The sequence below is a fragment of the Bacillus sp. AY3-1 genome, assembly GCF_008368785.1.
Taxonomy (GTDB): domain Bacteria; phylum Bacillota; class Bacilli; order Bacillales; family Bacillaceae_G; genus Bacillus_A; species Bacillus_A wiedmannii.
Map to the genome: position 1 here is coordinate 173,014 of NZ_QORZ01000021.1, position 44,887 is coordinate 217,900.

Sequence of the window (44,887 nt, forward strand, 5' to 3'; positions counted from 1 at the left end):
CAATTAACCAACCCATCAGAAGATAAATTCCTGTCGATAACCACCTTGGGCAATTAAACCAAAACATTTTAAAAACAATACCACAAATCGCAGTTGCATAAACTAAACAAAATAGTAGTAAACCATTTGCCGAACTTAATGTAATTAAGCAAAAGGGTGCATATGTACCTGCAATTAATATAAAAATCATAGAATGATCTAACTTCCTAAAGAAATAAATAACACGTTCACTGGCTACAACACTATGATACACAGCTGATGCCATATAAAGGACCATCATCCCAATACCGAATAAAATAACAGCTGTAATTGCAGCAAAAGATGGCATCTTAACAGAAACTTTCACAAGCATAGCTAATAATGCAATAAATGCTAATACAGCTCCTCCTAAGTGAGTAAATGCATTAACCGGTTCTCTTACATAAGCATTCATATAAACACCCCTCATATAATTACATGTAGTTTTTATAACTACATGTAATTATATACATATTATTTATACTAGTCAACATTTACAATTCACTTGTTTCGTAATACCATATTTAAAGATATACTAAACATTCAGTTCCACTAAGTTATAAAAGTGAGGGGTTTTACGTGGAAAATATAAATAAATTACTTGAATCATTACATTTAGAAAAAAATATTAAACTTGAGGATATCCCAAATGTCGACTTATATGTAGACCAAGTTGTTCAACTATTTGAGAATACTTATGCGGATTCAACAAGAACTGATGATGAAAAAGTATTAACAAAAACAATGATTAACAATTACGCAAAAGGGAAACTATTCATCCCTATTAAAAATAAAAAGTATTCAAAAGAGCATATGATTCTAATTAGCTTGATTTACCAATTAAAAGGAGCCCTTTCCATTAATGACATAAAAAGCTCCTTAGAAAATATAAATGTACCTTTACTAAACGATGATACATTCGAATTAAATACTCTCTATAAAGATTATCTTGCTCTTACTGAAACCAATGTGGAAACCTTTAAACAGGACGTAAATAACCGTATTAGGGAAGTAAATGAGATTTCCTCCTTAGAAGATCAAAAGCTAGAAAAGTTTTTATTACTAACATCCTTCGTGACGATGAGTAATATGTACAGACGATTGGCAGAGAAGTTAGTGGACGATTTAAAAGAATCGTAAATAAAAAAACTATCCACCTGTTACAGTGGATAGTTTTTTTATTTACTTAATTGCTTCATGGACTTTTAATTGTTTCCCTTTAATCGTTGTAGTTTTCATAGTCTTTAAAACAATTGGTCCTTTTCCATTTAATATTTCAACGTAAGAAACATTGTCCTGTATCGTAATAATTCCTATATCTTCTGCTGTAACACCTTTAATTTTAGCAATTGTGCCGACAAAATCTACCGCTCTAATTTTCTTTTTCTTCCCACCATTAAAGTACAGCTTCATAATCCCTTTGTTTAAGTCTGCACTTTTATCTTTCTTTATAATTGGTTTAGCATGTATTTTTTCCTCAAATACTGCCTTCCCTTTCATAACCTCTTCTTTTGAAGGTGCATATGCCTTTGGAATTTCAAAGCCGATGTACGCCTCAATTTCTTCTAAAAATCTATCTTCATACGGAGTTATGAATGTAATAGCTTTTCCTTTATTGCCAGCTCGTCCCGTTCTTCCCGTACGATGTACATAACTTTCTTTTTCTAACGGAATATCATAGTTAATAACATGTGTAATATTATCAATATCAATTCCTCTAGCAGCTACGTCTGTCGCTACTAAATAACGGAACTTTCCTTTTCTAAAATCGTCCATAACTTCAAAACGATCTTCTTGCACCATACCACCATGTATTTTGTCACAAGGATAGTTAACACGGTTTAACTGTCTAAATACGTGATCTACATTTTCTTGTGTACGGCAAAAAATAATACAACTATCTGGATTCTCAATTGTTGTTACATCTTTAAGAAGTGAAAGCTTCTCCTCTTCTCTCGTCTCAAAAAGTGTATGTTCAATTTTGTCTGTGGTAATCCCGGCAGCCTTAATTTCAATATGCGTTGGCGAATCCATATACGTACGGGATAACTTTTCAACATCTTCTGGAAGTGTTGCCGAAAATAGCATTGTCATTCGCTTTGTAGGTAATTCATCAATAATTGCCTCTACTTGATCAATAAAGCCCATATTTAGCATTTCATCTGCTTCATCAATGACTAAATACTTCAGACATTCTAAAGAAAGGGTACCTTTTTCAATATGATCTAACACACGGCCAGGAGTCCCCACTACGATATGTGTCTTTTGTTTTAACTCTAATTTTTGACGTGCAAATGGAGACTTACCATAAACGGCCGCAGCCTTAATTCTTTTGAAGCGGCCTATATTCGTAATATCTTCTTTCACTTGAACAGCAAGTTCTCTCGTCGGCGTCAAAACTAATGCTTGTGGCTTATTCTCTTCCCATTCCACCATTTCACAAAGTGGAATACCGAATGAAGCTGTTTTTCCACTTCCAGTTTGCGATTTTACAACAAGATCCTTCTTTTTCAATGCAACTGGAATAACCTCTCCTTGCACTTCTGTTGGATTTTCGTAGCCTAAACCAGTAAGTGCTCTTACAATTTCTTTACTTAATGCATAATTGGTAAAGCTTTTTTTATTCATATATTAACCTCATTTTATTCTGTATTATTTTCTTCTTTATCGTTTCCTATCACTGAATTATCATGTAGATACTATCACCTTATTCATTATACTTGAAAGCTCACATAAAAAGGCAAATCGTGCAAGATTCATCTTTTTATATAGGAATAAACAAAAGGTTTCTTTATTCCGAAAAAAATTTTAGAAATATTATTTCAGAATAAAAATAACCTCCGTCATTCCATCTAATGTTCAACTAAATGATAATGCCTTTTCTTTTTAATGTTTGCCTTCAATAAAATAGTTGTTATCACTGACAACACTCCTATCTAGATTCTAATAAACGAACAATAAGGATAGAATAATGTTTTAAATTCGCTTTTAACACTATTCCATCATATATATACTCTGTTTTTTAAAAAAATGTTAAGAAATACTTTGACTTCTTCATAAAAATGATGTAAATTATCCTATGGACGAACATTTTTAATTAATAGAAATAAAATATTCGTATTTTAGGGGTGTAAATGATGGAAAACGTATTCGACTATGAAGATATTCAATTAATTCCTGCAAAATGTATTGTAAACAGCCGCTCTGAATGTGATACAACTGTCACTTTAGGTAAACATAAATTTAAATTACCTGTCGTACCTGCAAATATGCAAACGATTATTGATGAAAGAATTGCAACTTATTTAGCTGAAAACAATTACTTCTATATCATGCATCGTTTCCAGCCAGAGAAACGTATCTCATTTATTAGAGATATGCAATCACGTGGATTAATCGCTTCTATTAGCGTTGGTGTAAAAGAGGACGAATATGAATTCGTACAACAATTAGCTGCTGAGCAACTTACACCTGAATACATCACGATTGATATTGCACACGGACATTCTAATGCTGTAATCAACATGATTCAACATATTAAAAAGCATTTACCAGAAAGCTTCGTTATCGCTGGAAACGTTGGAACTCCAGAAGCGGTAAGAGAATTAGAAAACGCTGGTGCTGACGCAACAAAAGTCGGTATTGGACCTGGTAAAGTTTGTATTACTAAAATTAAAACAGGCTTTGGAACTGGCGGTTGGCAACTAGCTGCACTTCGCTGGTGTGCAAAAGCTGCAAGTAAGCCAATTATCGCTGACGGTGGTATTCGTACACACGGCGACGTAGCTAAATCTATTCGATTTGGGGCGACTATGGTTATGATCGGTTCTCTATTCGCTGGTCATGAAGAGTCTCCAGGGGAAACAATTGAAAAAGACGGCAAACTTTATAAAGAGTACTTCGGTTCAGCTTCTGAATTCCAAAAAGGCGAGAAGAAAAACGTTGAAGGTAAGAAAATGTTCGTTGAGCATAAAGGTTCTTTAGAAGACACTTTAATCGAAATGGAACAAGATCTTCAATCTTCTATCTCTTACGCTGGTGGAACAAAATTAGACTCAATTCGTACTGTAGATTATGTAGTCGTGAAAAACTCTATTTTCAACGGTGATAAAGTATATTAATTTTTAAATTTAACTCGAAGGACAAGCATTTTATGCTTGTCCTTCTTTTTCATATATAAAAATGTAAAATATTTTCATTTTACTGAATTTTCTAGTATCATATTTTTAGATACTTATAATAAGGGGGATATAACAAATGAAAAATGTAATTGAGAAACGCCATATTCGCACAGAAGTCCCTACTGAACTAACATGGGACCTCTCTGATTTATACGAATCTGATAAAGAGTGGGAAACTGCATTACGTGTATTAACAAACGATATAAAAAAACTTGATGCGTTTAAAGGACAATTACACACTAGCCCCACTACCTTATTACATTGCCTACTTTTAGAAGAAGAGCTTTTAATGAAGTTAACAAAATTATACTCCTATGCAAATTTAAAAGAATCAACTGATCGTACAAATCCAGTTATTCAAGCGAACTCTTCCAAAATTGCTGCTTTATGGACGAAAGTACATACTGCACTATCCTTTATCCATAATGAAATCCTCTCATTCGATGAAGGAACAATTGAAAAGTATTTACACGAAGAAACAAAACTCGAACCTTTCCGTAAATCATTACTAGACATCCTACAAAAAAGGCAGCACACGCTCTCTCCTGAAACAGAAGAAGCCCTTGCTGCACTTGGCGAAGTACATAATTCTCCATACAAAATTTACGGTATGACTAAATTAGCCGATATGGATTTTACCTCCATACAAGACGAACAAGGAAACGAACTCCCTGTATCATTTGCATTATTTGAAAGCAAATATGAGTTCTCTCCAAGCGCAGACATACGTAGAAAAGCATACTCATCATTTATCTCCACCTTGAAACGATATAAGAATACAGTGGCAACAACATATGCTACTGAAGTAAAAAAACAAGTAACACTCTCTCGTTTACGCAAATTTGAATCTGTTACTCATATGCTTTTAGAACCTCAAAAAGTTCCACTTGAAATGTATAACAATCAACTTAATATTATTTATAAAGAATTAGCGCCTCATATGCGCCGTTTTGCAGATTTAAAAAAGAAAGTATTAGGACTCGATCAAATGCTGTTCTGCGACTTACATGCACCTTTAGATCCCGAATTTAATCCAACTATCACATACAAGGAGGCTGGTAAATTAATTCAAGATTCTTTAAAGGTGTTAGGCGATGAATATAGTTCCATTATCCAAAAAGGATTCAAAGAAAGATGGGTTGATCTTGCAGATAACGTAGGCAAATCAACCGGAGCATTTTGTTCAAGCCCATATGGCTCTCATCCATACATTTTAATTACATGGCAAAATACGATGCGTGGATGCTTCACATTAGCCCATGAATTTGGGCATGCTGGTCATTTTTATTTAGCAAATAAAAACCAGCGTATTATGAATGTACGTCCATCTATGTACTTTGTTGAAGCACCATCTACAATGAATGAATTACTATTAGCCCAGCATTTATTAGCAACTACTGACGACAAGCGAATGCGCAGATGGGTGATTCTGCAACTACTTGGCACATATTATCATAACTTTGTTACTCACTTACTTGAGGGAGAATATCAAAGAAGAGTATATACCCTAGCAGACGAAGGAGAAGCACTTACAGCTACAACTTTAACTGAAATAAAAACAAATGTACTTTCGACATTCTGGGGAAATTCTGTAGAAATTGACGAAGGTGCTGGCTTAACTTGGATGCGTCAACCTCATTATTATATGGGTTTATATTCTTACACCTATTCCGCAGGCCTCACTGCATCTACTGCGGTAGCTCAAATGATTAAAGAGGAAGGACAACCTGCCGTTGATCGCTGGTTAGATGTACTTCGCGCTGGTGGTACGATGAAACCACTTGAATTAATGAAGCATGCCGGAGTCGATATGTCAAAACCAGATGCAATCCGCAGGGCTATTTCTTACGTCGGTTCCTTAATTGATGAATTAGAACGCTCTTATCAAGAATAAAAACAAGCCCTCGCTTTATGAGGGCTTGTTTCATATTTATTTTCCAAATCTTTTACGGTATCCACATTTCCTGCATAGCTCTTCGACTGCAACTCTTTTCGAAAATCCATCGACAATGTTTGTTGCTCTTTCACCTTCTATAATGTTAGAAAATGAGTCATTATTAATATTCCCAAGGTTAATAATCCCCTCACCATCTAAACAACAAGGAATAACCGTTCCGTTCGCTAAAATACCAGCTTGATTTCGAAGACCATGACAGAATCCTTTTCCATCATCCTCTTCTTCATGTAATGCCGGCCACTGGAATTCATAGTCTTGATTAATAAAGACACGTTCCGCAATTTTTATACCTTTTCCTGGTGTAAGCTTCTCTTCGATTTGATAAGATAGACCAAACTCATTTTCAATGATGGATAGTAAATCTCTATTTTTCTGGATTTCAGCGTTTGTTTTATTATCCTGAGTTAAATTCCATAACCGTAGTGAAACAATTAAATCCGATTGACTTGTCGCCTCTCTAATGAAGGAAAGTATACTCCTTACATAACCTTCTTTATCTTGCGAACCTGGATGCCCATCAAAACTGTGCAGTGAAAAATTCATTTGTCTTAACGCAGGCTTATTTAACAGTCTATGCCTTCTCTTATTAATTAACGTTCCGTTCGTTGTAATATTAACTTTAAACCCTTTTTCATGGCTCAAATCTAATAGTTGATCTATTTTCGGATGGAGCAATGGCTCACCCTTCACATGCAAATAAATGTAGTCTGTGTGAGGTTTAATTTGGTCTAATCTTTTAGCAAAATCCTCCACAGAAATGAATTGCTTCTGCCTTTCCGTCGGCGGACAAAAGCTGCACGCAAGATTACATACACTCGTAATCTCCAAGTAAAACTTTTTAAACTTCTTCACCTTTAATTCCTCACTTCTATGACTACTTATACTTTTTCCTCTTCATATTACAACACACTTTTTTATAAATAGAAACATACTTATTTTAGGAAATCTTCGTACTACCTATTAATGTTTAAAAGACCATCGGTGTTTTTTTCCAATGGTCTTTTTATATACAAAAAGTAATTTTATTTATGATACGGTTCTCCACGATTAATACGAAACGCTCTATACACTTGCTCAAGCAATACTAATCGCATTAATTGGTGTGGTAATGTCATCTTTGAAAAAGAAAGAGATTCGTTTGAACGCTTCATTACTTCTGAACTTAGTCCAAGTGATCCACCAATTACAAAGGCAACTTTACTCTTTCCATATGTAGCAAGACGATCTAAGCTTACTGCAAATTCTTCTGATGATTTTTGCTTTCCTTCTATCGCTAACGCAATGACATGCGTATCGTCAGAAATTTTATCCAGTATACGTATACCTTCTTTTTCTTTTACAATTAACATTTCTGCTTCACTTAAATTTTCTGGCGCCTTTTCATCTGGCAATTCAATTACTTCTACTTTTGCGTATGCAGATAATCGTTTTAAGTATTCTGCTATACCTTGTTTTAAATATTTTTCTTTTAATTTCCCAATTGAAATAATCGAGATATTCACACTCATTCCCCACCTTACAAACATGTTATCCACATAACTTATCCACATATCCACAATTGTTACCCACATATTGTGTGAGAATCTGTGTTCGATACAACATATGTCGCCTCGTTTTGACAAAATTCACATGTTTTTTTCTCTTTTCCTGAGTTATCCACATTGTTGATAACTGGTGCAACTTCACACTCATCCACAATAATATCTAAAGCTAATTCAACATGTTCTAAACAACAAGGTAAATTCATATTCTTCACCTCACTTTTCTACAATAGAAAACAGGAGGTAGGCCCTCCTGTTTTTAATACTTTTGAATGCCTAGTTTAACCGTTGTTGTTGCTCGTTTTGTACCACGATAAAACGTAAGAGTCATTTTATCATTAATTTTTTTATCATATAAGGCCGTACGGAATCCGATAATATCGCGAACCGGTTTTCCATCTACTGCTACAATCACATCGTGTTCTCGTAAACCAGCATCTACACCTGGCGAAGGACTCTTCACATCTAAAATGCAAACTCCCTCTGTTACATTGCCTGGTAAATGCAATGTTTTTGACCAATGGTAATTTGGAATCTCATTTAACGATCTAAGTTCAATTCCAACATACGGTCTCCTTACTTTTCCGTACTTCTCTAATTCATTCATAATTGGAACAGCTCTAGTAACTGGAATAGCTAGTCCAATTCCTTCTACTTCTTTTGCTGCAATTTTCATTGAGTTAATGCCTATTAATTGACCTGCCGCGTTTACAAGCGCACCACCACTATTACCTGGATTAATCGCTGCGTCTGTTTGCAAAACTTCTACTTGCCAATCATAATGTCCATCTTGATCTAAATCTACAGGGACAATACGTTCATTAGCCGAAATAATGCCTTGTGTGACAGTTCCAGAAAATTGCAGCCCCAGTGGGTTTCCAATCGCAATGACCGGCTCCCCTCTACGAACAGTATTAGAATCGCCAATTTCAATTATTTTTTTCACATGCTTTGCATCTATTTCTAGTACAGCTAAATCTGTGACTACATCGGTTCCTAATACTTTCCCGGGAACCTTCTTACCGTCACTTAAACTTACTTCAATACGATTTGCTCCAGCGACAACATGATTATTCGTTACAATATAAGCTTGGCCATCTGTCTTTTTATAAATTACACCCGATCCTGTACCAGCTTCTGAATCTGCCTCTGAAAAATTATCTCTTTGAATATTAATAACGCCAACAACAGCTTCAGACGCACGATCAACAGCATCAACGAAGCTAATCTGTTTAATTCCTTGAGCTTCAGCCATATTACTTCCACTTGCTTCAGCTTGCGGAAGCGCCCCCGCATCATTCGCAAATAAAGGAGCTCCAAATGCAAATAACGAAGCTCCTACAATTGTTCCTGCTATACTAGAAACAACAATACCTTTATGCTTCTTTTTTCTTGCACGTTTCATACGATAATTTTCTTCATCAATAAAGGACATATTTGTTCACCCATCTTCCTGAAAACAACTATATTCACCTTTATTGTTTACTAAAATGAAGAATTATACGTATTGAATTTTTGTAGGCATTTTCGGATCTGTATCATGAATTTCGAAGGCTTCTCCCACTCCAAATCCTTTTTCCTCTAATACTTGTGATACTGACATACGTGCTAGTTCTTTCATGTTATTATCTAAACTTAAATGGGCTAAATAAATATGTTTTGTCTCATCTGTAATTACATCCGCCATCGCTAATGCAGCGTCCTCATTACAAACGTGACCCACATCACTTAAAATACGTCGCTTAATACTCCATGGATAACGTCCCATACGAAGCATTTCCACGTCATGATTACTTTCAAACACGAAAGCATTAGCACCCTTAATAACACCTTTCATACGATCACTCACGTATCCCGTATCTGTAATAAGGGCTAACTTTCTATTATTGTTATGAAAAGCATAGAACATCGGCTCTGCCGCATCATGAGAAACCCCAAATGACTCGACCTCAATATCACCGAATGTTTTCACATCCCCAACTGAGAAAATAAACTTTTGCTCAGTTGGGATATTTCCTATTAAATGTTCCATTGCATTCCATGTTTTCTCATTTGCATAAACAGGTAAATCATATTTACGTGCCAATACACCTAACCCTTTAATATGGTCACTATGTTCATGTGTTACAAGAATACCTGATACATCATTTATATTTAGTTCTGCCTGTTTAAATAAAGCCTCTGTTGCTTTACCACTTAAACCTGCATCGACGAGTAATTTTTTTTCATCTGTTCCTACATATAGCATATTCCCTGTACTTCCACTTGCAAGTACGCTAAAATGCAACCCCATTCTTTCTCACTCCAGTATGTTCATCAACCACTTGATTTTCCCTTTCCCCTAATTCCATAACTTGTCCTTCAATTGCATTTACAAAGAAGTCCTGCTTCTGCTCCGTTTTTAAATTCCATGTTGGAGCAAGTACTTGGTTATTAGAAGTAGATGCGGTAAGGGTGGCATAACCAATTTGTGCTTCTTTTACATGTGTATTCCCATGAACTTTATTTTTTAAATACAGATTTTCTAAAGCTGTTTGAGCAGTAATAATTTCTTGCTGTTTCGTTTTTTCACTTTCGCCCATTTCTTTTAAATCAGTTAGCATCGTCTGCGTGTACGACACAAGTTCATTTTTTTCATTTAATTCCACAACAATCATTGCCTGATCGTTATAGAAAATAGGCTTATCTTTATATTTTTGGAAGAAGTAAATTTTAGATTCTTTCATCGCCCCAAGCTCATACTTTTGTCCATCCAATACATAGTTCTTCAAAAAATCACTATACTTATCTTTGGATAATGATTTTGTATTTAAAAAGGGCTCTTTTAGCTTACTTTCTATCTTGTACATATTTTGTATATGCACCGTTTGACTCTTTAAAGACTGTACATCTTCTTCTTTAAATGCCTTGTTTTCCGCCCTAATAAATGACTCTTTTTTCGGTTCTTTAGGGAAATTACCCATAGTAATTTTGTTTGCTTTTAATTCTTGATCTATCTTTGTTTCTGCAATAAGCTCCAATTGATTACTATCTTGCTTTTGAATGAATTGAAAAATGAGAAAGAGGTCCAAAACAAAAAAGGTCACAATAAATATGGTTTTAATCCGATCCCAATCCATTTAGTCCTCCCTCACTCCACTCATATATTTTTTGTTTACCCGCTTCATCTTCAACAAACTTTACATACCAAATTGGCTGTAGTCGAGCTACTTGCCCATCTAGTGATAATTTGTATCCAATACCAATGTCTTTAATGAATCGTTTATCTACCGCGGCATTATTTTCTAAGGATGCTATTACAACGTGACCTGATGGAAGAGTAACCTTCTGTTCTATACCTTTCGTATTTAAAGACAACAACGGTCTTTCATATTCCATTACTTCTTCTGATCCCCATATTTGTCTCAATTCAGCTAATCCATCTGTATTGAATACGGAATATCCATCTTCATGTAAACGGAATACCGTCTGTCCTTTATTCATATAGTCCAAACGATATGAATCCAAACTCCCACTGTGACCATTTACAAAATCAAAGCTTTTTTGTAAAAGCACTAAATTATCTGTCGTTTTCTCACTTGAAACAGAAGAATTTTTATACTTTAGCATATGACGATCATTTTCAATCTCCATGGACCTAATACCATCTGTAAATGTTTCTTTCGACTTCTCGGTAATAGGGCTTAAATAACGTGGGTCACTAAAAAGAGCATTCTTAAATGTGTCGACCGCTAAATTAGATGAAATATATGTTATATTACTCAATTCTGTCGTTCCATCTGGTAAAAATAGCTTTTTCATATCATTAATTTGATAGTCAAAATAAGGTTTTGCCGATACTATAAATTGATTTTGTGCATTTACAATATCTTTTAAATACACACCACTTAATTTTGCTTCATATATTCTAGAGTTATCGCCATCAGAAACAAAATTAATTTTAATTTCTTGATCCCTACTTCTAGAAGGGTCAAGAATAATTCGATTAAAATGTTTAGGCTTATCTATACTTTTTTCTTTCATATTAAACATAGATTTAACTGCATCAAATGGGATGTTGGTAGGAAAAACAAGTTCCATTTTCCCTTCACCATGCACATAAGAAAGGAAATCAGCCTTAGCAATCGATATCTCTTTGAAATCATGTAATTCCCCTGCTTCCAAAGGTTTATAGATTGATTCTATATCGCCCTCTCTTTTGCTCCCGTAATGATTTTTATCTTTATGCACGATGATAGAAGTAGGACGGACAACATCAGCAATTTTAGTTTGAGTAGTTCCTTCATTCCCCTGCACAAATTTTGCATTTTGCATAGACGTGGAATCTGGCACATACGTCCATAAGTTAAAAGTAAGAAATAGGCTAATTACAACTAAATTAATTAAAACTATCGTTTTAACATTTTCCATACTCATTCCCAATCGTCCTCTTCATCCGCTGCCATTGGCAATGTGAAGTAAATAGTTGTCCCTTTTCCTTCCTCACTCTTCGCCCAAATCGAGCCACCATGCGCCTCAATCATTTCTTTCGCAATTGCTAATCCAAGTCCTGTACCACCCATTTGTCTTGAACGTGCTTTATCTACGCGATAAAAACGTTCAAAGATTTTATCGACGTTTTCTTTTGGAATACCCATTCCTTGGTCACTTACACTAATCTCTAATAATTCCCCGCGATCACGTAAGCGATATGTTACTGTTCCACCTTCTGGTGAATACTTTAATGCATTTGAAATAATGTTATACAAAACTTGCGTAATTTTATCCGTATCCATATCAATAAATCGGGATTTCTTAGAGAAAGATCGTTTGAAGCTTACGTTTTGCTCTTTAGACATTTCAAAACGATCAATAATGTTATTAAAGAAGTCAGTAAAGTCGACCCATTCTTTCATTAAACGATGTTCTGTACTATCAAGTTTAGAAAGTTGCAATAACGCATTTACAAGTCTAATCATTCTTTCTGTTTCTTCTTGTGTAACTGTTAAAAATTGCGGTGCAATATTCGGATCTTGCCACGCGCCGTCCGTAAGCGCCTCTAAGTAACTGCGCATCGTTGTTAATGGCGTTCTTAATTCATGGGAAACGTTTGCCACAAACTCACGGCGTTCCCTTTCTATACGCTCCTGCTCAGTTACATCATATAATACGGCAATTAAACCATTTGCTTTCCCTGTCTCTTTTTGAATAACAGAGAAACTAGCACGTAAAATATATGGCTCATTTCTCGTACTAAAATCTAATAAAACGGAATCAGGCTCTTCGTATAAATGATCGAGCGTAAATTCTTCTTGTATCCCTAATACTTCTAAAACAGATTGATCGAGCGCCGTTTCACGCGAAACATTTAGCATCTTTTCCGCAGGATCATTTAATAAAATAATGTCCCCTTTTCGGTCAGTAGCAATTACTCCATCTGTCATATGTGATAAAACAGATGATAATTTACGTCTTTCACTTTCCGTTGAAGAACGAGCTTGTTGTAATTTTTTTGATAAATTATTGAAAGATAATGCTAATTGTCCTATTTCATCATGGCTATGCACTTTTACTTTTCTTGAATAGTTTCCTTTTGCCATTTCAATCGCTTGTCTTCGCATATCTGAGATTGGTCTCGTAATCGTTTGAGCTAACAAAATTCCAAGTACAGCTGTTACGAGTAATGCAATAACGGTTCCAGTCGCAAAAATTTGATTAATATCCTTCATCTGTTTATAAACATCTTCCATAGATGCAACAATGTAAATAACACCAAGTGCATCCTTGCCGTTATCATCTAGAATAGGAGTAAGCATAACTTGTACACGATGGCCTGTACGACCATCCTTCTCAATTTTCACTTCTGGCTTTTTTTGTACCAATACCCGTTGAACAGCTATATCAGTTGATGTTCTATTTACCTTGTTTTGCTTTGACTCATCTGAAATAGCGAGTAACTTTCTATGCGCATCAAATACACTTACCTCTTGGATATCTTTCTTTCGATCAGAGGCAAATTTTCGAATTGAAGTTTTAATCGTTTCATCTGTTGATTCTGTTTCTGCTTTTGTATAACTTTTTTTAAACTCTTGTTTCAAGTTATATGATAATAAGTTCGTTTGCTGCGTTAAAGAATCTCTAAAGCCTTGTACAAGACTCTTTTCTAACTCTCTTACAAAATATACCCCAATAACCTGCATAGCTATTAATATTAATAGCATATATATGAGTACAAATTTTAAATGAATAGATTGAAAAAAACCAACTTTCTTCATATACTATTCCTGCTCTGGGTCACGCAAGTAATACCCTACTCCACGTCTAGTTACAATTAAAGTAGGATGACTTGGATTATCTTCAATTTTTTCACGTAAACGACGCACTGTTACATCCACTGTACGTACATCTCCAAAATAGTCATAACCCCAAACTGTTTGCAATAAATGTTCACGAGTCATAACTTGTCCTAAATGTTTGGCTAAATAATGTAGTAGCTCAAATTCACGATGTGTAAGTTCAATATTTTCCTCACGTTTCGTTACACTATACGCATTTGAATTGATAACGATTGGTCCAATAACCATTTCCGTATTTTCTTCTTTTTCTGCAGCACCACCTTGTTGATGGCGACGTAAATTCGCCTTCACACGAGCAAGTAATTCCCTCGTACTAAATGGCTTCGTTACATAATCATCTGCTCCAAGCTCAAGCCCTAATACTTTATCAATTTCAGAGTCCTTTGCTGTAAGCATAATAATCGGCATTTCTGAGCTTTTACGTATTTCACGGCAAACCTCTAAGCCATCCTTACCTGGTAGCATAATGTCCAATAAAACCATATCTGGCTGCTCTTCATTCGCTTTTTCAATCGCTTCATCACCATCATGCGCCATTACAATTTCAAAACCTTCTTTTTCTAGGTTGAACTTCAAAATATCCGCAATCGGCTTTTCATCATCAACTACTAAAATTTTCTTTCCCATCATCGTCTATTTCCTCCTTATAAAGTGAAACTTTAATCGGGCATTTACGTGCAGTTGATCTCGCCCCTAACTTCTTTACCTTCGTTGAATTTTTGGGTGGGGTCTTACTGCCCGGTAAATAGCGGGTAAAAATATGGTCAATATCCCTAAACACATTGATGTCTACATAGTATGTCCCTATATGACCGCATCTTTTGCTTAAGTACTTTCTCCTCTATTCTCACAGACTCATGTATGATCCACTTTTACACGGAATCCTATACGATCTATAGAAAAACCTCTAGCTTCAACTGCTAGAGGCTTCTCATTCTATTTTAAAATAACTACTCACTTTTGTAAAATTACACAAATAAAAAGGATATTAAGTGGGCCCACTTAATATCCTGAGAGTGGCTCGGGACGGAATCGAACCGCCGACACGAGGATTTTCAGTCCTCTGCTCTACCGACTGAGCTACCGAGCCAAAACTATATATAAAACCACTAATGGTGGTATAAACAAAAGTGGCGGTCCCGACCGGGGTCGAACCGGCGATCTCCTGCGTGACAGGCAGGCATGTTAACCACTACACCACGGGACCAAAAATGAACATAAAAAAAAACATGACCCGTACGGGATTCGAACCCGTGTTACCGCCGTGAAAGGGCGGTGTCTTAACCACTTGACCAACGGGCCACGAAAAATAAAATGGTGAGCCATGAAGGATTCGAACCTTCGACCCTCTGATTAAAAGTCAGATGCTCTACCAACTGAGCTAATGGCTCATACTCACCAACGTCATATTTTCGTGACGACAAGATGTATCATAACATGTTTTCTTTATTTTGTGCAATACCTTTTTTTATTTTTTTTATAAAAGATAAGAAAAAACTCATGCGGACATGAGTTTTTTCTCAAAAATATCAATTAAGCTTCGTATACGTTACGAACAATATTTGTTTGGTTACGATCTGGTCCAACTGAGAACATAGATAATTGAATTCCTGTTAACTCAGAAACACGTTCTACGTATTTTCGTGCATTTTCAGGAAGCTCGTCTAATGATTTTACACCAGTAATATCTTCTGTCCAACCTGGAAGCTCTTCGTATACAGGCTCACATTTCGCTAAAATGTTTAAGTTTGCTGGAACTTCATCGATCACTTCGCCATTGTATTTGTAAGCAACGCAAATTTTAAGAGTCGGAATACCTGTTAGAACGTCGATAGAATTTAATGATAAATCTGTTAAACCACTAACACGACGTGCATGTCTTACAACAACGCTATCGAACCAACCTACGCGGCGCGGACGACCAGTTGTCGTTCCATACTCACGACCAACTTCACGAATTTGATGACCAATTTCATCATGAAGCTCAGTAGGGAAAGGACCATCACCTACGCGGCTTGTATATGCTTTACACACACCTACAACGCGAGTAACTTTCGCAGGACCAACTCCAGTTCCAACTGTTACACCACCAGCAATCGGGTTAGAAGATGTAACGAACGGGTACGTACCGTGGTCGATATCAAGCATAACACCTTGTGCACCTTCAAATAATACACGGTGATTGTTATCTAGTGCATCATTTAATACAACAGACGTATCACATACATATTGCGCGATTTGTTGTCCGTACTCGAAGTACTCTTCGAAGATTTCTTCTACACTGAAACCTTCTGTATCGTACATTTTTTCAAATAAACGATTTTTTTCTACTAAATTGCGCTCAAGCTTTTCTTTAAATGCTTCACGGTCTAAAAGATCAGCCATACGAATACCAATACGAGCAGCTTTATCCATATATGCAGGACCGATACCTTTTTTCGTTGTACCGATTTTGTTATCACCTTTACTTGCTTCTTCTAATTCATCTTGTTTTAAGTGATAAGGTAAAATAACGTGCGCACGGTTACTTACACGTAAATTATCAGTACTTACACCACGATCGTGTAAGTATTTTAACTCTTCAAGTAATGCTTTCGGATCTACTACTAAGCCATTTCCGATTACACAAATTTTCTCTTTATAGAAAATACCAGATGGAATTAAGTGTAATTTATATTTAACTCCGCCGAAAACAATTGTATGTCCCGCGTTATTTCCACCTTGATATCTTGCAACTACTTCCGCATGCTCAGAAAGAAAATCAGTGATTTTACCTTTTCCTTCGTCGCCCCATTGTGTTCCTACAACTACTACTGAAGACATTATTAAAGCACCTCCGCGATTTTCAAACGATCTATTCAAACAATATAATTGTACCAAAACCGAAAAAGAAGTCAACCAAAAAGCGAACATTTTTTTATTAAAAAACATTTTCGTTCGTAAGAATTATATTTTCACACTATGAAAGCCTTATCTTTCCTATAAAAAAAAAAGAAACACATCTTATTATAAGAAATGCATTTCTTTTTTATACTATCTTTATGCAGGCGGCGCATGTCCATCCTCAAAGCGACGTTCTAAGTTAACGAACTTATTGAACTCTTTAACGAATGCGAGCTCTACTGAGCCTACGGGACCGTTACGCTGCTTTGCAATAATAATTTCAATCGTATTTTTATTTTCCGTTTCTCGGTCATAGTAATCTTCACGATATAAGAAGGCTACAATATCAGCATCCTGCTCGATACTTCCCGATTCACGAATATCAGACATCATTGGACGTTTATCTTGACGAGATTCTACACCACGAGATAACTGCGACAAGGCAATAACAGGCACTTGCAATTCACGCGCAATCCCTTTTAATGTACGAGAAATCTCAGATACTTCCTGCTGACGGTTTTCTCCTGATTTCCCGCTTCCTTGAATAAGCTGTAAATAGTCAATTAAAACCATCCCTAGACCTTGTTCTTGCTTTAATCTACGGCATTTCGCTCGAATCTCATTTACTTTAATCCCTGGCGTATCATCAATATAGATACCAGCATTAGAAAGGCTCCCCATCGCCATTGTTAATTTTGCCCAATCATCAGAAGTTAATGAACCGGTACGCAGTCTTTGCGCATCAATATTTCCTTCTGCACAAAGCATACGCATAACAAGCTGATCAGAGCCCATCTCTAGACTAAAAATCGCTACATTTTCATCAGTTTTCGTCGCTACGTTTTGTGCGATATTTAATGAAAATGCGGTTTTCCCTACTGATGGACGTGCCGCTACGATGATTAAATCATTTCGCTGGAAACCTGCGGTCATCTTATCTAATTCTGTAAATCCAGTTGGTATCCCAGTAACTTCACCTTTTTGATTATGCAAAAGTTCAATTTTATCGTAAGCATCTACAAGAACATCTTTAATGTTTTGGAATGCTTTTGCATTCGTTTGGTGAGATACTTCTAATATTTTTTTCTCAGCCTCATTTAAAAGACCATCCACGTCATCTTCTCTCTCATACCCATCAGACACGATATGAGTCGCTGTTCGAATCAAACGACGTAATAGCGCCTTTTCAGCGATGATTCGTGCATAATATTCTACGTTAGCAGCAGTTGGAACAACTTCTGCTAATTCTGCTAAGTAAGAAACCCCACCAACTTCTTCTAATAATCCTTGATCAGCCATTGCTGACGTCATTATTACTAAGTCAATCGGCTCTCCTTTATCAGATAACCCAAGCATGACTTCAAAAATCTTTTGATGTTTCGTTCGATAAAATGAGTCAGGTACCAATAATTCCGATGCTGACGTTAACGCATCTTGATCAATTAATATGGCCCCTAAAACCGCCTGCTCAGCCTCTATATTATGCGGAGGGGTACGATCAGCCATTACATCACTCATACGCAATCCTCCTTGCTTAACTTATTTTTATTGTTCACTAACATGAACTTTTACTGTTGCTGTTACTTGCGGATGCAACTTCACAGTAACGTTTGTATAGCCTAATGCACGAATTGCATCATCCATTTCAAATTTACGTTTATCAAGTTTAATTTTATGTGATTTTTGCATCGCATCTACGATTTGTTTACTTGTGATTGAACCGAATAGACGGCCACCTTCTCCAGATTTCGCCTTTACTTCTACAGTTAGTTTCTCTAACGTTTCTTTCAACTCTTTTGCATTTTCAACCTCTGCTGCTGCATCTTTTTCTTCTTTTCGCTTTTGAGCTTCTAAAGTTTTCATACTACTATTTGTCGCTTCAGCAGCTAATCCTTGTTTTAGTAAGAAGTTATTTGCATAGCCATCTGGTACGTTTTTTATTTCTCCTTTTTTCCCTTTACCTTTTACGTCTTTTAGAAAAATTACTTTCATGATTGTGTGCCTCCCTGTAAATAGTCATCAATAACAAATCGAAGCTTCTCCTCAGCTTCATCTACTGTAACATTTTTCATTTGTGTGGCTGCATTCGTTAAATGCCCACCACCGCCTAAATTTTCCATAATTAGCTGCACGTTCACTTCACCTAAAGACCTGCCGCTAATTCCAATGAAATTCTCGCCACGTTTTGCAATAACAAATGACGCAATAATTCCTGTCATTGTTAATAATGTGTCCGCTGATTGCGCAATAAGCACTTGATCGTAGTAATCATCACTATCAACTTTTGCAATCGCAATTCCATTTGTATAAATGTACGCATTTTTAATAGCTTTTGCAACCCGTAAATACTGATCCATATCTTCTTTTAAAAGCTCTTGTACAAGTACAGTATCTGCACCATGTGAGCGTAAATAAGAAGCGGCATCAAACGTACGAGCACCCGTCCGGAATGTAAAGCTTTTCGTATCAACAATAATACCCGCTAACAATGCCGTTGCTTCTAACATTGTCATTTTTAAATTTTTCGGTTGGTACTCAAGTAATTCTGTAACAAGTTCTGCCGTGGAAGAAGCGTATGGCTCCATGTAAACAAGCAATGGATCTTCAATAAAATCTTCTCCCCGACGATGATGGTCAATAACAACTACATTTTCAATTTTATGTAACAGCTTTTCTTCCATCACCATTGAAGGTTTATGCGTATCAACAACAACAAGTAATGAATCATCATTTGCAAATTCCATCGCTTGTCCTGGGGTAATAAAGTGAGACCATAACTCTTCGTTTTGTTTCACTTTATCCATTAAACGCTTAATTCCCTTATCAGAATCATTTTCATCTAACACAATATATCCTTTGCGCTCATTTAATTGCGCTACCTTTAAAATACCAATCGCAGCACCAATTGCGTCCATATCAGGAGCCCTATGCCCCATTATAATGACATTACTACTTTCTAATACTAAATCCTTTAATGCATGCGAAATAACTCTGGCACGTACACGAGTACGTTTTTCAACTGGATTCGTCTTACCACCATAAAACTTAACTTTACCTGTCGCTTGTTTAATAGCTACTTGATCTCCACCACGGCCAAGCGCAAGGTCTAAACCGGACTGAGCCATTGCCCCAAGCTCTGATAAAGGTAAATCACCTGATCCAACACCTACACTTAAGGTGAGTGGTATATTCCTTTTGGATGTTTCTTCACGCACCTGATCTAAAATGCTAAATTTCCCTTTCTCCATCTGCGCTAAAATACTCTCATTTAGTACAACGAAGAATCTTTCTGAAGATGCACGTTTTAAATATGCCCCATACTTAACGGCCCATTCATTTAGTCGTGATGTTACAAGACTTGTGATATTCGTACGTAATTGATCATCTAACCCCTGTGTAACTTCATCATAATTATCTAAATAAATGACAGCCAAAACAGTTCGTTGATCCTCGTACATCTTTTCAATTTCTGTTTGTTCCGTTACATCAAAGAAATAAATTAACTTTTCTTCTTTCCTTACAAAAACGCGAAACTTTCGGTTATTTAAAGAGACTATATCGTCGGAAGTTTCTCCCTTAATAAAAAGAAGCAACGTTTCTGATACATCATAAAGGTGCCATCCAGCTAACGCATGCTGTCCTAGACATGAAGATAAATAAGGATTCGCCCAATCAATCCCATAATCCTTATTGTATAACAAAATACCAATCGGCATTTGGTTAAATGCTTCATTACTCACTTTCTTTACTCTTGTAATCATATCTGTCGTATACTTCTCAAAATTCCTTTGAAAGGTCAGTTCAAAGCGTATAACAACAAAAAGTACAATGCAAAAAATAAAAAAGGTGGATATCCCCATAATTAAATGAAAATAACAGAGGATGGCAATGAGCACAAACACGAAAAATGCCAATACATAAACAGGATATAAAAACCACTGTTTCTTATAAAATTCAGGCATGTATACAACTCCTATAAAGTAAAACTAACTCACCTTTCAGTTAGTTAAACAGATTAAAATAGTATAAGGAATATTACTTTATCCTCCTATTTTAGAACGCAATGAAATCCCTAAATCAATTATACCTAAGATTGTCACAAGAGGAAACAACATCGGTATAAACATGCAGACAATAAAACTAATAATAGGAACCCCTTTCGTAAAACCTTTGCTATGCGCTAGAAAAGCGATAAATGTCAGACCTTGTAGTACTAGTAGTAAGGCAAATATGACATATAGGTTAGAAAATACCATATGTAAATATGATGTCGGTTCTACTTTTATAAAAGTTGATAGCAAAATAAATATAACGTAATACCAAACAATACTCTTTGGTAATTGTATATCTTTAAATTTAGGCCAAGGTATAACGTCATGCTTTAGTTTTCTCAAAACACTACCTGATATCATAACTGTAATCCAAGAAAAACATACCGAGACCATTACAAGCAAACTTGGGAATAACGTTTGTAACACATCATTAAATTGTGCAAATAATTCTTTTTGCTCCTTACTAATAGGCATACCAGCAGCAGTGACTATCTTTTCACTTTGCGCCATACTTTCATTAAGCATATTTTGCATTTGCTTCATTAAATCTATGTTAAAAAACTTTATACTTGCAACATAAATGAGCATAATACCAATTAAGTACGCAAGCGTCCCCGCCATCAAAATTTCTACCGGTTTTTTTTGTTTTTTATACATATATCCTAAAACGATACCTATCAATCCAAACATAGTTGTCTTTACTAGGTTCATCGGTTGACTGACAATAACAGTAATAAAAAGTGCCGCCGTAAAAATTACAAAGGCGTTAGATAATCTATATCTTATCGTTAGCAATATAAACGGCAATGGCAACGCAAACGTTACAACTGTACCTAAAATTGGAACATACATAGATATAAGCAATAACATTGCATATATCGCTAGCAACGCTGCACCCTCAGTAATAAATTTCGTATTCTTCATCATCTAACCTCTCTTTCAAAAAAAGAAAAGCATAGCAAAATGCACAGTAGAGTCCGACTCTACTGTGCATTTCATACGCTATTATTCACCAACATATGGTAAAAGTGCCATTTGACGAGCACGTTTAATTGCAACTGTAAGTTTGCGTTGGTATTTTGCGCTTGTTCCTGTTACACGACGAGGTAAAATTTTACCACGCTCAGAAACGAAACGTTTTAATAAATCAACATCTTTATAGTCAATGCGAGTGATGCCGTTAGATGTGAAGAAACACACCTTACGACGTTTCGCACGTCCACCTTTGCGTCCTGCCATGTCTATTCCCTCCATTCTTTGTTAAAACTAACTAATTTACTGTATTAGAACGGTAAATCGTCGTCGGAAATGTCGATCGGTTGACCTACATTTGAAAATGGATCGTCATTCTTCGTAAATCCAGAGTTCCCTTGGTTACCTTGGTTACCTGAATTACTAGATTGACCAAATGGGTTAGAGCTTTGGTTACCGAAACCAGCTCCTGATGGTTGCTGATTAAATGAACCACGTTGCTCCCCACCGCCATTACGCGGCTCTAAAAATTGTACGCTTTCCGCAAGAACTTCTGTTACATATACACGTTTACCATCTTGTCCATCGTAATTACGAGTTTGAAGACGTCCATCTACGCCTGCTAAGCTACCTTTTTTCAAATAATTTGCTACGTTTTCTGCTTGTTTACGCCATATTACACAATTAATAAAGTCAGCTTCACGCTCACCTTGTTGATTCGCAAATGCGCGATTCACAGCTAACGTAAAAGTAGCTACTGCAACACCATTGGGCGTGTAACGTAAGTCAGGGTCCTTAGTTAAACGACCAACGAGGATAACACGATTCATCAATCGAACCACTCTCCCTTATATATCAATTATTTTTCTTCTTCTTTAACAACGATATGACGAAGGATGTCTTCGTTGATCTTAGCTAAACGGTCGAATTCGTTAATCGCTTCTGCGTTAGAGTTCACGTTTAAGATCATGTAGAAACCTTCACGTAAGTCGTTGATTTCGTAAGCTAAACGACGCTTACCCCACTCTTTCGTGTTAATGATTTCTGCACCATTGTTTGTTAAAACACCTGCGAAACGTTCAACTAAAGCTTTTTGAGCTTCTTCTTCAACGCCAGGACGAATGATGTACATAATTTCGTACTTTCTCATTACACTTTCACCTCCTTTTGGTCTAAACGGCCCATAATGGGCAAGGAGCAATTAATTTATAGTAATTACTCACGAGTTTAGATTATATCATAGTAAGTTAGATGAATCAACTCACCCATGCATAAAAAACTTGGCAAACACATAATATATTTGCCAAGCTCATATCTTTATTTTTCCTAGGAAATATTAAATTAAACGTTGAAGCGGAAGTGCATAACGTCTCCATCTTTTACGATATACTCTTTTCCTTCTAAACGAACTTTACCAGCTTCTTTTGCAGCTGTCATAGAACCGTTTGTCATTAAGTCTTCGTAAGAAACTGTTTCCGCACGAATAAATCCACGCTCAAAGTCTGTATGAATTACGCCAGCACATTGTGGTGCTTTCATACCTTGTTTAAACGTCCATGCACGTACTTCTTGCACACCAGCTGTGAAGTAAGTAGCAAGTCCTAATAAATCATATGCAGCACGAATTAATTGATCTAAACCAGATTCTTCAATGCCTAGTTCTTCAAGGAATACTTTTTTCTCTTCCTCGTCTAGCTCAGCGATTTCTTCTTCGATTTTTGCACATACAACGATTACTTGAGCATTTTCATTTGCAGCAAATTCTTTTACCATTTGTACATATTTATTTTCAGAAGGATCCATAATATCATCTTCACTTACGTTTGCTACGTATAACATTTCTTTCGTTGTAAGTAAATGAAGGCCTTTAACAATCTTCATTTGTTCTTCTGTAAATTCAACAGTACGAGCTGGTTTTCCCTCTTCAAAAGCTTCTTTTAAACGAACTAAAATTTCATGCTCATATACTGCTTCTTTATCTTTTTGTCTTGCTAACTTCGCAACACGCTCGATACGTTTATCAACAGATTCTAAATCCGCTAAGATTAGCTCTAAGTTGATTGTTTCAATATCATCGATTGGATCTACTTTCCCTGAAACGTGTGTAATATTTTCGTCTTCAAAACAACGAACAACTTGGCAAATTGCATCTACTTGGCGAATGTGAGATAAGAATTTATTTCCTAAACCTTCACCTTTACTAGCACCTTTTACGATACCTGCAATATCAGTAAACTCAAATACAGTCGGAACAGTTTTTTTCGGTTCTACTAATTCCGTTAATTTATTTAAACGCTCATCTGGTACTTCTACAATCCCTACGTTTGGATCAATTGTACAGAATGGATAGTTTGCAGATTCTGCTCCTGCTTGTGTAATTGCATTAAATAAAGTTGACTTCCCTACGTTAGGTAATCCAACAATCCCAGCCGTTAATCCCATATTTTTCACTCCTATGTCTCAATCTTTCATCATTATAGATAGTAACGAAAAAAATGACAAGTTTCCTCCAAACGAAAAAAAGTAACAGCTACCCATTGCAACTGTTACTTTCTCTCTATTCTTCGTGCTTCACAAGTATTTTTTTCACCTTACGATCAAATTCTCTTCGAGGAATCATTACTGAATGGTCACATCCCTCGCACTTAATGCGGATATCCATTCCCATACGAATAATTTTCCAGCGATTCTCACCACATGGGTGGGCTTTCTTCATTTCCACAACATCGTACAAGTTATACTGCTTTTGCTCCATTCTCCAAACCCCTCTCCATACTAAATTGCTTTTCCACTCACCAATTCTTCACGATTATATAAAACCATACGTGGATATGGAATTTCAATCCCATGTAAATCTAGACGATTTTTAATTTCTTTACGAAGTGCTCTCGCAACAACCGCATGTTGCATCGGCTCTACTTCCGCAATAACACGTAATATAACTTCTGACGCAGCCAATGTTTGCACACCTAATAACTGAGGCTTTGCTACCATTTGCGTATACTGTGCAGGTAATTCTTCTAATAACTCTTCAATGACTTGCTCCGCTTTCGCTATGTCAGCCTCATACGAAATGGATACATCAACAAATGCTACACTATTACTAACTGAATAGTTCGTAACTTGAATAATACTTCCATTTGGTAAAGTATGAATTTCGCCTGTCCAACTCTTTACTTTTGTTGTACGAAGTCCAATTTCTAGAACGACACCTTCAAACTGACCAATTTTTACATAGTCACCTACTGAAAATTGATCTTCTAGCAAAATAAATAACCCCGTAATAACATCTTTTACTAAACTTTGAGCACCAAATCCGACTGCTAAACCAATTACCCCGGCACCCGCTAATAAACCAGATGCATTAATATTAAACACACCCAAAATCGCAATTAACATAATGAACATAACAACGTATGCCACAATATTTTCAAGTAACTTCGCTACTGTAACTGTACGACGTTCTGAAATTTGAATTGGCGAACGGCTTCCCATACGAAACGCATTTCGTACAATTGCACGCGCAACTCGCACAATAATTGCACCAAGTATTAAAATAACGACTATTTTTAGTGATTTCACACCTATATTCGTCCAATCAATGGACTCAAACCATTTCAACGCTAAATCCATGTACCTCTACCTCTCCAGCTAAAATTTCTTTTTAATCATCCTTCTTATTGTATCAGAAGTCACCCTGATTTCTGAAAAATTTTTATGACTTTAATTGCATTTGTTAACTTCCATGCAGGTATAAAATGGAACGAATATATATATACTAGTACTATTATTTCCGTTTTCACTCAAGTTTTACAGGAAGTACGCACTTATAGTTTTCCATTTTACTCGCCATATAACATATTTTGAAAATTTATTAAAAGGATGGATGCTTCATGAATATTGGAAGTTTTCGCTTACCCTTTTTCGAAAAAGAAACTCAAAATGTTATGCACCAAGACGTAGAAGCCTCCGAGACAATTAGTAACTTCTTACTTTCCCATATCCCTATTAAAACGAATATACCGATTATTCTCGTTTGTATCGGAACAGATCGTTCTACAGGCGATGCACTCGGTCCGTTAGTCGGTACGAAACTAGAACAAGCAGGAATTAAAAACTTCCAAGTGTTCGGCACACTAGATGAGCCAGTGCATGCGCTAAATTTAGAAGAAAAAATTCAGAATATACAGAAAGATAATCCTACTTCATTTATAATTGCGGTTGATGCCTGTTTAGGAAAGTCTCAAAACATCGGTTCCATCACTACCGGAATGGGGCCTAGTAAACCTGGAGCTGCGATGAACAAAAAATTACCTGCAGTTGGTGATTTACATATTCATGGCATCGTAAATCTAAATGGTTTTATGGAGTTTTTCGTCCTGCAAAATACAAGATTAAGTTTAGTCATGAAAATGGCTGATGTAATTGCACAAAGTATAAAAGAAACAGACCAAAAATTATCTGTATTAAAAAAAGCAAACCATCTATAAATAATAAGATGGTTTGCTTTTTAGTTTTTCTGCGCTAATAATTCTAAAATACGATTTAAATCTTCTTTATTAAAAAATTCAATTTCGATTTTACCTTTTTCTTTTTTCGTTTCTTTAATTTTCACATCTGTGCCAAACTTTTCTCTTAAGAACGTTTCGCGTTCTACGAAAAATATGTTTCTCTCTTTTTTCACTTGTTTTGTTTCACGTGAAACGCGTTGATTAATCTCCTGAACAATTTTCTCTAATTGACGAACGTTTAATCCTTCTTTTTCGATTCGTTTTAATAAAGATTTCAATTGTTCTTCATCTTTTATAGTAAGCAAAGTTCTCCCATGGGCCATTGAAAGTTGACCATTTGCAATCATATCTTGCACAAAAGAAGGGAGGCTTAATAACCGCGTATAATTTGCAATGTAAGGTCTGCTCTTACCAAGACGTTTTGCTAATTGTTCTTGCGTTACATTTAGCTCATTCATTAACATTTGATATGCCATTGCTTCTTCCATTGGGTTTAAATCTTCTCGTTGTAAGTTTTCAAGCAATGCAAACTCCATCATTTGCTGCTCATTTAATTGTCTTACAACAGCAGGTACCTTTTCGAGCCCTGCCTCTTTGGCAGCACGATATCTTCTTTCACCTGCAACAATTTCATATCCTTTAATACTCTTCCTAGCAATTAACGGTTGCAATATGCCGTGCTCTTTAATAGAGGCCGATAATTCTTGAATTGCCTCTTTATTAAAGTGTTTACGTGGTTGATATGGATTCGGTCTTAATTCAGTTATCACAATCTCCTGAATTGCCTCTTCTTCTTTCACATCTAAATCAGGAAAAAACACATTAATTCCTCTTCCTAATCCTTTAGCCACCTGCAATCACTTCCTCTGCTAAATCTATATATACTTCTGCCCCTCTTGATTTAGCGTCATACTGCATAATTGGTTTCCCATGACTTGGTGCTTCACTTAAACGAACATTACGAGGAATAATCGAACGGTATACTTTATCCCTAAAGTATTTTTTCACTTCATCTATAACCTGAATCCCTAAATTCGTACGGGCATCCAACATCGTTAACAATACACCCTGAATTGCTAGATTTTTATTTAAGTGCTTTTGCACAAGTCGAACTGTATTTAATAGCTGACTTAATCCTTCTAGTGCGTAATATTCGCATTGAACAGGAATAATAACAGAATCTGCTGCGGTTAATGCATTAATCGTTAATAACCCTAAGGACGGGGGACAGTCGATAATAATATAGTCATATTCATCACGAACTGGCTGTAATGCCCTTTGTAAACGTACTTCCCGGGAAATAGTCGGTACCAATTCAATTTCAGCACCTGCCAATTGAATTGTAGCGGGTAGAACATCTAAGTTTTCAGTTGCGGTTTTACGTATAACCCCTTGAACATCTGCATCTTCCACAAGAACATTGTAAATACATTGATCTAATTCGGATTTTTCAATTCCCACACCAGTCGTTGCATTTCCTTGAGCGTCAATATCTACAAGAAGGACTTTTTTACCTACTTGTGCCAATCCAGCCCCTAAATTAACAGATGTTGTTGTTTTTCCAACGCCACCTTTTTGATTGGCAATAGCAATGATTTTTCCCATGATGTCACCTACTTTCAACCTTTCTATCTTATTCTAGTAACAATTACGTTTATTGTAACATGAAATAAAAGTTTTTCTTTTACGTCCTTATTAAACTTCAAAATTTATTTCTAAACTCCTTCTTCATCTAACAAGAAAATATAGTAAAAGAGACCTATCCAGTAGGATAAGGTCTCTAACACGCCATTATTATTTTTTCTTGGGAATTTTAATTGTAATTTGATAGTACTCATCAAATTCTTCTTCCGCAGAATTAACATTTAAACCACTGTCAGCAACCATTTGTAATGACTGCCTAATTGTATTCATGGCAATTCTCGTATCTCGACTTACTGCTTTTTGCTTTGCCTTACGCTTCGGTTTGGCTTCCTCTAGTAATTTCGCAATTCGTTCCTCTGTTTGCTTTACATTCAGTTGTTTCTCCACAATTTCCTGTAAAACCTTCAGTTGTAATTCCTCATTCTTTAAAGGAATGAGAGCGCGGGCATGACGTTCTGTAATACTTTTTTCTAATAACGCACGTTTTATTTCTTCAGGCAACTTTAACAATCGCAACTTATTTGCGATTGTGGATTGTCCTTTTCCAAGTCGTTGTGCCAATGCTTCTTGTGTTAAATTATGTAACTCAATTAGCTTTTGATATGCCACAGCTTCCTCGATTGCTGTTAGTTCCTCACGTTGCAAGTTTTCAATTAAAGCTACAGAAGCTGTCTCTGTATCATTTAAGTTCTTTATAATTGCAGGAACCTTTTCCCACCCTAACTTTGTTGCCGCACGGAAACGCCTTTCTCCAGCGATAATCTCATACTTGTCATCCTCATATTGCCTCACAACAATCGGCTGAATCAGCCCATGTGTACGAATCGTTAGTGCTAGCTCTTCAATTCGTGCATCATCAAAAACTGTTCGTGGTTGATAACGGTTAGGGGTAATATTTACTATCGGAATTTCTTGTATTTCTTCATATACCTTTTTATCTATTTCTTCATGGCTTTCGTCTTGTAATTCGAATTCGCTCTCTTTATCTCCAAAGCCAAATAAACGAGAAAACGTATTTTTCATACATATTCCACCACCTTTTAGGCCTATTGACTATTCTCCATAAAATGTTTCCTATGAAACATTTACGTTTTCATTTATATAATTTAATCTTACGTCTAATAAGATTTATTTTTCAATAGGTAATTTATTGGGTGTTCCCGGTTTGCGTGGATATTTCTTTGGTGTCTTGCGCTTTTTCTCGATTAATAAAATATTACGTTCACTTTCTTCAAACGGTAATTGGAACGTAGACATTTCTTTTAAATTCCCGCCTAGCACCTCTAAAGCATACTTGCCATTTTCAATTTCTTCGTTTGCTGCGGCACCTTTCATTGCAATGAATGTTCCCCCAACTTTTACAAGTGGTAAACATAGCTCACTCAATACCGAAAGACGCGCAACTGCACGTGCCATTACAATATCGTACGATTCACGTACACCTTCTTTTTTCCCAAATGTTTCCGCACGATCGTGACAAAACGCAACGTCACCTAATTCCAACTTTTGTGCTAAATGATTTAAGAAGTTAATACGTTTTTGCAATGAGTCTACAATTGTTACTTTTAAGTGCGGGAAACAGATTTTCAAAGGAATACTTGGGAATCCAGCTCCTGCGCCAACATCACAAATTGAGAATGGTTCTGAAAAATCATAATAAAAAGCAGCTGTAATGGAATCAAAAAAGTGTTTTAAATATACTTCCTCTTTCTCCGTAATAGCCGTTAAGTTCATTTTTTCATTCCACTCTACTAATGTTTCAAAGTAGATTTCGAACTGCTCTAACTGTCTAGAAGAGAGGGTGATACCCTTCTCTTCTAGCATAGATTGAAATTGTTCTATGTTCATCTAACAATATCTCCTTACTATTTATTGGTTCGATACTCGCGCAATTTTTCCTTGTTCAATATACACAAGTAAAATAGAAACATCCGCTGGATTCACGCCAGAAATACGTGAAGCCTGCCCCATTGAAAGTGGACGAACATCTTTCAATTTCTGTCTCGCTTCTGAGGCAAGGCTAGAAATCGCATCATAATCAATATCCACAGGGATTTTTTTGTTTTCCATTTTCTTCATACGCTCTACTTGCTGTAAGGATTTTTCGATATATCCTTCGTACTTAATCTGAATTTCAACTTGTTCTGTAATTTCATCACTTAATTCTACTTCACTTGGTACTAAAAGATGAATATGTTCATATGTCATCTCTGGACGACGTAATAAGTCACTTGCACGTATTCCATCTTTCAATTCACTTCCGCCAATACTACGAATTAATTCTTGAACTTCAGGACGTGGTTTAATAATAATGCTGCTTAAACGTTCCTTTTCCTGTTCAATTTTTAATTTTTTATTTGTAAATCGCTCATAGCGCTCTTCTTTAATTAATCCAATTTCACGACCAACTTCAGTTAAACGAAGATCAGCATTATCGTGGCGTAATAATAGGCGATATTCTGCACGAGATGTTAATAAGCGATATGGTTCATTTGTACCTTTCGTTACAAGATCATCAATTAAGACACCAATATAAGCATCCGCGCGACCTAAAATAACTTCTTTTTTACCTAAAGAACGACATGCTGCATTAATCCCAGCCATAAGCCCTTGTCCTGCCGCCTCTTCGTAACCAGAAGTTCCGTTAATTTGTCCTGCTGTATATAAATTCTTAATTTTTTTCGTTTCAAGTGTTGGCCATAGTTGTGTTGGCACAATTGCATCATATTCAATTGCATAACCTGTACGCATCATTTCAACGTTTTCTAGGCCAGGTATTGTTCTAAGCATATCACGTTGTACATCTTCTGGTAAGCTTGTGGATAAACCTTGTACATACACTTCTTGTGTATTACGTCCTTCTGGCTCTAAGAAAATTTGATGACGTGGTTTATCATTAAATCTTACTACTTTGTCTTCAATTGAAGGACAATATCTAGGTCCTGTTCCCTTAATCATACCAGAATACATAGCTGAGCGATGTAGGTTTTCATCTATTAAACGATGTGTTTCCGTACTTGTATACGTCAACCAACATGGAATTTGATCCATAATAAATTTTGTCGTTTCAAAAGAGAAAGCTCGTGGTTTATCATCACCTGGCTGAATTTCTGTTTTACTGTAATCAATCGTATTACTATTTACACGCGGAGGTGTACCTGTTTTAAATCTAACAAGATCAAATCCAAGCTCCTCTAAATGTTCGGATAAAGTAATAGATGGTTGTTGATTATTCGGACCGCTCGAATATTTTAAATCCCCCATAATAATCTCACCGCGTAAAAATGTTCCAGTCGTAATTACAACTGTTTTGGCTGTATATTCAGCACCAGCTTGCGTAACTACGCCTTTACATTCACCATCTTCAACGATTAAACGCTCAACCATTCCTTGGAACAACGTTAAATTTGGTGTTTCTTCAATTGTTTTCTTTAATTCATGCTGGTAAGAGAACTTATCTGCTTGTGCGCGAAGCGCACGTACAGCTGGTCCTTTACCTGTATTTAACATACGCATTTGAATATATGTTTTATCAATGTTGCGTCCCATTTCTCCGCCTAATGCATCAATTTCCCGAACAACAATCCCTTTTGCTGGTCCACCAACAGAAGGGTTACATGGCATAAACGCCACCATATCTAAATTAATTGTTAACATTAATGTTTTGGAGCCCATTCGTGCTGCCGCAAGACCAGCTTCACATCCTGCATGACCTGCACCGATTACTATGACATCGTATGAACCGGCATTGTATCCCATTGTTTATTCCTCCTAAAAATCTCTATCTTTCTAAAACATCGCTATATTATTTTCCTAAACAAAATTGAGAGAACAACTGGTCAATTAGGCTTTCATGGACGGTATCACCAGTAATTTCACCAAGTATTTCCCACGTTCTTGTTAAATCAATTTGTACCATATCAATTGGAACACCATTTTCTATTGCCTCAATTGCATCTCCAATTGTTTTTCCTGCTTGTGTTAATAATCCAATATGTCTCGCGTTAGAAACATATGTCACATCTGCAGAATCAATTGTTCCTTCAAAGAATAAATCAGCTATTGCCTTTTCAAGCTCATCTATTCCTTGTTCCTCAATTAACGATGTTGTAATAATACGATTTCCCGCTGCCAATTCTGTAACACGTTCCATATCGATTACTTGCGATAAATCTGTCTTATTTACAATAACAATGAAATCTTTTCCTTGTACGGCACGGAATAGATCTTCATCCTCATGCGTTAAAGCCTCGCTATAATTAACGACAACTAACACTAAATCAGCTTGGCTCATCATTTCTTTTGAACGCTCTACACCAATTCGTTCAACAACATCTTCTGTTTCACGAATCCCGGCTGTATCTATAAGTTTAAGTGGTACACCACGCACATTAACGTACTCTTCAATAACATCACGAGTTGTTCCTGCAATATCAGTTACAATTGCCTTTTTCTCCTGAACAAGACTATTTAATAGCGATGACTTCCCAACGTTAGGTCTACCGATGATTGCAGTAGCAATACCTTCACGTAAAATCTTTCCTTGCTTCGATGTTTCTAATATTTTTGCAATTTCCGTACGAACATGTGTAGCTTTCTCAATTAAAATATTATGTGTCATTTCTTCCACATCATCATATTCCGGGTAATCTATGTTTACCTCAACATGAGCCAACGTTTCTAATATGTCCTGACGCAGACGGCCGATTAATTTAGATAATCGTCCTTCCATTTGATTAATCGCTACGTTCATTGCGCGATCTGTTTTTGCACGGATTAAGTCCATAACAGCTTCTGCTTGTGATAAATCAATACGGCCATTTAAAAAAGCACGTTTTGTAAATTCACCAGGCTCTGCTAATCTTACTCCTTGCGCTAAAATAAGCTGCAATACTTTATTTACCGAAACAAGTCCGCCGTGACAGTTAATTTCCACTATATTTTCACGTGTAAAAGTCCTTGGTGCACGCAGAATAGATACCATCACTTCTTCAATAACCTGATTTGTATCTAAATCGACAATATGACCATAATGAATTGTGTGAGAAGGAACTTCTGTTAAATCCTTCCCTTTAAAAATACGATTAACTTTTTCAACCGCATCATCCCCACTTACTCGAACAATGGCAATTGCACCCTCTCCAAGCGCTGTGGAAATCGCGGCAATTGTATCAAATTCCATGTCCTTTCACCTCACTTGCTTATTTATCTCTATTTCAACATGATTATTTTCTTCACTAAATTATTAGAATACCATAACGAACCTATCTACAAAAGAATAATAACTCATTTTATTATGTCCTCATGTAAAAAACACTAAACTTATTCACAGTGGATAAGTTTAGTGTTTTTTAGTTATCCACACCTATTTTCCCCTCAAAAAAACCGGCACTCAATTGAGTAACCGGTCACTTGGAAGATATTACAACATGTCGATGTGGTTCTTTTCCTTCAGAAGTTGTAATGATATTTTGATGATTAGATAATGCTTGGTGGATAATCTTTCGTTCAAAAGATGGCATAGGCTCCAACACAACTCTTTTTTTCGTACTTACTACTTGTTTTGCTAATCGATAAGAAAGTGCTTCTAATGTACCTTTTCTTTTACTACGATAATTTTCAGCATCTAGTGTGATGCCAATATACTGCTTCGTACTACGATTCGCCACAAGTTTTGTTAAATACTGCAAAGAATTCAAGGTGTTTCCTCTTTTCCCAATCAAAACACCTATGTTTTTGCCAGAAATTGTAAATTCAACTTCGCGTCCTTTTACAATTTTACTAATCTCAGCTTCCACACCCATATCATGAATAATATTTTTTAAATATTCTTCACATTCTTGAATCGGATCTTTCTTCAATACGACTTCTACTACTGCAGGTCGATTCCCAAATAAACCTAGGAACCCTCTTTTACCCTCATCGATAATATTTATATCTACTCGGTCTTTTGAAACATTTAGTTGCCTTAAAGCATCTTGTACTGCCAGCTCGACTGTTTGTCCTTTAGCAGTAATTACACTCACTTGCTTGATCCTTCTGCCTTACTAGCCTTAATTTCTGGCCCCTTGATCAAGTACATTTGAGCGATACCAAAGATATTACCAACAACCCAGTAAAGTGATAATGCAGCTGGGAAGTTAATTGCAAAGACTAAAATCATAATTGGCATAAGCCAAATCATCATTGCCATTTGCGGATTTTGACCAGCTGTTCCTGCCATTGCAAGCTTTTGCTGAATAAATGTCGTAATTGCCGCGACAACCGGTAAGATATAGTACGGATCTGCCTGCCCTAAGTCGAACCATAAAAATGTATGCTTACTAATTTCTGCCGTTCTCATAATCGCATGGTAAAACGCAAATAAAATAGGCATCTGAACAAATATCGGTAAACACCCTGCTAATGGGTTTACACCATTTTTTTGATATAACTGCATCATTTCTTGTTGTAGTTTTTGCTGTGTTGCTTGATCTTTAGAACTATATTTCTCTTTTAACTTCACCATTTCTGGTTGTAACGCTTGCATTGCTTTCGTACTCTTCGTTTGTTTAATCATTAATGGTAATAATGCAAAACGAATGATAAGAGTTGTAACAACGATTGCTAAACCGTAATTACTACCAAATAAGTTGGCAAAATACGTAATTAACTGAGAAAGCGGATATACGAAATATTCATTCCAAATTCCAGTACTTTTCGGTGTAATCGGCTGTTTCACTTCACTACAGCCAGCAGCAATTGCCATTAATGCAATAACCATGGCTAGTAAACCTATTTTCTTTTTCAAAGCCTGCTCCTCCTTGTTTCGGTATGTATATAGTGTAATTCATTTCCTTACGCTACTTTTTTATTCTTTTCATACCAGAGCGTTTAAAGACATGAATTAAGCTTTTCTTTAATTCTTCATATGTCATCTCTGCACAAGGCTTCCTTGCTATTATAACAAAATCTTTTCCAGAATCTATCTCATCTTTTAATTCTGTGATCGACTGGCGAATCATACGTTTAATTCGGTTACGCACTACTGCATTTCCTATTTTCTTGCTGACAGAAAGGCCAATACGAAAGTTTGGCTGCTCTCCCTTATCTAGTTGATAGACAACAAGCTGACGGTTAGCATTCGATTTTCCTTTTTGAAAAACCGTCTGGAATTCATCATTCTTTTTTATACGATATTTTTTCTTCATATCAATTGACACTCCTGTAGTTCATCAGTGGAAATTCACTATTATTAGAAAAAAAGACCACTGAACGATCAGTGGTCTACGCAGATAATACTTTTCTTCCTTTACGACGACGAGCTGCTAGCACTTTACGTCCGTTCGCTGTGCTCATACGGCTGCGGAAACCATGTACTTTGCTGCGCTTACGTTTATTTGGTTGGTAAGTTCTTTTCATTATATGACACCTCCCTGAGGAATATCTGTTAAAGACAGTCCTATAAATTATAGTTAATCAACTAGGAAAATGTCAATGGTTCTCGAAATTTTCATCAAATATTCATTTTGAACCTATTCACATACTTTTTCACAGACCCTATATTTCCTTGTGGATAAATGTTTTTTCTTGGTTTTTATATCCACAAACCCTTTTCGTACTTTTACACAGTATATCGTGTTGTGGACAAGTTTATTCCACAAGGTATTGATTTTGTGGATAACTTTCTTAAATTCATTGCTATAGCTACTTTTTTTTGATATTATAGTTGTGTTTTCACTTTGAATAAGTTTTCCACACCTTTATCTTATCCACAATTTGTGTATAACATGTGGACAGTTTTAATCACATGTGGGTAAATGCTTATCCACATTTGCTTTTTTTGTCGAAAACCCTATCTCATATACAAACGACGTTTTTAGGTTTTAAAATACGTTTCGTATAAATATACATTTTATATTTATTTAGGTTGTACATTTGTTGCGCAACCTTATTCTTTTACCATCTTAGTAAAGGAGGGACACCTTTGGAAAACATCTCTGATTTATGGAACAGCGCCTTAAAAGAACTAGAAAAAAAGGTCAGTAAACCAAGTTATGAAACATGGTTAAAATCAACAACCGCACATAATTTAAAGAAAGACGTGTTAACAATTACAGCTCCAAATGAATTCGCTCGTGATTGGTTAGAATCTCATTATTCAGAGCTAATTTCGGAAACACTTTATGATTTAACGGGGGCAAAATTAGCTATTCGCTTTATTATTCCCCAAAGTCAAGCTGAAGAGGAGATTGATCTTCCTCCTTCTAAACCAAATTCAGCACAAGATGATTCTAATCATTTACCACAGAGTATGCTAAATCCAAAATATACGTTTGATACATTTGTTATTGGCTCTGGTAACCGTTTTGCTCACGCTGCTTCATTGGCCGTAGCCGAAGCGCCAGCTAAAGCATATAATCCACTCTTTATTTACGGGGGAGTTGGACTCGGAAAGACCCATTTAATGCATGCAATTGGTCATTATGTAATTGAACATAACCCAAACGCAAAGGTTGTATATTTATCATCAGAAAAATTCACAAATGAATTCATTAATTCTATTCGTGATAATAAAGCTGTCGATTTTCGTAATAAATACCGTAATGTAGATGTTTTATTGATAGATGATATTCAATTTCTAGCAGGAAAAGAACAAACTCAAGAAGAGTTTTTCCATACATTCAATGCATTACACGAAGAAAGTAAACAAATTGTAATTTCAAGTGATCGGCCACCAAAAGAAATTCCAACTTTAGAAGATCGTCTTCGTTCTCGCTTTGAATGGGGACTCATTACGGATATTACGCCACCAGATTTAGAAACACGAATTGCAATTTTACGTAAAAAAGCAAAGGCTGAAGGACTCGATATACCAAATGAGGTTATGCTTTATATTGCAAATCAAATTGATTCAAACATTCGTGAACTAGAAGGTGCACTTATCCGAGTTGTAGCTTATTCATCTTTAATTAACAAAGATATTAATGCTGATTTAGCAGCTGAAGCACTTAAAAATATTATTCCAAATTCTAAACCAAAAATTATCTCCATTTATGATATTCAAAAGGCTGTCGGGGACGTTTATCAAATAAAACTGGAAGATTTCAAGGCGAAAAAGCGAACAAAATCAGTTGCCTTCCCTCGCCAAATTGCAATGTATTTATCACGCGAACTTACAGATTACTCCTTACCTAAAATCGGTGAAGAATTTGGTGGACGTGATCATACAACAGTTATCCATGCTCATGAAAAAATTTCTAAGCTGCTTAAAACGGATACGCAATTACAAAAACAAGTTGAAGAAATTAACGATATTTTAAAGTAGTAGCTGAATAGTGTGAATAACTTCTCTTGTTTTACGCACAGTCTATCCACATGTAGATAGACTGTTTTTACATCGTTTAACGGGGTTATCCACATATCCACAGGCCCTATTACTATTACTACTATTTTTTATCTTTATTAATTAAATAAAATATTATACTTACCGGAGGTTTTTCTTTATGCGTTTTACAATACAAAAAGACTATCTTGTAAGAAGTGTACAAGATGTAATGAAGGCTGTTTCTTCTCGTACAACAATTCCGATCCTTACAGGAATTAAAGTTGTCGCTACGGAAGAAGGAGTTACGTTAACAGGAAGCGATGCTGATATTTCTATTGAATCTTTTATCCCAGTTGAAGACAATGGAAAAGAGATCGTAGAAGTAGCACAATCAGGAAGTATTATTTTACAAGCAAAATATTTTAGTGAGATTGTAAAAAAATTACCTAAAGAGACTGTCGAAATTTCTGTGGAAAATCATTTTATGACAAAAATAATTTCTGGAAAATCAGAGTTTAATTTAAATGGTTTAGATTCTGCTGAATATCCATTGTTACCACAAATTGAAGAACACCATGTTTTTAAGATTCCAACAGATTTACTGAAACATATGATTAGACAAACTGTATTTGCAGTTTCCACTTCTGAAACAAGACCGATCTTGACAGGTGTAAACTGGAAAGTATATAACAGCGAATTAACTTGCATTGCTACAGATAGTCACAGGTTAGCTCTTCGAAAAGCAAAAATCGAAGGAATCGCAGATGAATTTCAAGCGAGTGTTGTTATTCCAGGTAAAAGCTTAAATGAATTAAGCAAAATTCTAGATGAGTCTGAAGAAATGGTAGATATCGTTATTACGGAGTATCAAGTATTATTCCGTACAAAGCATTTATTATTCTTCTCAAGATTGTTAGAAGGTAATTATCCGGATACAACTCGTTTAATTCCAGCCGAAAGTAAAACAGATATTTTTGTAAATACAAAAGAATTTTTACAAGCAATTGATCGTGCATCTTTATTAGCAAGGGATGGTCGTAATAATGTTGTAAAATTATCAACTTTAGAACAGGAAATGCTAGAAATTTCTTCGAATTCACCAGAAATTGGGAAAGTAGTAGAAGAAGTTCAATGTGAAAAAGTGGATGGGGAAGAGTTAAAAATATCTTTTAGTGCAAAATATATGATGGATGCACTAAAAGCTTTAGATAGTACTGAAATTAAAATTAGCTTTACTGGTGCGATGAGACCATTCTTAATTCGTACAGTAAATGATGAGTCCATTATTCAATTAATTTTACCGGTTCGTACTTACTAAGTAAGAAGTAAGGGTTGCTAGTTTTCAGATACTAGTAGCCCTTATTTGATTTTTGGGTATTACTTTCCTAATGTTAGTTTATTTAGTACAATGAAAGAATGAACACTTTCAGAAAGTGAGCGATTTTATGAAACGTATTAAAATTTCAACAGAGTATATTACACTAGGACAATTTTTGAAGTTAGCCGATGTAATTGATACAGGTGGCGCTGTAAAATGGTTTTTACAAGAATATGAAGTGTACGTGAATCAAGAACTTGAAAATAGAAGAGGTCGCAAATTATATGCGAACGATATTATTGAAATTCCAGGAAGCGGAAGTTTCCAAGTTCAGGCATAAAGGGGGAGCCCTTTGTTTATTTCAGAAATACAATTAAAAAACTATCGCAATTATGAAAAGTTAGAGCTTTCCTTTGAAGATAAAGTGAATGTGATTATCGGTGAAAATGCACAAGGGAAAACGAATTTGATGGAAGCTATTTATGTTTTAGCGATGGCGAAATCTCATAGAACCTCTAATGATCGCGAGCTTATCCGTTGGGATGAAGACTTCGGTCAAATTAAAGGGAAATTACAAAAAAGAAATAGTTCTTTGTCTTTGGAATTAAATATTTCGAAAAAAGGTAAAAAGGCAAAATTAAATCAACTTGAACAACAAAAATTGAGTCAATATATTGGTATGATGAATGTTGTCATGTTTGCCCCAGAAGATTTAAATCTTGTAAAAGGAAGCCCTCAAGTAAGAAGACGCTTTTTAGATATGGAATTAGGCCAAATAGCTCCAATCTATTTGTATGAATTGAGTCAATATCAAAAGGTGCTCACGCAACGAAATCACTTGCTGAAAAAGATGCAAGGGAATAGTAAGAATGAGGAAACGATGTTGGATGTATTTACACTTCAACTTATTGAGCATGGTGCAAAAATATTGCAAAAACGGTTTGAGTTTTTGCATTTACTACAAGAATGGGCAGCTCCAATTCATCGCGGTATAAGCCGCGGATTAGAAGAATTAGAAATTGTCTATAAACCAAGTGTAGATGTATCAGAATCAATGGATTTGTCGAAAATAAAAGAAGTATACTATGAAAATTTTCAATCTGTGAAACAACGTGAGATTTTCCGTGGTACGACTTTAATTGGTCCTCATCGTGATGATTTACAATTCTTCGTTAATAGTAAAAATGTTCAAGTCTTTGGTTCGCAAGGACAACAACGAACGACCGCACTGTCCCTAAAATTAGCTGAAATTGAATTGATTTACTCAGAAGTTAAGGAATATCCGATTCTTTTATTGGATGATGTATTATCAGAATTAGATGATTATCGTCAATCGCATCTGTTAAATACAATTCAAGGAAAAGTGCAAACATTTGTGACAACGACGAGTGTCGACGGAATTGAACACGAAACATTAAAAGAAGCGAAAACAATTCATGTAACGAACGGCACGGTAGATTGTGAAATAGATAGGGCGTAATCCCTATTTAAATGGAAAAGTAGGTGATCTTTGTGTCAATGGAACAAAAGCAAATGGAAGAAAACTCATATGATGAAAGTCAGATACAGGTACTTGAAGGATTAGAAGCGGTTCGAAAACGCCCTGGGATGTATATTGGATCTACAAGTGGAAAAGGACTTCACCATCTTGTGTGGGAAATCGTCGATAATAGTATTGATGAAGCACTTGCAGGGTATTGTGATGAAATTAACGTTAGTATCGAAGAAGATAATAGTATTCTTGTAACGGATAATGGACGTGGTATTCCAGTTGGTATACAAGAAAAAATGGGACGTCCTGCTGTAGAAGTTATAATGACCGTTCTTCATGCTGGTGGTAAGTTTGGCGGTGGCGGTTATAAAGTTTCCGGTGGTTTGCATGGTGTTGGGGCATCTGTAGTAAATGCTCTATCAACAGAACTAGAGGTATTTGTACATCGTGAAGGCAAAATCCATTATCAAAAATACGAAAGAGGTATCCCGGTTGCGGATTTAAAAGTCATTGGTGACACAGATCAAACAGGGACGATAACTCGATTTAAACCAGATCCAGAAATTTTTCAGGAAACAATAGTATACGAATTTGATACGTTAGCAACTCGTATGCGCGAATTAGCATTTTTAAATCGTAATATTAAATTAACAATTGAAGATAAACGTGAACATAAAAAGAAGAAAGAATTCCATTATGAAGGTGGAATTAAATCATATGTTGAACATTTAAATCGTTCAAAACAGCCAATTCATGAAGAACCTGTATATGTAGAGGGTTCAAAAGATGGTATTCAGGTTGAAGTTGCGCTTCAATATAACGAAGGATACACAAATCATATTTACTCATTTACAAATAATATTCATACGTATGAAGGTGGTACACATGAGGTAGGATTTAAAACAGCCTTAACTCGTGTGATCAACGATTATGGTCGTAAAAATAATATTTTAAAAGATGCGGATAGTAATTTAACTGGTGAAGATGTTCGTGAAGGTTTAACAGCGATTGTGTCAATTAAACATCCAAATCCACAATTCGAAGGACAAACGAAGACGAAACTTGGAAATAGTGAAGCAAGAACAATTACAGAGTCAGTATTCTCAGAGGCATTTGAAAAGTTCTTACTGGAAAATCCGAATGTTGCACGTAAGATTATAGATAAAGGGACGATGGCAGCGCGTGCGCGTGTAGCAGCTAAAAAGGCTCGTGAGTTAACTCGCCGAAAGAGTGCTTTAGAAGTTTCAAGTTTACCAGGGAAATTGGCAGACTGTTCTTCTAAAGATCCAGCAATTAGTGAAATCTATATCGTAGAGGGTGACTCTGCGGGTGGGTCTGCAAAACAAGGGCGTGATCGTCATTTCCAAGCAATTTTACCGCTGAAGGGTAAAATTATTAATGTTGAAAAGGCACGCTTAGATAAGATTTTATCAAATGATGAAGTTCGTACAATTATTACGGCGATTGGTACAAATATCGGCGGAGACTTCGCTATTGAAAAAGCACGCTATCATAAAGTTATTATTATGACGGATGCCGATGTTGATGGTGCGCATATTCGTACCCTATTATTAACGTTCTTCTATCGCTATATGCGTCAAATAATTGAGTGCGGTTATATATATATTGCACAGCCGCCTTTGTTTAAAGTACAACAAGGTAAGAAAATTCAATATGCTTACAATGATAAGGAACTTGAAAAAATCTTAGCTGAATTACCAGCCCAACCTAAGCCGGGGATTCAGCGTTATAAAGGTCTAGGGGAAATGAATCCAACTCAGTTATGGGAGACGACAATGGACCCAGAAGTACGTTCATTACTTCAAGTTTCACTTCAAGATGCAATTGAAGCGGATGAAACATTTGAAATTTTGATGGGAGATAAAGTAGAGCCACGTCGTAACTTTATCCAAGAAAATGCAAAATACGTGAAAAACCTTGATATTTAAATGGGTAATGACAGGAATCTAAGTATTCCTGTCTTCTACATATAAATCAATGTATGTGTAACGGAAATGTAAGAGGAGGTGCTGGTTGATGTCAGACAATCAACAACAAGCACGAATTCGAGAAATTAATATTAGTCATGAAATGCGTACCTCGTTTTTAGATTACGCAATGAGTGTTATCGTATCTCGTGCATTACCAGATGTTCGTGATGGATTAAAGCCTGTGCATCGTAGGGTTTTATATGCGATGAATGATTTAGGAATTACAGCTGATAAAGCGTATAAAAAATCAGCGCGTATTGTCGGTGAAGTAATCGGTAAGTATCACCCTCACGGTGATTCAGCTGTTTACGAGACGATGGTACGTATGGCGCAAGATTTTAGTCAACGTTATATGCTTGTTGATGGGCATGGTAACTTTGGTTCTGTTGATGGTGATTCAGCAGCAGCGATGCGTTATACAGAAGCAAGAATGTCTAAGATTTCTATGGAATTAATACGTGATATTTCAAAAAATACGATTGATTATCAAGATAACTATGATGGTTCTGAAAGAGAGCCAATTGTATTGCCAGCGCGTTTCCCTAATTTATTAGTGAATGGTACGACGGGTATTGCGGTAGGTATGGCAACGAATATTCCACCGCATCAACTCGGTGAAGTAATTGATGGTGTATTGGCACTAAGCCATAATCCCGACATTACGATTGCGGAATTAATGGAGTTTATTCCAGGACCAGATTTTCCAACAGCAGGTTTAATTTTGGGACGAAGTGGGATTCGAAGAGCGTATGAAACAGGTAGAGGCTCTATTATGCTTCGAGCTAAAGTTGAAATTGAAGAGAAGTCAAATGGTAAACAATCTATTCTCGTAACTGAACTACCTTATCAAGTTAATAAGGCGCGATTAATTGAAAAAATTGCAGAATTAGTTCGTGATAAGAAAATTGAAGGTATTACGGATTTACGTGATGAGTCAGATCGAAACGGTATGCGTATTGTTATGGAAGTACGCCGTGATGCCAATGCCAATGTACTATTAAATAATCTATATAAACATACAGCACTTCAAACAAGTTTCGGTATTAATATGTTGTCTCTTGTAAATGGAGAGCCACAAGTACTAAATTTAAAACAAAATTTATATCATTACTTGGAGCATCAGAAGGTAGTAATTCGTCGACGTACTGCTTATGAATTAGAAAAAGCAGAGGCGCGTGCTCATATTTTAGAAGGATTACGAATTGCTCTAGATCATCTAGATGAAGTTATTACGTTAATTCGTAGTTCGAAAACAGCAGATATTGCAAAACAGGGCTTAATGGAACGTTTCGGTTTAAGTGAGAAACAAGCACAAGCAATTTTAGATATGCGTCTGCAACGTTTAACAGGATTAGAACGTGAAAAAATTGAGCAAGAATATCAAGACTTAATGAAGTTAATCGCTGAATTAAAAGCAATCTTAGCAGATGAAGAGAAAGTTCTTGAGATTATTCGTGAAGAATTAACGGAAGTAAAAGAACGCTTCAATGATAAGAGACGAACGGAAATTACAATTGGTGGCATGGAATTTATTGAAGATGAAGATTTGATTCCAGAACAAAACATCGCTATTACGTTAACTCATAATGGTTATATTAAGAGGTTACCGGCTTCTACGTACAAAACACAGAACCGTGGTGGACGTGGTGTGCAAGGAATGGGAACAAATGATGATGATTTCGTAGAGCATTTATTAACTACTTCTACGCATGATCACATTTTATTCTTTACTAATAAAGGGAAAGTATACCGTACGAAAGGATATGAAATCCCAGAGTATAGTCGTACAGCAAAAGGTATACCTATTATTAACTTATTGGGTGTAGATAAGGGTGAATGGATTAACGCCATTATTCCAATTCGTGAATTTGGTGATGATGAATTCTTATTCTTCACAACAAAACAAGGTATTTCTAAGAGAACGCCACTTTCATCATTTGCAAATATACGTACGAATGGTTTAATCGCCATCTCTCTTCGTGAAGAGGATGAAGTAATATCTGTACGTTTAACATCTGGTGATAAGGATATTATTGTAGGAACAAGCAATGGTATGTTAATTCGCTTTAACGAGCAAGATGTGCGTTCTATGGGACGTAATGCGGCTGGTGTAAAAGCAATTACATTAGGTGATGAAGATCAAGTTGTAGGCATGGAAATTGTCGAAGAGGATGTAAATGTTCTAATCGTAACGAAAAATGGTTATGGAAAACGTACACCTATTGATGAATACCGTCTACAAAGCCGTGGTGGTAAAGGTCTGAAGACTTGTAATATTACAGATAAAAACGGTAAATTAGTAGCTGTTAAATCTGTAACAGGTGAAGAAGATATCATGTTAATTACGGCAGCTGGTGTTATTATTCGTATGCCAGTTGATCAAATCTCTCAAATGGGACGTAATACACAAGGTGTTCGTCTAATTCGATTAGAGGATGAGCAAGAGGTAGCGACGGTAGCAAAAGCACAGAAAGATGAAGAAGAGGAATCTAATGAAGAGGTTTCTTCTGAAGAATAAGAGGGGGATTTTTCCTCCTCTTATTTTTTTATAATAATACTTGCATAGCAATGGAAAACTCTATATAATAGGCAGAGTCAGCAAATGAGAGATACAAATTATCTTAAAAAACTTGTTGACGAAAATAATATACTATGATATATTATGAAAGTCGCTGAAACGCGATG

42 protein-coding genes and 4 tRNA genes (1 of these 46 cut by a window edge) are annotated in these 44,887 nt (G+C 35.9%); 10 read left to right on the top strand and 36 right to left on the bottom strand.

The window, feature by feature from the left end; genetic code table 11:
* On the bottom strand, positions 1 to 433 hold the 5' portion of the coding sequence (trhA, locus tag DN389_RS22835; protein ID WP_000995371.1) for a PAQR family membrane homeostasis protein TrhA. It extends 215 nt beyond the left edge of the window; the window shows 433 of its 648 coding nt (coding positions 1-433); its start codon is at positions 431 to 433; its stop codon lies off the left edge, out of view.
* Positions 434 to 597: 164 nt separating this feature from the next.
* Here trhA and DN389_RS22840 point away from each other — a divergent pair, with 164 nt between their 5' ends.
* Positions 598 to 1,158: a DUF1836 domain-containing protein gene (locus tag DN389_RS22840; protein ID WP_000427891.1), complete on the top strand. Its 561-nt coding sequence runs from the start codon at positions 598 to 600 to the stop codon at positions 1,156 to 1,158.
* 42 nt (positions 1,159 to 1,200) lie between these two features.
* On the opposite strand, the gene DN389_RS22845 is transcribed toward DN389_RS22840, so the two are convergent.
* Positions 1,201 to 2,646 carry a DEAD/DEAH box helicase gene (locus DN389_RS22845; RefSeq protein WP_046958612.1) on the bottom strand — a complete coding sequence of 482 codons (1,446 nt, stop codon included), beginning with the start codon at positions 2,644 to 2,646 and terminating at the stop codon, positions 1,201 to 1,203.
* A 509-nt stretch (positions 2,647 to 3,155) separates the two neighbouring features.
* On the opposite strand from DN389_RS22845, the gene guaC reads away from it, so the two are divergent.
* Positions 3,156 to 4,139 carry a GMP reductase gene (gene guaC, locus DN389_RS22850; RefSeq protein ID WP_000432444.1) on the top strand — a complete coding sequence of 328 codons (984 nt, stop codon included), beginning with the start codon at positions 3,156 to 3,158 and terminating at the stop codon, positions 4,137 to 4,139.
* Between the two features lie 136 nt (positions 4,140 to 4,275).
* Entirely contained in the window at positions 4,276 to 6,093 is a 1,818-nt protein-coding gene (pepF, locus tag DN389_RS22855) for an oligoendopeptidase F (RefSeq protein WP_149237647.1), read from the top strand.
* 36 nt (positions 6,094 to 6,129) lie between these two features.
* On the opposite strand, the gene DN389_RS22860 is transcribed toward pepF, so the two are convergent.
* The 24 genes from DN389_RS22860 to DN389_RS22980 form a co-directional block, all read right to left on the bottom strand.
* Positions 6,130 to 7,008: a radical SAM/SPASM domain-containing protein gene (locus DN389_RS22860; RefSeq protein ID WP_000713629.1), complete on the bottom strand. Its 879-nt coding sequence runs from the start codon at positions 7,006 to 7,008 to the stop codon at positions 6,130 to 6,132.
* 170 nt (positions 7,009 to 7,178) lie between these two features.
* Complete coding sequence (rlmH, locus tag DN389_RS22865) at positions 7,179 to 7,658, bottom strand: 23S rRNA (pseudouridine(1915)-N(3))-methyltransferase RlmH (RefSeq protein ID WP_001027003.1); 480 nt, start codon at positions 7,656 to 7,658, stop codon at positions 7,179 to 7,181.
* A gap of 59 nt (positions 7,659 to 7,717) precedes the next feature.
* Positions 7,718 to 7,903, bottom strand: coding sequence for a CxxH/CxxC protein (locus tag DN389_RS22870; RefSeq protein ID WP_001052831.1), 186 nt, complete (start codon positions 7,901 to 7,903; stop codon positions 7,718 to 7,720).
* A gap of 53 nt (positions 7,904 to 7,956) precedes the next feature.
* The gene (locus tag DN389_RS22875; RefSeq protein WP_149237648.1) at positions 7,957 to 9,132 is read right to left on the bottom strand and encodes a S1C family serine protease; all 1,176 of its coding nucleotides are present in this window, start codon (positions 9,130 to 9,132) and stop codon (positions 7,957 to 7,959) included.
* A gap of 63 nt (positions 9,133 to 9,195) precedes the next feature.
* A complete protein-coding gene (locus tag DN389_RS22880) occupies positions 9,196 to 9,990 on the bottom strand; it encodes an MBL fold metallo-hydrolase (protein WP_000522836.1) in 795 nt (264 codons plus the stop codon).
* Positions 9,974 to 10,816: a two-component system regulatory protein YycI gene (locus DN389_RS22885; protein WP_149237649.1), complete on the bottom strand. Its 843-nt coding sequence runs from the start codon at positions 10,814 to 10,816 to the stop codon at positions 9,974 to 9,976. Before DN389_RS22885 ends, DN389_RS22880 begins: the two co-directional genes overlap by 17 nt.
* Positions 10,797 to 12,113 (bottom strand): YycH family regulatory protein, encoded by a 1,317-nt coding sequence (locus DN389_RS22890; protein WP_149237650.1) that lies wholly within the window; start codon positions 12,111 to 12,113, stop codon positions 10,797 to 10,799. The genes DN389_RS22885 and DN389_RS22890 overlap by 20 nt, the downstream gene beginning before the upstream one ends.
* Positions 12,110 to 13,951 carry a cell wall metabolism sensor histidine kinase WalK gene (gene walK, locus DN389_RS22895; protein ID WP_088123832.1) on the bottom strand — a complete coding sequence of 614 codons (1,842 nt, stop codon included), beginning with the start codon at positions 13,949 to 13,951 and terminating at the stop codon, positions 12,110 to 12,112. Before walK ends, DN389_RS22890 begins: the two co-directional genes overlap by 4 nt.
* A gap of 3 nt (positions 13,952 to 13,954) precedes the next feature.
* Positions 13,955 to 14,662, bottom strand: coding sequence for a cell wall metabolism DNA-binding response regulator WalR (walR, locus tag DN389_RS22900; RefSeq protein WP_000971866.1), 708 nt, complete (start codon positions 14,660 to 14,662; stop codon positions 13,955 to 13,957).
* Positions 14,663 to 15,049: 387 nt separating this feature from the next.
* Positions 15,050 to 15,122 (bottom strand) — tRNA-Phe (locus tag DN389_RS22910).
* A 41-nt stretch (positions 15,123 to 15,163) separates the two neighbouring features.
* Positions 15,164 to 15,239 (bottom strand) — tRNA-Asp (locus tag DN389_RS22915).
* A 23-nt stretch (positions 15,240 to 15,262) separates the two neighbouring features.
* A tRNA-Glu gene (locus tag DN389_RS22920) sits at positions 15,263 to 15,334 on the bottom strand.
* Between the two features lie 13 nt (positions 15,335 to 15,347).
* Positions 15,348 to 15,423: transfer RNA gene (locus tag DN389_RS22925), tRNA-Lys, on the bottom strand.
* 142 nt (positions 15,424 to 15,565) lie between these two features.
* The gene (locus DN389_RS22930; RefSeq protein ID WP_000100228.1) at positions 15,566 to 16,855 is read right to left on the bottom strand and encodes an adenylosuccinate synthase; all 1,290 of its coding nucleotides are present in this window, start codon (positions 16,853 to 16,855) and stop codon (positions 15,566 to 15,568) included.
* Between the two features lie 216 nt (positions 16,856 to 17,071).
* Positions 17,072 to 18,433, bottom strand: coding sequence for a replicative DNA helicase (gene dnaB, locus DN389_RS22935; protein ID WP_001286242.1), 1,362 nt, complete (start codon positions 18,431 to 18,433; stop codon positions 17,072 to 17,074).
* A gap of 27 nt (positions 18,434 to 18,460) precedes the next feature.
* A complete protein-coding gene (gene rplI / locus DN389_RS22940; RefSeq protein WP_000864225.1) occupies positions 18,461 to 18,907 on the bottom strand; it encodes a 50S ribosomal protein L9 in 447 nt (148 codons plus the stop codon).
* Positions 18,904 to 20,877, bottom strand: coding sequence for a DHH family phosphoesterase (locus DN389_RS22945; RefSeq protein WP_001113891.1), 1,974 nt, complete (start codon positions 20,875 to 20,877; stop codon positions 18,904 to 18,906). Before DN389_RS22945 ends, rplI begins: the two co-directional genes overlap by 4 nt.
* Before the next feature lie 78 nt (positions 20,878 to 20,955).
* Positions 20,956 to 21,891, bottom strand: a complete 936-nt coding sequence (locus DN389_RS22950; RefSeq protein WP_142343584.1) for a YybS family protein — start codon at positions 21,889 to 21,891, stop codon at positions 20,956 to 20,958.
* An 81-nt stretch (positions 21,892 to 21,972) separates the two neighbouring features.
* Positions 21,973 to 22,206, bottom strand: a complete 234-nt coding sequence (gene rpsR, locus DN389_RS22955; RefSeq protein ID WP_000918874.1) for a 30S ribosomal protein S18 — start codon at positions 22,204 to 22,206, stop codon at positions 21,973 to 21,975.
* 44 nt (positions 22,207 to 22,250) lie between these two features.
* A complete protein-coding gene (ssb, locus tag DN389_RS22960) occupies positions 22,251 to 22,772 on the bottom strand; it encodes a single-stranded DNA-binding protein (protein WP_000981963.1) in 522 nt (173 codons plus the stop codon).
* Positions 22,773 to 22,798: 26 nt separating this feature from the next.
* Positions 22,799 to 23,089, bottom strand: coding sequence for a 30S ribosomal protein S6 (gene rpsF, locus DN389_RS22965; protein ID WP_001233781.1), 291 nt, complete (start codon positions 23,087 to 23,089; stop codon positions 22,799 to 22,801).
* 191 nt (positions 23,090 to 23,280) lie between these two features.
* The gene (gene ychF / locus DN389_RS22970) at positions 23,281 to 24,381 is read right to left on the bottom strand and encodes a redox-regulated ATPase YchF (protein ID WP_000524660.1); all 1,101 of its coding nucleotides are present in this window, start codon (positions 24,379 to 24,381) and stop codon (positions 23,281 to 23,283) included.
* A 115-nt stretch (positions 24,382 to 24,496) separates the two neighbouring features.
* Entirely contained in the window at positions 24,497 to 24,694 is a 198-nt protein-coding gene (locus DN389_RS22975; RefSeq protein ID WP_000436051.1) for a DUF951 domain-containing protein, read from the bottom strand.
* 20 nt (positions 24,695 to 24,714) lie between these two features.
* A complete protein-coding gene (locus DN389_RS22980) occupies positions 24,715 to 25,572 on the bottom strand; it encodes a mechanosensitive ion channel family protein (RefSeq protein WP_000362298.1) in 858 nt (285 codons plus the stop codon).
* A 260-nt stretch (positions 25,573 to 25,832) separates the two neighbouring features.
* On the opposite strand from DN389_RS22980, the gene yyaC reads away from it, so the two are divergent.
* Positions 25,833 to 26,429 (top strand): spore protease YyaC, encoded by a 597-nt coding sequence (gene yyaC / locus DN389_RS22985; RefSeq protein ID WP_097858866.1) that lies wholly within the window; start codon positions 25,833 to 25,835, stop codon positions 26,427 to 26,429.
* Between the two features lie 20 nt (positions 26,430 to 26,449).
* On the opposite strand, the gene spo0J is transcribed toward yyaC, so the two are convergent.
* The 10 genes from spo0J to rpmH all read right to left on the bottom strand — a co-directional run bounded on the left by spo0J (position 26,450) and on the right by rpmH (position 35,495).
* A complete protein-coding gene (gene spo0J, locus DN389_RS22990) occupies positions 26,450 to 27,301 on the bottom strand; it encodes a stage 0 sporulation protein Spo0J (protein ID WP_001051814.1) in 852 nt (283 codons plus the stop codon).
* Entirely contained in the window at positions 27,294 to 28,055 is a 762-nt protein-coding gene (gene soj / locus DN389_RS22995; RefSeq protein ID WP_000516117.1) for a sporulation initiation inhibitor protein Soj, read from the bottom strand. The genes spo0J and soj overlap by 8 nt, the downstream gene beginning before the upstream one ends.
* A gap of 189 nt (positions 28,056 to 28,244) precedes the next feature.
* Positions 28,245 to 29,117 (bottom strand): nucleoid occlusion protein, encoded by an 873-nt coding sequence (gene noc / locus DN389_RS23000; RefSeq protein WP_000799025.1) that lies wholly within the window; start codon positions 29,115 to 29,117, stop codon positions 28,245 to 28,247.
* 105 nt (positions 29,118 to 29,222) lie between these two features.
* A complete protein-coding gene (rsmG, locus tag DN389_RS23005; protein WP_001019619.1) occupies positions 29,223 to 29,942 on the bottom strand; it encodes a 16S rRNA (guanine(527)-N(7))-methyltransferase RsmG in 720 nt (239 codons plus the stop codon).
* A 21-nt stretch (positions 29,943 to 29,963) separates the two neighbouring features.
* Positions 29,964 to 31,853 (bottom strand): tRNA uridine-5-carboxymethylaminomethyl(34) synthesis enzyme MnmG, encoded by a 1,890-nt coding sequence (mnmG, locus tag DN389_RS23010; protein WP_000541059.1) that lies wholly within the window; start codon positions 31,851 to 31,853, stop codon positions 29,964 to 29,966.
* Between the two features lie 46 nt (positions 31,854 to 31,899).
* On the bottom strand, positions 31,900 to 33,276 hold the full coding sequence (gene mnmE / locus DN389_RS23015) for a tRNA uridine-5-carboxymethylaminomethyl(34) synthesis GTPase MnmE (protein ID WP_000393767.1): 1,377 nt from the start codon (positions 33,274 to 33,276) through the stop codon (positions 31,900 to 31,902).
* A 226-nt stretch (positions 33,277 to 33,502) separates the two neighbouring features.
* Positions 33,503 to 34,120, bottom strand: coding sequence for an RNA-binding cell elongation regulator Jag/EloR (gene jag, locus DN389_RS23020; RefSeq protein ID WP_098191057.1), 618 nt, complete (start codon positions 34,118 to 34,120; stop codon positions 33,503 to 33,505).
* Complete coding sequence (spoIIIJ, locus tag DN389_RS23025) at positions 34,117 to 34,884, bottom strand: YidC family membrane integrase SpoIIIJ (protein WP_048542855.1); 768 nt, start codon at positions 34,882 to 34,884, stop codon at positions 34,117 to 34,119. The genes jag and spoIIIJ overlap by 4 nt, the downstream gene beginning before the upstream one ends.
* A 52-nt stretch (positions 34,885 to 34,936) precedes the next feature.
* Positions 34,937 to 35,284, bottom strand: coding sequence for a ribonuclease P protein component (rnpA, locus tag DN389_RS23030; protein WP_000731505.1), 348 nt, complete (start codon positions 35,282 to 35,284; stop codon positions 34,937 to 34,939).
* 76 nt (positions 35,285 to 35,360) lie between these two features.
* A complete protein-coding gene (rpmH, locus tag DN389_RS23035) occupies positions 35,361 to 35,495 on the bottom strand; it encodes a 50S ribosomal protein L34 (protein ID WP_000831901.1) in 135 nt (44 codons plus the stop codon).
* Between the two features lie 565 nt (positions 35,496 to 36,060).
* On the opposite strand from rpmH, the gene dnaA reads away from it, so the two are divergent.
* The 6 genes from dnaA to gyrA all read left to right on the top strand — a co-directional run bounded on the left by dnaA (position 36,061) and on the right by gyrA (position 44,720).
* Positions 36,061 to 37,401: a chromosomal replication initiator protein DnaA gene (gene dnaA, locus DN389_RS23040; protein WP_000428027.1), complete on the top strand. Its 1,341-nt coding sequence runs from the start codon at positions 36,061 to 36,063 to the stop codon at positions 37,399 to 37,401.
* Between the two features lie 178 nt (positions 37,402 to 37,579).
* The gene (gene dnaN, locus DN389_RS23045) at positions 37,580 to 38,719 is read left to right on the top strand and encodes a DNA polymerase III subunit beta (RefSeq protein ID WP_001212890.1); all 1,140 of its coding nucleotides are present in this window, start codon (positions 37,580 to 37,582) and stop codon (positions 38,717 to 38,719) included.
* A 127-nt stretch (positions 38,720 to 38,846) separates the two neighbouring features.
* Positions 38,847 to 39,059: a S4 domain-containing protein YaaA gene (gene yaaA, locus DN389_RS23050; RefSeq protein ID WP_000821366.1), complete on the top strand. Its 213-nt coding sequence runs from the start codon at positions 38,847 to 38,849 to the stop codon at positions 39,057 to 39,059.
* A gap of 12 nt (positions 39,060 to 39,071) precedes the next feature.
* Entirely contained in the window at positions 39,072 to 40,199 is a 1,128-nt protein-coding gene (gene recF / locus DN389_RS23055) for a DNA replication/repair protein RecF (protein WP_000470742.1), read from the top strand.
* Between the two features lie 38 nt (positions 40,200 to 40,237).
* Positions 40,238 to 42,160, top strand: a complete 1,923-nt coding sequence (gyrB, locus tag DN389_RS23060) for a DNA topoisomerase (ATP-hydrolyzing) subunit B (RefSeq protein WP_149237651.1) — start codon at positions 40,238 to 40,240, stop codon at positions 42,158 to 42,160.
* 88 nt (positions 42,161 to 42,248) lie between these two features.
* On the top strand, positions 42,249 to 44,720 hold the full coding sequence (gene gyrA, locus DN389_RS23065) for a DNA gyrase subunit A (protein ID WP_001282859.1): 2,472 nt from the start codon (positions 42,249 to 42,251) through the stop codon (positions 44,718 to 44,720).
* Positions 44,721 to 44,887 lie beyond the last annotated feature (167 nt).

Excerpts from the sequence above, each read along its gene's own strand:
- DN389_RS22845 (WP_046958612.1), bottom strand. The coding sequence starts at position 2,646 with ATGAATAAAAAAAGCTTTACCAATTATGCATTAAGTAAAGAAATTGTA.
- guaC (WP_000432444.1), top strand. The coding sequence starts at position 3,156 with ATGGAAAACGTATTCGACTATGAAGATATTCAATTAATTCCTGCAAAA.
- pepF (WP_149237647.1), top strand. The coding sequence starts at position 4,276 with ATGAAAAATGTAATTGAGAAACGCCATATTCGCACAGAAGTCCCTACT.
- DN389_RS22870 (WP_001052831.1), bottom strand. The coding sequence starts at position 7,903 with ATGAATTTACCTTGTTGTTTAGAACATGTTGAATTAGCTTTAGATATT.
- DN389_RS22875 (WP_149237648.1), bottom strand. The coding sequence starts at position 9,132 with ATGTCCTTTATTGATGAAGAAAATTATCGTATGAAACGTGCAAGAAAA.
- DN389_RS22880 (WP_000522836.1), bottom strand. The coding sequence starts at position 9,990 with ATGGGGTTGCATTTTAGCGTACTTGCAAGTGGAAGTACAGGGAATATG.
- DN389_RS22885 (WP_149237649.1), bottom strand. The coding sequence starts at position 10,816 with ATGGATTGGGATCGGATTAAAACCATATTTATTGTGACCTTTTTTGTT.
- DN389_RS22890 (WP_149237650.1), bottom strand. The coding sequence starts at position 12,113 with ATGAGTATGGAAAATGTTAAAACGATAGTTTTAATTAATTTAGTTGTA.
- walK (WP_088123832.1), bottom strand. The coding sequence starts at position 13,951 with ATGAAGAAAGTTGGTTTTTTTCAATCTATTCATTTAAAATTTGTACTC.
- walR (WP_000971866.1), bottom strand. The coding sequence starts at position 14,662 with ATGATGGGAAAGAAAATTTTAGTAGTTGATGATGAAAAGCCGATTGCG.
- DN389_RS22930 (WP_000100228.1), bottom strand. The coding sequence starts at position 16,855 with ATGTCTTCAGTAGTAGTTGTAGGAACACAATGGGGCGACGAAGGAAAA.
- dnaB (WP_001286242.1), bottom strand. The coding sequence starts at position 18,433 with ATGAGTGATGTAATGGCTGATCGTACCCCTCCGCATAATATAGAGGCT.
- rplI (WP_000864225.1), bottom strand. The coding sequence starts at position 18,907 with ATGAAAGTAATTTTTCTAAAAGACGTAAAAGGTAAAGGGAAAAAAGGA.
- DN389_RS22945 (WP_001113891.1), bottom strand. The coding sequence starts at position 20,877 with ATGCCTGAATTTTATAAGAAACAGTGGTTTTTATATCCTGTTTATGTA.
- DN389_RS22950 (WP_142343584.1), bottom strand. The coding sequence starts at position 21,891 with ATGAAGAATACGAAATTTATTACTGAGGGTGCAGCGTTGCTAGCGATA.
- rpsR (WP_000918874.1), bottom strand. The coding sequence starts at position 22,206 with ATGGCAGGACGCAAAGGTGGACGTGCGAAACGTCGTAAGGTGTGTTTC.
- rpsF (WP_001233781.1), bottom strand. The coding sequence starts at position 23,089 with ATGAGAAAGTACGAAATTATGTACATCATTCGTCCTGGCGTTGAAGAA.
- ychF (WP_000524660.1), bottom strand. The coding sequence starts at position 24,381 with ATGGGATTAACGGCTGGGATTGTTGGATTACCTAACGTAGGGAAGTCA.
- DN389_RS22975 (WP_000436051.1), bottom strand. The coding sequence starts at position 24,694 with ATGGAGCAAAAGCAGTATAACTTGTACGATGTTGTGGAAATGAAGAAA.
- DN389_RS22980 (WP_000362298.1), bottom strand. The coding sequence starts at position 25,572 with ATGGATTTAGCGTTGAAATGGTTTGAGTCCATTGATTGGACGAATATA.
- yyaC (WP_097858866.1), top strand. The coding sequence starts at position 25,833 with ATGAATATTGGAAGTTTTCGCTTACCCTTTTTCGAAAAAGAAACTCAA.
- soj (WP_000516117.1), bottom strand. The coding sequence starts at position 28,055 with ATGGGAAAAATCATTGCTATTGCCAATCAAAAAGGTGGCGTTGGAAAA.
- noc (WP_000799025.1), bottom strand. The coding sequence starts at position 29,117 with ATGAAAAATACGTTTTCTCGTTTATTTGGCTTTGGAGATAAAGAGAGC.
- rsmG (WP_001019619.1), bottom strand. The coding sequence starts at position 29,942 with ATGAACATAGAACAATTTCAATCTATGCTAGAAGAGAAGGGTATCACC.
- mnmG (WP_000541059.1), bottom strand. The coding sequence starts at position 31,853 with ATGGGATACAATGCCGGTTCATACGATGTCATAGTAATCGGTGCAGGT.
- mnmE (WP_000393767.1), bottom strand. The coding sequence starts at position 33,276 with ATGGAATTTGATACAATTGCCGCGATTTCCACAGCGCTTGGAGAGGGT.
- rnpA (WP_000731505.1), bottom strand. The coding sequence starts at position 35,284 with ATGAAGAAAAAATATCGTATAAAAAAGAATGATGAATTCCAGACGGTT.
- rpmH (WP_000831901.1), bottom strand. The coding sequence starts at position 35,495 with ATGAAAAGAACTTACCAACCAAATAAACGTAAGCGCAGCAAAGTACAT.
- dnaN (WP_001212890.1), top strand. The coding sequence starts at position 37,580 with ATGCGTTTTACAATACAAAAAGACTATCTTGTAAGAAGTGTACAAGAT.
- yaaA (WP_000821366.1), top strand. The coding sequence starts at position 38,847 with ATGAAACGTATTAAAATTTCAACAGAGTATATTACACTAGGACAATTT.
- gyrB (WP_149237651.1), top strand. The coding sequence starts at position 40,238 with ATGGAACAAAAGCAAATGGAAGAAAACTCATATGATGAAAGTCAGATA.
- gyrA (WP_001282859.1), top strand. The coding sequence starts at position 42,249 with ATGTCAGACAATCAACAACAAGCACGAATTCGAGAAATTAATATTAGT.